This window comes from Micrococcus flavus (assembly GCF_014204815.1).
Taxonomy (GTDB): Bacteria; Actinomycetota; Actinomycetes; order Actinomycetales; family Micrococcaceae; genus Micrococcus; species Micrococcus flavus.
Map to the genome: position 1 here is coordinate 1,869,560 of NZ_JACHMC010000001.1, position 56,070 is coordinate 1,925,629.

A 56,070-nucleotide genomic window follows, 5' to 3' on the forward strand; every position below is an offset into this window, starting at 1 on the left:
GGTGCGCCGCCGTCGTCGGGACCGCGCCGGAGGCGTCAGCGGAGGAACAGGGCGCGCAGCCGACGCGCGGTGAGCCACACCCCGACCGCGGACATCACCACGAAGTACAGGGCGTGGCCCGCGGTCGCCCAGGAGAGCGCCCCGACCGCGAGCGCGCGCATCAGCTCGACCGCGTGCCACAGGGGGAAAACCTGGATCACCCACTGGATCGGCTGCGGGTACACGCTCAGGGGGAAGAACGTGGCGGAGAAGAGGAACATCGGCATCAGGACGATCTGGATCCAGTCCATGTGCTGGAACGTCTTCAGGAAGCTGGTCACCGCCATGCCGAGGGACGCGAACGCCAGCGCCACCAGCAGGGCGCCCGGGATCATCAGCACCGCCGTCCACGAGGTCACGAGCCCGCCCGCCGTCATGACGATCAGGAACCCCACCGCGTAGATCAGCCCGCGCAGCAGCGCCATGGCGATCTCGCCGAGGGCCACGTCCAGCGGACCCAGCCGCGTGGCGAGCATGGTCTGGTACGTCTTCGCGTAGCGCAGCTTGAAGAACACGTTCCAGGTGGAGTCGTAGATCGCGCCGTTCATGGCGGACACCGCCAGCAGCGCCGGGGCGATGTACATGCCGTACGGGACGGGTGTGCCGTCGGGGCCGGGCACGTCGCCCACGAGCGCGCCCAGGCCGATCCCCATGGACGCCAGGTACAGGACCGGCTCGAAGAACCCGGAGGCGAACACCACCCAGTTGTTGGACCGCAGCGTCAGGAACGCCCGCTCCATCACGGCCCGCACGTTGCCGGAGTACAGGCCGGCCAGCGGCCCGCGGCGCACCGCGATCTCCGGCATGGGCGGCACCGCGCCCGTGTGCTCGCGGACCACCGACGACGCCGCCGTCCCCGCCGCGGGGGACACGCCCGCCCCCGCCTCGGTCCGGCGCCCCAGCCGCGACGCGCGGGGGGCACGGGGGCGCGCGACGGCGTCGCGGTCCGGGGTGCCCCGCTGCCAGCCCAGCCGGCGCGTGTAGATGCGCACGGCCAGCCACGCTCCGCCCACGGCGAGGACCAGGAGGACCACGAGGTGGAGGACGGTGAGCCAGGCCGGCTCGGCCATGCCGTAGGAGAGCACGCGGCCGAGCTGGGCGGCGTGCCACTGCGGGGAGATCCAGCCGATCCAGCGCAGCCACACGGGCAGCGCCTCGAGCGGGTAGAACGTGGCGGAGAAGAGGAACAGCGGCATGATCACGAGCCGCTGCAGCGTGGCGAACTGCCCCTTGTCCTCCTTCAGGGAGGCGGCGAACGCCATGATCGGGGCGCCGACCGCCAGCCCCCCGAGGGTCGCGGTGAGGACCTGCACCCAGCCCCACGGGCCGTCCACGACCCCGAACGCGAGCATGACGAGGAGGAACACGAGCGCCTGGAAGAGGAACCGGAGGCCGACCGCCCCGAGGTGGCCGAGCGCGATCTGCGCCGGGGACAGCGGGGTGGCCTGCGCCGCGTAGTAGGTGCGGTGCCACTGGAACCCGCCCATCACGGGGTAGGAGAACTCCACGGCCGCCGTCATGAGGGCGCCGGAGGCCAGCAGCGCCGGCGCGATGAACGCCACGTAGGACACGCCGCCCAGGGCGTCCTGCGGCACCCCGCCGCCGAACAGCTGGGCCATGCCCAGGCCCATCGCGAGCAGGTACAGGACCGGCTCGCCGAGCGCGCCCACGATCAGCACCGAGCCGTAGCGGCGCATGGTCCGCAGCTGGTGCTCCGCGAAGTACAGCGCGCCGCGGCGCTTCACCCGCTCCGCGGACTCGGCGGCGGTGTGGGGAGGGCGCAGCGGGGCGGGCGCGCCGCCGGAGGCGGCGGGCGGCGTCGTGGCGGTGGCGGGCACGGCTCAGTCCACCAGGGTGCGGCCGGTGAGGATGAGGAACACGTCCTCCAGGCTCGCGCGGCGGGTCAGGGTGGTCACGGGGGCGGGGACGGCGCCGTCGTCGACGAGGCTCTGGACCACCGCGTGCAGGTCGTCGGCGTGCGCGGCGTAGATCAGCACCCGGTCCGGGAGCACCTCCACACGGTGCACCACGCCCTCGCCCGCGTGGGCCTGCACGGCGCGGGCGGCGGCCTCGTTGCGGTCCGCGCCGAAGCGCGCCTCGAGGACCTCGCGGGAGGCGTGCTCACGGATGAGCTCGGCCGGGGTGCCGGACGCCATGATCTGCCCGCCGTCCACCACCACGAGCCGGTCGCACAGCTGCTCCGCCTCGTCCATGTAGTGGGTGGTGAGCAGCAGCGTGGTGCCGCGCTCCTTCAGCCGGTAGAGCCGGTCCCAGAGGATGTGGCGGGCCTGCGGGTCCAGGCCGGTGGTGGGCTCGTCGAGCAGGAACAGGGCGGGCTCGTTCACGAGCGCGCGGGCGATCACGAGGCGACGCTTCATGCCGCCGGAGAGGTCGGTGACCTTGGCGTCCGCCTTCTCGGTGAGCTGGGCGAAGGCGAGCAGCTCCTCCGCCTTGGGACGCAGGTACGAGTAGGGCAGGCCGAAGTAGCGGCCGTAGATCAGGATGTTCTCCCGGGCCGTGAGCTCCTCGTCCAGGTTGTCCTGCTGCGGCACCACGCCCAGGCGGGCCCGGACGGCCGGACCGTCCTCCTCCGGGTCGATCCCGAGGATCTCCAGCTCGCCGCCCGTGCGCTGCGAGGTGCCGGCCAGCATCCGCATGGTGGTGGACTTGCCGGCCCCGTTCGGGCCGAGCAGGCCGAAGCACTCCCCCGGGCGGACCTCGAGGTCGATGCCCTTCACGGCGTGGAAGTCCCCGTACTGCTTGCGCAGCCCACGGGCGCGGATGACGGGGGCCGGGCCGGCGTCGGGCATGGCCGCGGGGGCCGCGGCAGGGATGGTGTGGCTCACAACGGGCCACCCTAGCCCCTCCCGCGGCCGGTCCGCGTCAGCGGTGGGCCCGCTCGCCCGCCCAGCCCTCGGGGGCGGCGGCGCGCTCGGCGGCCTGGACCACGTTGGCCAGCAGCATCACGCGGGTCATGGGCCCGACGCCGCCCGGGTTCGGCGCCATCCAGGCGGCCTTCTCGGCCACGGCCGGGTCGACGTCGCCCAGGATGCGAGCCCTCCCGTCCTCGCCCTCGACGCGGGAGACGCCCACGTCCAGCACGATCACGCCGTCCTTGACCTGCTCGGGGCGCACCATGTGCGCGGAGCCGGCGGCGGCGATCACGACGTCGGCCTGCGCGAGGAGCGCGTCGAGGTCCTCGGTGCCGGTATGGGCGAGGGTGACGGTGGCGTTCACGTCCCGGCGCGTGAGCACGAGGCCGGCGGGCCGGCCGATGGTCACGCCGCGGCCGATCACCAGCACGTGCTTCCCGGCCAGCTCCACGCCGTGGCGGCGCAGCAGCTCCACGCAGCCGGCCGGGGTGCACGGCAGCGGCGAGTCGAGCTCCCCGCCCACCGAGGCCACGAGGCGCCCCAGGTTCATGGGGTGCAGGCCGTCGGCGTCCTTCTCCGGGTCGATGGCCTCGAGCACCGCCTGCGTGTCCACGTGCTTCGGCAGCGGCAGCTGCACGATGTACCCGGTGCAGGCCGGGTCCTCGTTCAGCTCGCGGACCACCGCGAGGATCTCCTCCTGCGTGGCGTCCGCCGGCAGCTCCCGCTGGATGGACTCGATGCCCACCTCGGCGCAGTCCGCGTGCTTGCCCGCCACGTACTTGCGCGAGCCCGGATCCTCGCCCACCAGGACGGTGCCCAGGCCCGGTCGGACCCCGGCCTCGGCCAGCGCCGCCACGCGGTCCTTGAGCTCGGCCTTGAGGGCGGCCGCCGTCGCCTTGCCGTCCAGCTTCTGGGCCGTCATCGACCGATCACCACTCCTCAAGGCCGTCGTACAGCGGGAAGTCCTCGGTGAGCTTCACGACGCGGGCGCGCAGGGCCTCGACGTCCGGCGAGGGCTTGAGCGCGGCGGCGATGATCTCGGCGACCTCCCGGAACTCGGCCTCGCCGAACCCGCGGGAGGCCAGCGCCGGGGTGCCGATGCGCAGGCCGGAGGTGGTCATCGGCGGGCGCGGGTCCCACGGCACGGAGTTGCGGTTCACGGTGATCCCGACCTCGTGGAGGATGTCCTCGCCCTGCTTGCCGTCGAGCTGCGACTCGCGCAGGTCGACGAGGACCAGGTGCACGTCCGTGCCGCCCGTGAGCACGGAGATGCCCAGCTCGGCCATGTCCGGCGCGGTGAGGCGCTCGGCCAGGATCCGGGCGCCCTGCAGGGTGCGCTCCTGCTTCTCCTTGAAGTCGGCCGAGCCGGCGATCTTGAACGCCACGGCCTTGCCCGCGATCGCGTGCATCAGCGGACCGCCCTGCTGGCCCGGGAACACGGCGGAGTCGATCTTCTTCTTCAGGTCCTCCTTGGCGAGGATGAAGCCCGAGCGCGGACCGGCGAGGGTCTTGTGCACGGTGGAGGTGACGACGTCGGCGTGGGGCACCGGGTTCGGGTGCAGGCCCGCGGCCACCAGGCCGGCGAAGTGGGCCATGTCCACCCAGAGCCTGGCGCCGACCTCGTCCGCGATCTCCCGGAAGGCGGCGAAGTCCAGCTGGCGCGGGTACGCGGACCAGCCGGCCACGATCACCTTGGGCTGGGCGGCCTTCGCGGCCTCGCGCACCCTGTCCATGTCGATCCGGTAGGTGTCCGGCTCCACCTCGTAGGCGGCGATGCTGTAGTTCTTGCCGGAGAAGTTGAGCTTCATCCCGTGGGTCAGGTGGCCGCCGTGGGCCAGGGACAGGCCCATCATGGTGTCCCCGTGGTCCATGAGGGCCGTCATCACGGCCACGTTGGCCTGCGCGCCGGCGTGCGGCTGGACGTTGGCGTGCTCGGCGCCGAACAGGTCCTTGGCGCGCTGGATGGCGAGGTTCTCCGCGACGTCGACGAACTCGCAGCCGCCGTAGTACCGACGCCCCGGGTACCCCTCCGCGTACTTGTTGGTGAGCACGGAGCCCTGCGTCTGCAGGATGGCCCGCGGCACGAAGTTCTCGGAGGCGATCATCTCCAGGGTGCCGCGCTGGCGGCCGAGCTCGTCCGCAAGCGCCTGCGCGATCTCCGGGTCCACCTCGGAGAGCGGGAGCGTGTTGATGTCGGGCGTGTGGGTCACGGGGGTTCCCTTCGCTTGGGGTCCGCGGCGCGGGCCGCGTCGGTGGCCTCATCCTAGTGTGGCGCGCCCCTCGCGGCCCTCCCCGTGGCCGGCGCGTGATCCCCTCGCCGCACACGAGGAGGCCCCCGCAGCATCACGCTGCGGGGGCCTCCTCGCGGGTCAGGACCTCACGGGGTCACTTGCGGCCCCAGCGGCGACGCTGCGCGTCCGCCAGCTTGTCCTTGAGGGTCGAGGCCACGGTGCCGGCGGCCTTGCCCACGGTGCGGGCGGCGGAGCCGGCCACCGGGGCGGCCTTCTCGACGACGGTCCCCGCGGTGTCCACCACGGTCTCCTTGATGGCCTCGAACCGGGAGCGGGCCGGGCGGGCGGAGTCCACCTGGACGCCGTCGCCCCCGGCCACGCCCGGGACGGCGACGTGCTCCGTGGCCGGGGCCGCCGGGCGGAGGCGCCGCTCGGTGCGCTCGGTCCGGTCCTCGGCACCCGGGCGCTCGGCGGAGTCGGTGGAGTCGGTGGAGTCCGCGGCCTCGGCGACGTCGGCGCGTGCCTCGATCACGGCGTCCTCGCCGGTGAGCGGCGTGGTGCCGTAGACCTCGCCCTCGGCCAGGTCCTTCGTGGGGTCCTGGCCGGTGGTGGAGTCCTGGATGTAGGCCGGGGTCTCGTAGATCGGCTCCGGGGCCTCGTGGGCGTGCTCGGGCGCCTCGATCAGGGCGTCCTCGCCGGTGAGCGGCGTGGTGCCCGGGACGGACTGCGCCGGAGCGTCGGACGGGGCGTGGCCTGCGGACGGGGTCGCCGTCCCGGTCTCCGCCTCGGCGGCGCGACGCTGCTCCTCGGTGACCTCCACGCGGCCGGGCATGCCGGGCAGGCCCGCCACGGGACGGGACGGGGCCTCCTCCTCCGAGAGCTCCGGGGTCGCGTCCTCGGCCGCGTCCTCGGCCTTGTCCACCGCGACGCCCTCGCCGCCGGCCACGCCGGGCACCGCGGCGCGGTCGGCGTCGGTGGAGGCGCCGAGCGGCGCCGGCAGGTCGACGCCGGCGTCGGCCTCGTCCACGGTCACGCCGGTGCCACCGGCCACACCGGCGGCGGCCAGACCCAGCGGCGCCGCGTCGGCGGCGCCGCTGCGCGGGGCGGACTCCTCGGTCGAACGGCGGTCCACCTCAGCCGCGTCGAACGTGGACAGGGCCGAGGCCGGACGGGCCTCGGCGTCGGAGCGGACCACGTCGTCGGAGGCAGCGGCGGGGCGCGGCGCTGCCGTGGAGCCGGAGGTGGGCTTCTTCTCCGCGGTCTGCGCGTCGAACGTGGCCGCGCCGGCCACGGGGGTCTCCTCGCGGACCTCGGCCCGCTCAGCACGGCGGGCGTCGGCGTCGACGTCGGAGGCGGTCTCGTGACGGTCGTCCGTGGCGCCCAGGGCCCCGCCCTGGGTGGCGGCCGCGGTGGTGGCGGCCGGCTGCGCGGCGGGGTGCGGGGCGGCATCGACGACGGCCTCCTCGCGGCGGCGCGACGACCGCACGGCGGTCGCGATGATGAGGATCACGAGCACCACGATGATGATGCCGATGATCCAGTACAGCGTGCTCTGGGGCATGGTGCGCTCCTCTGGTGTGAATCGGACGCCGCCCCTGCCGGCCGAGCCGGGGATGTGCCGCGCCGCCGCCGGTCCGGCGGTCCTCCCCCGAGGATCCCACATCCGGGGGCCGTCAACCACGTCTTCGCGAGGTCGTACGCCGCCCGCGGGCCGCACTCGTCGATAGCATCGCCGGATGGAGACCGCCCCCGCGCCGCACCGCCTCGTCCTCACCCTCTCCTGCCCGGACCGACCCGGGATCGTGCACGCCGTGGCCGGCGCCCTGCTGGGCGAGGGTGCCAACATCACCGAGTCGCAGCAGTACCACTCCCCCGACACCGGGACCTTCTTCCTCCGGGTGGCCGTGGACTCCCCCGCGCCGCTGGAGCGGATCCGTGCCTCCCTGGCCCAGGCGAGCGACCGGTTCGACCTGCACCTGCAGGTGTGGGACGCCGACCGCCCCATGCGCACGCTGGTGATGTGCTCGAAGGACGGGCGCACCCTCAACGACCTGCTGTTCCAGCAGCGCACCGGCGGGCTCGCCGTCGAGATCCCGGCCGTGGTCTCCAACCACACGGACCTGGAGCCGCTCGCGGCGTTCCACGGTGTGCCGTTCGTCCACGTGCCCCTGTCCTCCGACCCCGCCGCGGGGCAGTCCAAGGAGGCCGCGGAGGCGCGCCTGCGCGAGCTGATCCGCGAGCACGACGTGGACCTCGTGGTCCTGGCCCGCTACATGCAGATCCTCTCGGACGGGCTGTGCCGGGACCTGGAGGGCATGGCCATCAACATCCACCACTCGTTCCTGCCGTCCTTCAAGGGGGCTCGGCCGTACCACCAGGCCCACGCACGCGGGGTGAAGCTGATCGGAGCCACCGCCCACTACGTCACGGCGGACCTGGACGAGGGCCCGATCATCGCGCAGTCCGTCCAGCCGGTCACGCACGCCCAGACCGTGGCGGAGTTCGTCCGCCGCGGCCGGGACGTGGAGGGCGCCACCCTGGTCCAGGCCGTGCGCTGGCACGCCGAGCACCGCGTGCTCCTGGACGGACACCGGACGGTCGTCTTCGCCTGACCCCCCGCCTAGCCTGAGGGCATGGCACACATCCTCACCGTGCGGGGCGCCACGCCCCGCGTCCACGAGTCCGTCTTCCTGGCCCCCACGGCCGCGATCACCGGCGACGTCGAGATCGCGGAGCGCTCCTCCGCGTTCTACGGGGTCTCCGTGCGCGGCGACTCCGCCCCCATCCGCGTGGGCGAGCGCACCAACCTGCAGGACAACGTGGTGCTGCACGCGGACGCGGACTTCCCGTGCACCCTCGGCGCCGGCGTCTCCGTGGGCCACTCCGCCGTGGTGCACGGGGCCACCGTGGGCGACGACTGCCTGATCGGCATGTCCGCCACCGTGATGAACGGGGCCCGGATCGGTGCCGGGTCCCTCGTGGCCGCGGGCGCGCTCGTGCTGGAGGGCACCGAGGTCCCCGAGGGCTCCCTCGTGGCCGGCGTGCCCGCGAAGGTCCGCCGGCCGCTCACGGACGAGGAGCGCGCGGGCCTGACGGTCAACGCCCGCACCTACCTCGAGCTCGCCGCCGCCCACCGGGCGGCGCAGCTGGACTGACCGCCGGCCGCCACGACGACGGGGCCCGCCCCCTCCGGTGAAGGAGGGGACGGGCCCCGTGCGCGTGGCGCGGGTCAGGCGCGGGACGCGGCGTCCTTGGCCTGCGCGGCCTCGATCTGACGGCGGCGGGCCTCCGCGGTGCGGCGGGTCAGCTCGGCACCGGCCTCCGCGTCGCGGGTGAGGTTCTCGCCGGTCTCCGGGTCGAAGAGGTGGATGCGCGTGGTGTCCACCCACAGGCGGGTCGGCACGCCCGGGCGGGCGGTGGACTCCGCGGAGAGGGTGGTCACGACGACGGGGCGCAGCTCGTCCGCGTCGAGGTCCTTCGCCAGAGCGGACAGCAGCTCCGCCACCTTCGGGTCCGGCTCGAACTCGATGTAGCCGTACTGCTCGTGGCCCAGCCACTCCAGGTGGGTCAGCGTGGCCTCGAACTCGGAGCCGTTCGGCCGCTTGTGGTCCTCCACCAGCTCGGCGTCCTGGAAGAACTCCGGGCGCAGGCCCATGAACACGATCTCCCGACCCTCGGCCTTGCGGGCCTTCTCCGCGGGCACGGGAATGTCGCCGATCGGGGAGGACAGCACGTACTGGCCGCCCTGCTGCCGCACGGACACGGGCAGGAAGTTCATCGACGGGGAGCCGATGAAGCCGGCCACGAACAGGTTGAGCGGCTGCTCGTAGAGCTCGCGCGGAGACGCGACCTGCTGCAGCACGCCCTTCTTGAGCACGGCCACGCGGTCGCCGAGGGTCATGGCCTCGGTCTGATCGTGGGTCACGTACACGGACGTGGTGGCCAGGCGGCGCTGCAGCTGCGAGATCTCGGCACGCATCTGCCCGCGGAGCTTGGCGTCCAGGTTGGACAGCGGCTCGTCGAAGAGGAACGCGTCCGCCTCACGGACGATCGCGCGACCCATGGCCACGCGCTGGCGCTGGCCGCCGGAGAGGTTGCCGGGCTTGCGCTCCAGGTGGTCCTGGAGCTCGAGCACGCGGGCGGCGTCGCGCACCTTGCGGTCGATGACCTCCTCCGTGAGGGAGGAGCCCTTGGACAGGCGCAGCGGGAACGCGATGTTCTCGTACACCGACAGGTGCGGGTAGAGGGCGTAGTTCTGGAACACCATGGCGAGGTTGCGGTCCTTGGGGGCCGCCTCGTTCACGCGGCGCCCGTCGATCAGCAGCTCACCGTCCGAGATGTCCTCGAGGCCCACGATCATGCGCAGCAGGGTGGACTTGCCGGAGCCGGAGGGCCCCACGAGGATGACGAACTCGCCGTCCTCGATGTCCAGGTTCACGTCCCGGATGGCGTGGTAGCCGTCGTCGTAGGTCTTGTCGATGTGGTTCAGGGTGATGGAGGCCATCGTTCAGGGATCCTTTCTCAGGTCTCGCGTGGCGGGCCTCAGCCCTTGACCGCGCCGTTGGTCAGGCCGGCCACGATCTGACGCTGGAAGAGCAGCACCAGGATCACGATCGGGATGGTCACGATGATCGCCGCCGCGGAGATCGCCCCGGTCGGGGACTCGAACTGCGAGGCGCCCGTGAAGAACGCCAGCGCGGCGGGCACCGTGCGGGCGTCCTCGGTGGAGGTCAGCGAGATGCCGAACACGAAGTCGTTCCAGGCGATGAAGAAGGCGATGATCGCCGTCGTGAACACGCCGGGGGCGGCCAGCGGCACGATCACCTTGCGGAACGCCTGGAGCGGGGTGGCGCCGTCCACCTGGGCGGCCTGGTCCAGCTCCCACGGGATCTGCTTGAAGAACGCGGCGAGCGTCCAGATGGAGATCGGCAGGGTGAGGGACAGGTAGGGGATGATCAGGCCGAGCCACGTGTCGTACAGGCCCAGCACGCGCCACATGTTGAACAGCGGCGTGACCAGGGAGATGACCGGGAACATCGAGACCATGAGGGACACGGTCAGCACGAGCTTCTTGCCCGGGAAGTCCAGGCGCGCGATCGCGTAGGCCGCGAGGGTCGCCAGGACCACCGCAATGAGGGTGGCGATCACGGTGATGCCGATCGAGTTCCGCAGCGCGGTGAGGAAGAGCTCGCGGGAGTCGCCCACGAAGATCTCCCGGTAGTTCTCGGTCGACCAGGTGGTCGGCAGCAGCGCGCCGTTGGCGAGGTCCGACGGCGCCTTGAACGACGTCGCGAAGATGGAGAACAGCGGGAACAGGCACCACACGCCGATCACGAGGGCCAGGATCCACCACAGGAGGGTGCCCTGGCCGCGCTTGCCGCGGCGGGCGGTCTCGGGGGCCACGTCGCGGCGGCCCACGGACCCGCCGGCCTCGGGGTGGCGGTCGTCGGTGCCGGGGCGCGTGGTCACCTGCTCCTGGGGGGCGGGGACGGGATTGCCGGTGCTCACTTGGAACCTCCTCGGTCGGCCAGGTCCACCTTGAAGACCTTCACGGCGATGAACGCCATCAGCGCCACGCACAGGAACAGGATCACGGAGATCGCGGAGCCCATGCCGATCTCCAGCCGGCCGATGGACGTGCGGTAGGCCAGCAGGGACAGGACCTCGGTGCCGTACGCGCCGTTGGTCATGATGTAGACGGCGTCGAAGATGCGGAACGCGTCCATCGCGCGGAACAGCACGGCCACCATGATCGAGGCCTTCATGTTCGGCAGGATGACCAGCCGCATGCGCTGCCACCAGGAGGCGCCGTCGACGGCGGCGGCCTCGGTGAGGTCGCCCGGCACCTGGGCCAGACCGGCCAGCAGGAGCAGGGAGATGAACGGCGTGGTCTTCCAGATCTCGGAGAGCATGATCACGGACAGCGCCGTGGAGCCCTGGGCGAACCAGTTCAGGTCCGCGGTGATGCCCGGGACCCAGCTGAACCAGCTGTTGATGAAGCCCGAGTCGATCGAGAACATGTAGTACCACGCGAACGCGGAGACCACGGTGATGATGCCGTACGGCACCAGGATCATGGTGCGGATCAGGCCGCGGGTGTGCTTGATGGCGTGGTGCATGGCCAGGGCCAGGATGAAGCCGAGGACCAGCTCGACCACCACGGTCACCACCGTGATCAGCACGGTGACCCACAGGTCCTTCCAGAACACCGGGTCGGACAGGATGACCCCGTAGTTGCCCAGGCCCACGAACTCCTTGTCGCCCGGCGCCGTGAGGCGGAACGAGAACAGGGAGTCGTAGAGGGCCTGGATGATCGGGTACAGGACCACGAACAGCATGACGAAGAACGCGGGGCCGGCCAGCAACCAGCCGAGGCGGGCCTCCGACTTCGCTCGCGCGGACGTCACGCGCCCCCTCCTCGGACGGGGCATGGACTCGACGGCGGTGCTCACAGCAGACGCTCCCCTCGCAGGACTTCCTCGATGAACTGATCGGTGGCGGCCGGCGTGGTGGCCGGGTCGACCGCCGACGGCGGCGTGAAGCTCAGCTGGATCGCCGTGGAGACCTCGTTGTAGTACGGGGTCTGGGGACGCGGGGCCGCCTGGTCGAGGGAGTCACGCACCAGCGGGGCCATGGGGTACTGCTCGAGCACCTCGGGGTCCTCGTAGGCCTTCGGATCCGCGGCCGGGTTGCCGTTGCCCTTGAAGTACAGGGCCTGGTTCTCGGCGCTCGTGATGCACGAGATCGCGTCGTAGGCCAGGTCCTGGTGCGCGGACTTTGCGCCCACGCCCAGGTTGATGCCGCCCAACGGCGGGGCGGCCTCCTGGCCCTCCATGGTCTGCGGGTACATCGCCCAGCCGATGTCCTCCGGCAGGTCCGCCGGCAGCGCGCCGGACTCGGCCGACTTCAGGGTGGCCGGCCACACGAAGGGCCAGTTGACCATGAAGGAGCCGGTGTCGCCCTGGAACAGGAGCATGGACTCGTTCTCAGCCTGGGTGGGCAGACCGGCGGAGCCGAGACCCTCCCTGCCGATGGTGGAGATGATCTCGGCGGCCTTGCGGCCGGCCTCGGAGTCGAGATTGGTCTGGACCTCGTCCGCCGGAGCGGCGGGATCGGCGATGATGCTCTCGCCGCCGCCCTCCACGAGGGCGTTCACCCACACGGTCATGGACTCGGCGCGGTTGCCCTGCACGCCGAGCTCGGTGTCCGTCTGGCGGGCGGCCTCGATGAGCTGGTCCCACGTCACGGGCTGGGACATGTCCAGGCCCGCCTCCTCCGCGACCGACTTGCGGTACCAGAGCAGCTGCGTGTTGGCCCAGAACGGGACGGACACCATCTCGTCCTTCCACATCGCGCCGGCGAGCGCGCCCTCGAGCGTGTTCGCCTTCGCGTGCTCCTGGACGTCCTGCGGCACGGGGGCGAGGAAGCCCGGCTCGGCCAGCTCGGGGATGAACGGCGGGTCCAGGGACATGATGTCCATGGACGTGTCACCGGCCGCCAGGCGCCGGGTCAGCTGCTCGCGCTGCGACGCCGCGTCGTTGGGGAGCATCGACGTCTGGATCGTGTACCGACCGCCCGCGGCGTCGGTGCAGATCTCTGCGATCTCCGCCTGCCCGCCGTCGTCGGGGTTCGTGTACCAGGTGAGGGTGGGGTTCTCCTCCGCCGGCGCGCAGCCGGCCATCAGGAGCGCCCCGACGGCCGCCACGGAGGCCAGGGAGGCCCCCCGCGCGGCCCGGGACCGGATCTGTCTCATCAGTGCTCGACCTCATTCTTCCTCGGTGGAGTGTGACGAGCATCCTATCCCCTGGGGGTGACGTGCGACACTGTGCGTCACCGCCGCAGACGGCTGTTCGTCAGAGCCGTGGGCCGGGCCGTCGCCGGGTCCTCCGGCCAGGGATGCTTGGGGTAGCGGCCCCGGTTCTCCGCCCGGACGTGGGCGTACGGGCCCGCCCAGAAGGAGGGGAGGTCCGCGGTCACCGCGAGCGGGCGGCCGGCCGGGGAGAGCAGGTGCAGCAGCACCGGCAGGCGGCCGTCCGCGACCGCGGGCGTGGCCTCGGCGCCGAGGAACTCCTGGAGCTTGGCGGCCAGGACGGGGGCGGCCTCCTGGTCCGTGGCGGGGTAGTCCACGCGCACCCGCCGGCCGCTGGGCACCTCGAGGCCCTCCGGCGCCAGCTCGTCCAGGCGCCCCGCCTCCGGCCAGGGCAGGAGCCCGCGCAGCAGGCCGGCGACGTCCACGGAGCCTGCGGACCGGCCCGCGGCGAGCTCGGCGCCCACCGCCGCGACGAACGGCTCGAGGTCCGCGAGTGCCCGGTCCGACAGGTCCGGCCACGGGTCCCCCAGGACGCGGTGCAGCAGGTGCACGCGTCGGCGCAGCCGCTCCCCCGGCCGCTCCGCGGTGCCGCCCTGGAGGGCGGCCAGGCCCCCCTCGGCCAGCCGTCCGACGACGGCCTCCCGCGCGGCCTGGACCGTCACCGCGCCGGGGCCCTCCGTCAGGACGATCCGGCCGAGCAGGCTCCGGCGCCGGCCCACGAGCCGATCCCCCGACCACGAGGCGACGGTCTCCTCGTGCAGCAGGGCCGCGGCGGCGGCCCGCGCGGTGGCCTCGTCCAGGGGCGCGGCGGCCCGGATCAGAGCCCCGGTGCCCGCGGCCTCTCCGGTGACCCGGCCGGCCTCCGCCACGGCGAGCCACTCCTGGCCGCGGAGCGCCTCGGCACCGCGGGGCAGGGCCGCGCGGGTGCCCGAGGCCAGCAGCCACGTCTCCGTCCCCGGCACCCGGCGCGCCACCCGGCCGGGCGCGGCGAGCGCCACCACGGTGCCCACGGGGTGGGCGCAGGCGCCCGACGGCGTCGTCCTGGACGTCCCGGACGCCGCCTCCGGGCGGCGGACCGTCCGCGCGAGCCGGTCCGCCTCGCGCCGCCATCGGCGGGACTCGGGGTGCCGGCCGGCGCGCAGGGCCGAGAGGAGGCCCTCGAGGTCCGCCCCGTCCGGGCGCAGGTCCAGGGCGAGCGCCGCCGTCGTCTCCGCGGCGGCGGCCTCGCCCACCCAGTCGGCTCCCGCGAGCAGGGCGTGGCCGAGGGCCGGGTCCACGGGCAGGGCGACGAGCATGCGGCCGTGCGCGGTGACGCGGCCGTCCCCGTCCACCGCGCCGAGGGCGGTGAGCCGGTCCATGGCGGCGGCCAGCGCGTCGGCCGGGGGGTCCTCGGGCAGCACCAGGCCCTCCCCGCCGGGGGCGCCCCAGGCGGCGAAGGCCAGGGCCACGGCGTCCAGGTCCGCCACCGCGAGCGCGGGCGTGGGGGCGGCCGGGGCGGCGCCGAGGGCCGCGGCGGAGTGGCAGCGGACCACCGTGCCCGGCCCCAGGCGGGCGGCGCGGCCGGCACGCTGGCCGGCGGAGGCGCGGGCGGCCTGCACGGTGGCCAGTCCGGTCATGCCGCGGGCCCGGTCCCGGCGGGGCTCACGGGCGAGCCCGGAGTCGATCACGAGGCGGACGCCGGGCACGGTGAGGGAGGACTCGGCCACGGCGGTGGCCACCACCACGCGCGCGGGCCCGCCGGGGGCACGGCCGGCCAGGGCGGCGTCCTGCTCCTCGGGCTCCTGGCGGCCGTGCAGCACCCGGACCTCGGTGTCCGGCGCGAGGGCGCGGATCCGACCGGCGACGTCCTCCGCTTCGGCCACCCCCGGCAGGAACACGAGCGCGTCCACGTCCGGGTCCGCAGCGAGGGCGCGGGCGTGCGCACCGACGGCCACGCGCGCCACGTGGTCCAGGAACGCCCGGTCCACGCGGCCCTCGGGGGTCAGTCGGGGCGCGCCGAACGGCGCGTGCTCCTCCGTCAGGGGGTGCTGCACGGCCGGGGTGCGCACCACCGGCACGGGCGGCTCCCCCATGCCGCGGGCCCAGCGCGCGGCGAGGGCCTCGGCGTCCAGCGTGGCGGACATGGCCAGCAGGCGCAGCTCGGGCCGCAGCTGGCGCAGGTCCGCCAGGAGCGCGAACAGCACGTCCGTGTCCAGGTCCCGCTCGTGGACCTCGTCCAGGACGACGGCGCCCACCCCCTCCAGCCCCGGGTCGCCCAGCAGGCGGCGCACCAGCAGGCCCGGGGTCACGAACTCCACGGCGGCCCGGCCGCCGCCGACGGCGTCCCCGCGCACGGCGTAGCCCACGGCCGCGTCCGCCTCCGCCCGGGGCAGGCCGGCCTCCCGCAGCGCCCCGTGCAGGCGCCGCCAGGCCGCGCGCACCGCCACGCGCCGCGGCTGGGTGACCAGCACCCGCCCCCCGGCGTCCGCGGGCAGGCCCAGGGCCACCGCGGGCGGGACCGCGGTGGTCTTGCCCGTCCCGGGCGGGGCGTGGACCACGGCCGCCCCGCGCGCGGACAGCGCGTCCTCGAGGGCGGGCATCACGCCGCGCACGGCGAGGTCCGCGGTCAGGCGGCCGGCCGCCGTCGTGAGGGCGCGGCGGGCGGCGGGGGTCAGCGGTCCGGAGGCGGGGTCGGAGGCGGTCATCGTCCCCCATTCTGGTCCGTGTCCGCCCCGGTCGGCGGCGGGCCCGGGCACGCTGTGCGGCGGATGCCCGCCGACTAGGCTGGCGCCATGGAGTCCCCCGTGCAGCACCGCCTCGACCGCCTCGTCGCCGCCCACCCCGCCGGCGGCGACGCGGGCGCCCTCGCGGTCGCCGTCACCACCGTCGGCGGGGACCACTACACGGCCGGGCCGATCGAGCCCGTCGTCCTGGCATCCCTGGCCGCCCCGGTGGTGCTCGCGCTGGCCGTGGAGGACCTCGGCCCCGAGCGCGTGGGCGAGGCCGTGGCCACGGTGCCGCGGGCGGACGAGCTGCACCGCCTCGAGCTCGAGCCGGGCACGGGTCGCCCGCTGCACGCGCTGCAGAACGCGGGCGTGGTCACCCTGGCCGGCATGCTCAAGGGCCGCGGCGGTCGGGACCGCGGGGCCCGCCTGCTGCAGCTGCTGGCGGCCCTGATCGGGAGGGAGACCGCGCCGACGGAGGCGGCCGTGCGCGCCGAGTCCCGCGCGCAGCACCACACGCGGGCCGCGGCGTGGCTGCTGCGTTCGGCGGGGACGCTGGACGCGGACCCCGAGGCGGTGCTCGAGGACGTGGCCCTGCTCCGTGCCGCCCCCGTGACCGTGGCGGACCTGGCCCTGCTGGCCGGCACCCTCGCCGCCCACGGCGTGCACCCCGTCACGGGTGAGCGCGTCCTCGGCGCAGAGACCGTCCGCGCGGTGCTGTCCACCCTGGACGCGTGCGGCATGGACACCCTGGACGGGGCATGGGCGTTCGACGTCGGCCAGCCCGGCTGGGTCTCCTCCCGCGGCGGCACCGTCCTGGTGGTGGTGCCCGGACACATGGGGATCGCCGTCCACTCGGCCCGCGAGGCCGAGGACGACGACGTCCTCCCCCGGGCGGCGCTGGAGACCCTGCGGACCCTGGTCCGGGACTTCGAGCTGCACCCCTCCCAGGCCGCCGGCTCCCCCCGGGCGGCCTTCCGCTCGCACTACCGCCTCGACCAGGCGCCGTCCGGGTCCATGCGCACCGCGCGGGTGCTCGAGGCCCTCGCCGCGCACGCCGACCGCGCCCACGTGATCGAGCTCGGCGGACACGTGGGGTTCAGCCAGGTGGACGCGCTGGCCCACGTGCTGCGCACCCTGCCGAAGGCCCTCGAGACCCTCGTGCTGGACATCCGCTCCGTCAGCTCCGTGTCCCGCGCCGCCCACGGGATCGTGGCCCAGTGGTTCGCCGGGGCGCTTGCGGACGGGCTGGACGTGCTCGTGGTGGACCGGGACACGGACACGATGGAGGCCCTGCTCGCCGCGGCCGAGGAGGACGGCGTGGACTTGCCGGACCCCCGCACCGACGACGGGGACGAGACCCGCCCGGCGAGCACCGGGGCCGCCTTCCGGTTCTTCGACTCCCGCTCCCGGGCGGCGCAGTGGGCCGAGCAGCGACTGCTGGCCCGGCACGCGCCCGAGCTGCTGCCGGAGACCGCCGAGGAGGCCGCCATGGCCCCGCTGCTCCAGCACCTCTCCGAGGAGGACGCCCGGACGCTGGAGTCCATGATGGACGACCGCGTGTACGAGGACGGGCAGATCATCCGCCGCGCGGGCCAGCCCTTCGGCGGGATCTACGTGATCACCTCCGGGCGCGTGGAGCTCACGGGCCAGGGCACCGGCGGCCGGCGGGTCCGCCGCACCGTCCTCACCCCCGGGATGACCTTCGGCGAGTCGGCCCTCGGCCAGCCGGGCCGGCAGCCCTCCACGGTGCGCGCGCGGGGCCGGGTGACCACGCGCGTGCTCACCGCCCAGGTCATGTACGCCCTGCAGGAGGCCTCCCCGCGGCTGGCGCTGGTGCTGTGGGAGGCCCTGGCCCGGGACGCGTACACCGCCCTGGGCCAGCTCATCCGGGAGACCGGCGCCCTGCAGGACTGAACCGCGCGGTCCTCCCAGCCTGCGCCGGCCTCCCGGCGGGCCGTCCGGGGGCGGGCTCAGCGCCCCAGGACGTGGCGCAGCGCGCCCTCCAGGGCCGGCGCCCGCATCTCGTAGCCGGTCGCGAGGATCTTCTCCGCCACGGCCTTCTGGTCGGCCTCCACCGTCTCCGCGGCCCCCTCGGCGCCCAGGAGCAGCCGGGGACCGAAGGAGGGCACGGGCAGGACCGCCGGACGGCGCAGCACGCTCCCGAGGGTGCGGGCGAACTCCTTGGCGGTGACCGGCTCGGGGGCGGTGCCGTTGTAGGCGCCCGAGACGGCGTCGTCCAGCACGGCGTGGGCCAGGATCCCCACGATGTCGTCCAGGCCGATCCAGCTGATCCACGGGCTGCCGTCGTGGCTCTGCCCACCGGCGGTGGCCATCGGCCCGCCGACACCGAGCAGGAACAGCGGGAGCATCCGCTGGAGCATGCCGCCGGCCGGGGAGAGCACGACGCCGATGCGCACACGCGCGACCCGGACGCCCAGCGCCTCGGCGGCCACCGCCTCGGCCTCCCAGTCCGAGACCACCTCCGCGAGGAAGTCGTCCCCGGCCGGGAGGTCCTCCACCAGACCCGACCCGTAGGGCCCCGTCCCGGCGTCCGCGCCGTACCAGCCGACGGCCGAGCCGTTCACCAGGTCCGGCCGCCCCGCCGGGTCGAGCGCCGCGATCGCCTGCACGAGCGTCCGGGTGCCCTGCACGCGGGAGGCGTGGACCGCCTCCTTGTGCTCGGGGGTGAACCGCCCCGCGATGGGCTCGCCCGCCAGGTTCACCACGACGTCGGCCGCGCGCAGGGCCTCGACGTCCACGGTGCCGCGCAGGGGGTCCCACAGGGCGGTGTCCTCCCCCGTGACGGCCTGCGGGTCCCGCACGAGGCGGATCACGCGGTGCCCGCCGGAGGTCAGCAGGGCGCACAGCTGGGTGCCGATCATGCCGCCGGCGCCCGTGACGGCCACGGTGCGGCGCGGACCGCCGGTGAGCGGTCCGGGGTGGGCGGCGTGGAAGTCGAGGTCCTCGGCCAGCACGCGCCCGCGGTAGGCGAACTGGCGGCGCAGCTCGGCCTCGAACAGCTCGTGCGCCTTCCCGGCGGCCGCGGCGCCCACGCCGGGCACCCGGCTGAGCAGGGACTGCGCGGGCAGCGCGTACTCCACGCGGTCCAGCACCACCGTGCCGGGGCGCCCGTCCGGGGCGTCCGCCTCGCCGGGGGCCGCGTCCTCGAACAGGTGGGTGTGGGTCCATGCGGCGAGGGGGCCGGAGACCATCTCGTCCCGGAACATCCGGCCGTCCTCGTACGCGGTGTGCCGAGCGGTCCACGGGACCTTGGGCGTGGCCGCCGCCGGAATCCGCCGCGCCAGCCCCGCCGGGAGCGTCCCCTTGAGGAAGCCGTCCGCGGTGTCCGCGAACAGGCCGGCACCGCCCGGGGCCGCGATGCGCAGCCGCGTCTCGGAGCCCACCGCCAGGCCGTCCGTGGGGCCGGAGACCAGCTCGGACGCGAAGGGCGGGTTCATGCGTTGCAGCGCGCCGGGGCCGGCCATCCACCCCCAGACGGTCTCGCGGGGGTGGGCCAGGAGGGTGCGGTGCTCGAACACACGGGTCTGCGTCATGGGCCCACTGTGGCACACGCCCCGGACGCGACATCAGGTCCCGCCGTGTCACGGGAGAATGAGGACGACCGACGACGCCGTCCCGTGAGGAAGCCATGACCCACCCCGCCGCGATGCTCCCCGAGCTGCGCTGGACCGCCGCCGCCCTGCCGGACACGGAGATGACCCTCGTGGCCGTCTACTCCCCCGAGGACGGCGCGGTCCGGGCCTCGGGCGTCGCCGTCCCCCGGGACGAGGAGCCCCCGGCGGCCGCCGTCGGCCGCCTGCTGCTCGAGCTCATGGACCGGCTCGAGGCGATCGCCCCGGAGACGGCGGAGCGGGAGATGGACCCGCGGCCCGTGGAGCCGCGGGACGGCGTGGACCAGCCGGTGGCGGACGCGCTCGCGGCGTACGCGGCCGGGGACGTGGCCGCGCTCGACGCCCTCCCCGTGGTGCAGCCCGGCACCGGCTTCCGTCAGGACGCGTGGGCAGCGCTGCGCTCGGTGCCCCCCGGCGCCCCCGTCACGTACGGCGAGCTGGCCGCACGGGCCGGGTCACCGCGGGCCGTGCGCGCGGCAGGCGGGGCGTGCGCCGCCAACCTGGCCGCCGTCGTCGTGCCGTGCCATCGCGTGGTGCCCGCCGCGGGCGGGACCGGGAGCTACCTCTACGGGCCCGCGGCGAAGGCGGCGCTCCTGGAGCACGAGGCGCGCCACGCCTGAGGGGTAGGACGGAAAGAACCTCCTGTTGTGCGCGGGACCTCGTCCTGAGGACACGGCCCTGCGCACAGCGGGAGGTCCACTGGTTGATCGGCCAGGCCGGCGAGCAGATCGGATTCCCACTCCGCACAGTCCCCCGACATCCGTCACGCCTCGACTTCGCGGAACCTCGAGGTCACGTCACTCCATGCTTGGGGCGGCACGGAGGACGTCAAGGTCAACGAGGTACCTGCAGACCTCTGCAGCATGCAGCGACCGGGCCCGGGTCACCTCTGCGGCGAGCAGAGCGAGCTCTCGGAATGGCTGGGCACGGTCGGTCGCCACGTTCACACCGTCTCCGCCGGGTCCAGCCCACAGGGAGAGGATGGATGTCATCTTCTCGTGGATGGCATTGAGGGCCCCCGGTACTCCGTGGGCCTGCCCGCCTCGCGTGTAGACATCCACTTCGTTCGAAACGAAGAGTCGCTGCGCACAAGCGTCCGGTGAAGACGGCACCTCAGGGGTGAGGGCCACCCTCCTCGCAGCCCCCTCTCCTGCCACAACCCGATTCCACACCGCAGCAGGGTCCTCAGCCAGATCGGCGATGAATCCCATGTCAATGCTCTTTCCCTGAGATACTTCAGAGATGCACTGCGCCACCTCAGGATGGCTCCCGTCGGTGGCCAGGATGACATTGCCGTACAGGGATCCCCTCACGGCCGCCAGTGATTCCTGCACTGCGGAGATGTCGAACAGGAATGACTGTGGAATGGCAGCACGCTTGTTCGACTGTACGGCCTCAAAAGTCAGCTGAGCCTCCCGCCCCAGGTACTCCGCGGCGTGCAGGTCGATGCCGCCTCAGGCAGAGCTGGCCTTGGCGAAGCGCACCAACATGTCCTGGAGCCAATCGAGGCGACGTTCCTCATGGATGGCCTCGGCCAACTGTCGTTGTCGGCGCACCTCCGGTGCCGTCATGATCTGTGTGGACACGTCCGCCACCGCCAGGGCGACGTGCAGCGGGCTGGCACCGCCTGGGGGAGTCTGCGGTCGGGGGCGGCATCCCCCTCCTCATCCCACGGCACCCATGGGACCCATTGCACCCCATTTCTCGTGTACATCTGCAACCACCGCGATCCATCCGGCTTGGTGGTTTTGAGAATCGTGGATCCGGAGTTATCAGCCATCTGCTCTCCCCTCATCGAATAGGTGAGGCCAGACGACGACGACGGACTCCCCTGAAGCAGACCCTTGAGGGAGACGCCACGGCAACCGCGTTGAGCACGCCGGTCTCTCCCTCCCCATGGACGGAGAGAACCTCTCGCGGTGCGCATGAGGTTCAGTGTCGGGCCGGCCAGGCGGTCCGACCGAGCCGAGTGCCGGACCGCTGCCTCAGCCGCGCGTGACCTCGCGGACGAAGCCGCCCTGCGCGTCCGCGGTGTAGACGATCCGCACATGCTGCTGGTCGGCGGGCGAGCCCTGCCAGAACTCGACGCGCTCGGGACGGACCGTCCACAGGCGGGCACCCTCGGGAAGCTCGGCGGTGCTGACGGCGCCGCGCACGCGCACGGCGCGCAGGGCGGGCTGCCACCAGAAGTTCAGCGCCGCGGACGGGTGTGCGGCCACCTGGGCGGCCTTGCCCGTGGCCCCGTGGCCGGCCACGGAGAACCCCTGCTCATCGGCGGCCTGCAGGATGACGGTGCGGGCGTCCGGGTGGTCGTGGGCGTCCACGGTGGCGAAGGTGACGGTGGTGGCCTCCGGCACGCCCCCCTCCACGGCCTCGCGGATCCAGCGGTGGAACTGCTCGATCGGCTCCGCGGCGAGGGAGTCGACGTCCAGGGCGGGGGCGGTGCCCGTCATGAACGGGACGGAGGACAGGTCGAACGGCTTATACGGGCTCATGGCCTCATGCTAGCGACGCCGGCCCGCGCCGTCCGGGGTCCGCTGCCCCGTCGCCTGCCCCGGACGCGCGGACGCCCCCGGCTCCCTGACGGGAACCGGGGGCGTCCGCCCCGCGCTCGATCGGGGCGCTGAGTGCTCAGCTCACTTCGCGAGCTTGGCGATGATCGCGTTGAGCGTCTCGGAGGGGCGCATCACGCTCGAGACCTTCTCCATCTCCGGCGAGTAGTAGCCGCCGATGTCGGCCGGCGCTCCCTGGACGCCGTTGAGCTCGTCCACGATCTTCTGCTCGTGGGCGGCGAGCTCCTCGGCGATCGGCTTCGCCGCGGCTGCCAGCTCGGCGTCCTCGGTCTGTTTCGCCAGCTCGCGGGCCCAGTACAGCGCCAGGTAGAAGTGGCTGCCGCGGTTGTCCAGCTCGCCGACCTTGCGCTGCGGGGACTTGCCCTCGATCAGCAGGGTGCCCGTGGCGGCGTCGAGGGTGTCCGCCAGGACCTGCGCGCGGTGGTTCTCGTTCGCGACCGCCTCGTGCTCGAAGGACACGGCCAGCGCGAGGAACTCGCCGAGGGAGTCCCAGCGCAGGTGGTTCTCCTCCACCAGCTGCTGCACGTGCTTCGGGGCGGAGCCGCCCGCACCGGTCTCGAACAGGCCGCCGCCGTTGAGCAGCGGGACGACCGAGAGCATCTTCGCGGAGGTGCCCAGCTCGAGGATCGGGAACAGGTCCGTGTTGTAGTCACGCAGCACGTTGCCGGTCACCGTGATGGTGTCCTCGCCGCGGCGCATGCGCTCCACGGTGAACTTCGTGGCCTCCACCGGGGACATGATCCGGATGTCCAGGTCCTCGGTGTCGTGCTCCTTGAGGTACTCCTCGACCTTCGTGATGAGCTCGCGGTCGTGGGCGCGGGTCTCGTCCAGCCAGAACACGGCCGGGGTCTGGGACGCGCGGGCGCGGGTCACGGCCAGCTTCACCCAGTCGCGCACCGGGACGTCCTTGGTCTGGCAGGCGCGCCAGATGTCGCCGGCCTCGACCTCGTGGGAGAGCAGGGTCTCCCCGGCGGAGTTCTTCACGGCCACCGTGCCCGCGGCGTCCATGATGAACGTCTTGTCGTGCGAGCCGTACTCCTCGGCCTTCTGCGCCATGAGGCCCACGTTCGGCACGGTGCCCATGGTGGTCGGGTCGTAGGCGCCGTTGGCCCTGCAGTCGTCGATCACGGCCTGGTAGACGCCGGCGTAGGAGGAGTCCGGGATGACGGCCAGGGTGTCCTGGGTCTGGTCGTCCTTGTTCCACATGCGGCCGGAGGTGCGGATCATGGCGGGCATGGAGGCGTCCACGATCACATCGGAGGGCACGTGGAGGTTGGTGATGCCCTTGGCGGAGTTCACCATGGCCACGTCCGGGCCGTTCTCGTAGGCGGCGGCGATGGCGGCGCGCACACCCTCGGCGGTCTCGGCGTCGAGCTGGTCCAGGCCGCCCTCGATCGCGGCCAGGCCGTTGTTCGGGTCCAGGCCGGCGGCGGCCAGCTGCTCCCCGTACTGCGCGAACAGGTCGGCGAAGTAGGCCTTCACCACGTGGCCGAAGATCACCGGGTCGGACACCTTCATCATGGTGGCCTTCAGGTGCGCGGAGAACAGGATGCCCTCCTCCTTGGCGCGCGCCACCTGCTCGGCGAGGAACGCGTCCAGGGCCTTGGCGGACATGAACGTGCCGTCCACGACCTCGCCCGCGAGGACCTTCAGGCCCTCCTTGAGGACCTTCGTCTGACCGTCCTTGCCCGTGAACTCGATGGAGAGCACGTCGTCGGCCGGCAGGGTCACCGACTTCTCGTTCGCGCGGAAGTCGTTCTCGCCCATGGTGGCGACGGCGGTCTTGGAGTCCTTGCTCCACTCGCCCATCGAGTGGGGGAACTTCTTGGCGTAGTTTTTCACGGCCTTGGGGGCGCGGCGGTCCGAGTTGCCCTCGCGCAGCACCGGGTTCACGGCGGAGCCCTTGACGGAGTCGTAGCGCGCCTTGGCGTCCTTCTCCTCGTCGGTCTTGGGCTCGTCCGGGTACTCGGGGAGCGCGTAGCCGTCGGCCTGCAGCTCCTTGATGGCGGCGCGCAGCTGCGGCACGGACGCGGAGATGTTCGGCAGCTTGATGACGTTCGCCTCGGGGGTCTTCACCATCGCGCCGAGCTCGGCGAGGGCGTCCTCGGTGCGCTGGTCTTCCGGGAGGACGTCCCGGAACGCGGCCAGGATGCGGCCGGCCAGGGAGATGTCCCGGGTCTCCAGCTCGACGCCGGCGGTGCCCGCGTACGCGCGGACGATCGGCAGCAGGGAGGCGGTGGCCAGCATGGGCGCCTCGTCGGTCAGCGTGTAGATGATCTTCGACATGCGGATGCTCTCTCCTTCGCTCAGGACGCGGTCCGCGCCCCTCGAGAGTCGTGGATGCAGTGTTTCTGCCGTCACTCTACCGGCGCGGCATGTCGCGCCACAGAGTGCGTCCTCCCGGCCGGCGAGGCACCCGTCAGGGCCGGGCGGGACCGTCCGGGTCACCGGGGGTGTACCAGTCCGGCCGCTCCCCCGCCGGCGGGGGCGACGCCGGCGGCTCCGTGCGCAGAGCCGCCGCGGACCCCGCCCCGCGGGCGTACGCCGCGCCGAGGCGAGCGGCGTGCTCCTCCTGCTCGCGGAGGCGCTCCTGCGCGCGGGCCCCCGCGGTGAACGAGGTGACGGCGCCCAGCGCGGTGACGACGGCGAACGCCACACCCATGAAGCCGAAGAACGTGCCCCACGAGCTCAACGCCGCCGCGACCCCGACGGCCAGCAGCAGCCAGCCGACGGCCCCGGACACCGCCCACGGCCGACCCTGCACCCGGCGACGGCCCGCATGGGCCAACACCTGCGTGGCCACGCCCCCGAGCACGAGGCACGCGAGCAGCCCCAGCCACCCGGAGCCGATCAGGAACCCGGTCATCCCCTGGTCCACACCCATCATGGGCACATCGTCGCACCGCCCGGGCCCGGGCGCCAGGGCCGGGTCCGGGGCCGCGCGGGACGTCCCCGCGTCGGGCACCCGGGAGGGGTCAGCCGTGGAAGAAGTGCCGCGCCCCCGTGAGGTACATCGTGATCCCGGCGGCCTCCGCCGCGGCCACGACCTCCTCGTCCCGGACGGAGCCGCCCGGCTGGACGACGGCGCGCACGCCGGCGTCGATCAGGATCTGCAGGCCGTCCGCGAACGGGAAGAACGCGTCCGAGGCGGCGACCGCGCCGCGGGCCCGCTCCGGAGCGCCCGCGCCGGACACGTTCGCCGCGCCGCCGGCGGTGGTCACGTCCTGGCCGCCGGTCTGCGCGGCGCCCAGGGTGTTGGCCCGTTCCACAGCCAGGCGGCAGGAGTCCAGGCGGTTGACCTGGCCCATGCCGACGCCGACCGTCGCCCCGTCGTGCGCCAGCAGGACCGCGTTGGACTTGGCGGCGCGCACCGCGCGCCACGCGAAGGCCAGGTCGGCGAGCGTGGCCTCGTCCGCGGCCTCGCCGGCGGCGAGGGTCCAGGTCGAGGGGTCGTCGCCGTCGGCGTCCACGGCGTCGGCGATCTGCAGGAGCATGCCGCCGGAGACCTGCTTGGCCTCCACCCCGTCCTGCGCGAAGCCCTCGGGCAGGGCCAGCAGGCGCAGGTTCTTCTTGGCGGTGAGCACCTCGAGGGCGTCGGCGTCGAAGGAGGGCGCCACCACCACCTCGGTGAAGATGCCTTGGACCTGCTCGGCCATGGCGCGGGTGACGGGGCGGTTGGCGGCGATCACGCCGCCGAACGCAGACACGGGGTCGCACGCGTGGGCCTTGGCGTGGGCCACGGCCACGTCCTCGCCCTCGGCGGCCACGGCCACACCGCACGGGTTGGCGTGCTTGACGATCGCGACGGCAGGGGCGGCGTGGTCGAACGCGGCGCGCACGGCGGCGTCGGCGTCCACGTAGTTGTTGTAGCTCATGGCCTTGCCGTGCAGCAGCTCGGCCTGGGCCACGCCCGGGGCGGCCTCCCGGTCCACGTACAGCGCCGCGGGCTGGTGGGGGTTCTCGCCGTAGCGCAGGGTCTCGGCGCGCTCGAGCGCGAAGCCCGCGTAGGGCGGGAAGACGGGGGCGGCCGGGGCGTCGTCGTCCCCGAAGTGGGCCGCGGTCCATGCGGCCACGGCGTTGTCGTACGAGGCCGTGTGCGCGAAGGCCAGCGAGGCCAGGCGCCGGCGCGTGCGCAGGTCGAACCCGCCGCGCTGGGCGGCGGCCACCACGTCCCCGTAGCGGGCCGGGTCCACCACGACGGCGACCGACGCGTGGTTCTTCGCGGCGGCGCGCACCATGGAGGGCCCGCCGATGTCGATCTGCTCGACGACGGCGTCCTCGTCCGCCCCCGAGCGCACCGTGTCGACGAACGGGTAGAGGTTGACGACGACCAGGTCGAAGGGCTCCACCTCGAGGTCGGCCAGCTGCGCCACATGGTCCTCGCGACGGCGATCCGCCAGGATGCCGGCGTGCACGCGCGGGTGCAGGGTCTTCACGCGCCCGTCCAGGCACTCCTGGAACCCGGTGACGTCCGCGACCTCGGTGACGGGCACCCCCGCCGCGGCGATGCGCTGCGCGGTGGAGCCGGTGGACACGAGGGAGACGCCCGCGGCGTGCAGGCCCGTGGCGAGCTCCTCCAGCCCGGTCTTGTCGTACACGGAGATGAGGGCCCGCTTCAGGGGGACCTCGTCCAGGACGGTGGTGGCGGGCTGGGCAGAGGACACGGGGGCTCCTTCACGCGGGTCGAACGCGGTGCGCGCCACGGCACGGCACGTGCGCGGGCGCCTTCCGCAGGCCGCGGACCAGTCTAGGCGGACGGCGGCGCATAATGGCCGGTGACCGGCCCGGACTCCCGCGGGCCCGCCGCTCGGAGGCCCCCTCGTGTCCTCGTCCGCCCGCCCCTCCCCCGCCGCGCCCGCCGTGACCGGCGAGACCGTGGTCCAGGAGCTGCCCTGGCGCTGGTCCGTCCAGGGCCGCATCTTCCTCATCGGCGGCCTCGGCTTCATGTTCGACGCGTGGGACGTGACGCTCAACGGCGTCATGATCCCGCTGCTGACCGAGGAATGGGGACTGTCCAGGGCGGACGCCGCCTGGATCGGCACCGCCAACCTGATCGGCATGGCCGTCGGGGCGTTCGTGTGGGGCACCATCGCGGACCGGATCGGCCGGAAGGCGGCCTTCACGTGGACGCTGCTGATCTTCTCCGTCTTCACCCTGGCCGGCGCGCTCACGGACTCCCTGCTGTGGTTCGCCGTGTTCCGCTTCCTCGCGGGCATCGGTCTCGGCGGCACCATCCCCGTGGACTACGCCCTCGTCGGGGAGTTCACCCCGAAGCGGCTGCGCGGCCGGGTGCTGACGGCCATGGACGGCTGGTGGCCGATCGGCGCCGCCCTGTGCGGCGTGGTCTCGGCCTGGCTCGTGGGCACGTGGGGTGACTGGCGCCTGCCGCTGCTGGCCATGGTCCTGCCCGCCCTGCTCGTGTTCCTCGTCCGCCTCGGCATCCCCGAGTCCCCACTGTACCTGATGAGCCGCGGCCGGGAGGTGGACGCCCGCCGTGTGATCGACGGCATGGTGGAGCGCACCGGAGCGGAACGCCGCGACTACGTGATGCCCGCCGTGGAACCGCGCCGGTCCGGCGCCGGCAGCGCCCTGACCTCCCAGCTGGCCGCCGTCTGGCGCTTCTCCCCGCGCATCACCGCCGCCGCCTGGCTGCTGTTCGTGGCGATCATGCTGATCTACTACATCGCCCTGCAGTGGCTGCCCACGTTCCTCATCGAGGCGGGCTTCGAGCAGTCCCGCGCGTTCATCACCACCTCCGGCATGGCCGCCGCGGGCCTCGTCGGCGTGGTGGTCTCGGCGGTCCTGGTCGAGGTCACCGGCCGACGGTGGCTGCTGGGGGTGAGCGCCGTCGTCGCCGCGAGCCTGCTCGTGTGGCTGGCCTCCGTCCTGGGCGTGCCGGGGGCGGCCCTCCCGCTCGTGCTGGCGTACGGGTTCGTCGTGCAGATCGCCATCCCCGTGCTCTACACGTACGTCTCCGAGCTGTACCCGACGACGCTGCGCGCCTCCGGCTTCGGCTGGGCCTCCGCGGCGTCCCGCGTGGGCGCGGGCCTGGGGCCCCTGTTCTTCGTGGGGACCCTGGTGCCGGCCCTGGGCCTGCCGGGCGCCTTCGCCGTGACCGCGGTCCTGGTGCTGCTGGCCGTGGCCGTGATGTTCGCGTGGGCCCCGGAGACCCGCGGACGCGCGCTCGAGGTGGCCGAGGACTGAGAGGACGTCCCCGGCTCCGCCGGGCGGTGAACCCGCCCCGGGACGGCCGGCCGGGACGTACCGTGGAGCCATGACCCAGCCCTCCCGTCCGCACCCGGTCCCGCCCACCGTCGTCGTCCAGCAGTCCCGGAACACGCTGATCGGATACCTGCTGTGGTTCTTCCTCGGTCACCTGGGCGTGCACCGCATGTACGTGGGGAAGTGGCTCACGGGCGTCGTCCAGCTCGTGCTGTTCTGGGGCGGCACGGCCACCACCTGGCTGCTGATCGGCTTCATCCCGCTGGGCGTGTGGTTCGTCTGGTGGATCGTGGACGCGATCATCCTGCCCGCCCAGATCCGCGCGAAGAACGACGAGGAGGCCCGGCGGGCCCTCGCCCCCTCCCCGCCCGGGGAGGGGGCGTCGTCGTCCTCAGGGGGTCAGGGGCGGCCGGCGGCGAGCTCGCCGAGCACGCGCAGCAGCAGGGCCCGCTCCTGCACCTTGATGCGCTCGTGGAGCACCTCCTCGGTGTCCGTGTCCAGGACGGGCACGGCCGCCTGGGCCAGGATCGGGCCGGTGTCCACGCCGGCGTCCACCAGGTGCACCGTGCAGCCGGTGACCTTCACCCCGTGGGCCAGGGCGTCCCGCACGCCGTGGGCGCCGGGGAAGGACGGCAGCAGGGCCGGGTGCGTGTTGACGATCCGCCCGGCGAAGCGCTCCAGGACGGGGGCGCCGAGGATCCGCATGAACCCGGAGCACACCACCCAGTCCGGCTCGCGGGCGGCGATCGCGTCCGCGAGCGCGGCGTCCCACTCCGCACGGGAGGCGTGGTCGCCCGGGACCACGGTGAAGGTCTCGATCCCGTGGGCCTCGGCGCGGGCCAGACCCTGGGCCCCGGGGACGTCCGAGCCGACCGCCACGACCTCCACGGGCAGCGCCCCGGAGGCGACGGCGTCGAGGACCGCCTGGAGGTTGGTGCCGGAGCCGGAGACGAGGGCGAGGATGCGCATGGCACCCATCGTAGGGTGAGGGGGTGTCCGCGACCCCGCCCCCTCCCGTGACCCCGCCGGCCCGCCGCCCCGACGGCGAGGACCCGGCACGCACCCGCGTGGGGCGCCGTCTGCTGTGGCAGTCCGCGGCGCTGCTGGGCATGGTGCTCACGTTCATGCTGGCGCTTCCGTGGAAGCTCGTCTCCCCCGCCCTGGCGGTCGTGGCCCTCGTGCTGGGCGTGCTCGTGTGGACCGGCTCCCGCGGCGTGGACCGCTCGGGGACGTCCCGCGCCGCAGCCGGCGCCGGGTCCGCCCTGGCCCTCGTGGGCCTCACGGTGGGCCTCCTCCCGGCGCTGCTGTGGAACGAGACCGCCGCGTTCGAGCGGTGCAACGGCTCGGCGGTGACCGTCCGCGCCCAGCAGGAGTGCGCCCGGGAGTTCACCCGGGTGGTCGAGGAGCGCACCGGAATCGCCCAGCTGGGGGGCTGAGTCCTCCCGCCGGGGATCCGCCCGCGGGCCGGGTCAGTCCCGGGTGCGCCGCGGCCGGGCCCGCGGCACCCGCAGGGGCCGGGCGGACCATCCGGCTCCCGTGGGCGCCCGCCGTTCCGTCGGGACCTCCCGCCGCCCCTCGATCCGCTCCGCCCCACGGGCCGCGGAGGGCACCGGGGCCTCGTCCGGACCGGCCGTCGCGTCCCCGAGGGTGCTCTCGTCGTCGTCCTCCACGTCCCCGTCCTCCCGCCCGACGGCGGTGGACCCGACGCCGCTCCGGCCCGCGCCCAGGGTCGGCAGGCGGAGGCGGCGGTCCTGGCCGTCGGCCTCGCCGCGGGCGGCGCGGGACCCCGAGAACGGCAGGGTGAGGGTGCGCCCGGCCCGCACCGGACGGTCCATCACGGCGAGCGCCACGAGGTAGCCGATCGCGCACCCCAGCGCGGTCCACCCGGCCACCGCGAGGCACACCGGCAGCACCGAGGAGCCGACCTGCGCGAGCGTGCCGACCCCGAAGGTGCCCTGCGTGAGGGCGAGCGGGACCACCAGGGCCACCGCCGTCAGCAGGCCCAGCAGCAGCGACTGGGCGAGGGTGGAGAGGGCGAGCGAGGCCCAGCGGGCGTCCATCCGGCCGGCGAGCCAGTCGTCGAGATGGTTCTCCCCCTCCCGCAGCAGCCACCAGCCTGCGAGTGCCCCGGCCGCCACGGGCACGAGGACGAGCACGGGGAACCACGGCTGCCACGTGGCCGGCAGCGCCTCGAGCACGGGCAGCGCCGGCACCGGGGCCGGATGGGCGCCGAACACCGAGTACAGGCTGTCCGAGCCCACCCGGAAGCCCGGACCCGCGGTCCACGCGAGGGCCCACGCCGTGAAGGTCGGGAGCCAGCCGATCTCCAGCAGGGCGAGCATCAGGCCGCCGACGGGGCCGGCGTCGACCATCTGCTGCGCCCGCACCACGGGCGCCCAGTGCACGGCCAGGGTCACCACCACGAGCAGCGCGTTGAGGGCCACGAGCCCGGCCAGAGCGACGCCGGCGGCCCGGACGAGCGCCCACGCGTAGGTGCCGGCCCACCGCTCGTACTGGGAGCGCCGGGCGATCCGCTCCGTCATGTCCAGGCCGATCAGGTGCGCCCACGTCCCGGCCTCCCGGCGTGCGCCGGCCAGGGCGGCCGCCGTGAACAGCAGGCACGGCAGCAGGACCCCCGGCCACGGGGACACGGTGATCCGGTCCGCGCCCGGCAGCATCGCGCAGGTGAGCGCGACCGCCCCGTACGCGGTCACCGCCCCCGCGAGCGCCTGCCACGCCTGGTCCCGGTACGACGCGCGGGCCAGCCGCCGCCCCGCCCGCCAGCTGAGCCAGGCGGGCAGCAGGGTCAGGCCCCAGGGGACCATCCAGACGGTGCTGACCAGCGCCTGCGCGTCGGCGGCGGGCAACGGGGTGGTGACGGTGACGGGCACCGCGTGCAGACCCAGCCAGAGGGCCCCTCCGGTCTGGACGACGTCCTCGATGCGGGTGCTGGAGAACCCGCCGGTGACCCACACCAGCAGGGTGGGCACGAGGACCGCGGCCAGGCTCGTCAGCGCGGTGACGAGCGCCTCCACCACCCCCTGGAGCCACAGGGGCAGGGGCACGGGGCGCAGCAGGCTCGGGACGCGGGGGTTCACCCGTCTATGGTGCCACCTGGCGCGGAGGCGCCCACCGGACCGGGCCGACGTCGTCCGGCACCGAGAGTTCACCGCCGTGCCACCGGCGGGTCGCCCGCCCCTGACCGCGCCGTGGCCTGCCGCCCCTAGCGTCGGGGCCATGCGCGTCGCCGTGATCGCCGAGTCGTTCCTGCCCCACATGAACGGGGTGACCAACTCCGTCCTCCAGGTCCTCAAGCACCTGCGCTCGCGAGGGGACGAGGCGATCGTGATCGCCCCGGCCGCCTCGTGGACCGCCGGCTGGACCCAGCGCGGCGGCGCCGGGCAGGCGCCGACCGAGGTGGGGGGGTTCCCCGTGGTGGCCCTGCCGTCCGTGCCGATGTCCGGGTACTCCTCGGTCCGCGTGGCCTACGGGACGGTGGCCCGCCTGCGTGGTCTCCTGTCCGGGTTCCGCCCGGACGTGGTGCACATCGCCTCCCCGTTCGTGCTGGGCTGGCGCGCGGTGCAGGCGGCCGAAGAGCTGGGGATCCCCTCGGTGGCGGTGTACCAGACCGAGGTGCCGCGCTACGCCGCGAAGTACGGCGCCCCGTGGCTCGAGGACGTGCTGTGGAACCACGTGACGCGCCTGCACAACACCGCCACCCTCACGCTCGCGCCGTCCTCCTTCACGCTGCGCCAGCTGCACCGCGTGGGCGTGCGCCGCGTGCACCTGTGGGGCCGCGGCGTGGACTCCCAGCGCTTCCACCCCGCCAAACGGGACGAGGCCCTGCGCGCCGAGCTCGCCCCGCGCGGCGAGCGGCTGATCGGGTTCGTGGGCCGGCTCGCGCACGAGAAGCAGGTGCAGGACCTGGCCGTGCTGTCCGACCTGCCCGGCACGCGCCTCGTGGTGATCGGCTCCGGCCCGCTGCGCGAGCAGCTCGAGCGGCAGCTGCCGGGCGCGCACTTCGCCGGGTTCCAGGGCGGGGAGGACCTCGCCCGCCACGTGGCCAGCCTGGACCTGTTCGTCCACCCCGGGGAGTCGGACACGTTCGGCCAGACCCTGCAGGAGGCCATGGCGTCCCGGGTGCCCGTGGTGGCGGTGGGCCGCGGCGGCCCCCTGGACATCGTGGGCTCCTCCCGCACCGGGTGGATCTACGAGCCCGGCCGCCTGGACGAGATGCGGGCCCAGGTGGCGGACCTGGTCTACGACGACGCCAAGCGGGACGCGTTCGCCGAGGCCGCGTGGGCGTCCATGCAGGGGCGCACCTGGCCCGTGCTGTGCGAGCAGCTCCTGGACCACTACGCACATGCGGTCCACATCCAGCGCCGCCGCCGCGGCGAGCTGGCCCGGCGCTTCCTGGACATGCCCGGGTCCCTGGCCGGCCGCGCCGGCCGCGTGCTCGGCTGAGCCGCGGGCACACCCTCGGGTCGGGGCCATGACCGCCTCCGACGTCCTCGACCCGTCCTCCCCGCGCCGCCTCGCCGGACGCACCGTCCGCCCCGTGGGCCTGGGCTGCATGAACCTCGTGCACGGCTACTCCGGCTTCCCGTCGGAGGCCGAGGCCGAGGACCTGCTGGTGCGCGTGGTGGAGGACGGCACGGACCACCTGGACACGGCCACCCTCTACGGCGGAGGCCGCAGCGAGGAGCTCGTGGGCCGCGCCCTGCGGCGGCTCGGTCCGGCCGCCCGCGAGCGGGTGCTGCTGGCCTCCAAGGGCGGCCTGACCCCGGACCCCGACCGTCCGGTGGACGGCCGCCCGGAGGAGGACATGCGCCACCGCATGCCGCGGTTCCAGGAGCCCGCCTGGCCGTCCAACCTCGCCCTGCGGGAGCGCCTCGCCGAGGAGGCCCGCCGTCTCGGCACCACGACGGCGTCCCTCGCCGTCGCGTGGGTCCTCGCCCGGGGCGAGGACGTCGTCGCCATCCCGGGGACCACGTCCTGGGACCACTGGACCGAGGACCGCGACGGGCAGACCGTCCGCCTGACTGCCGACGACGTCGCGCGCCTCGACGCCCTCGTGAACCACGCCACCGTGGCCGGGTCCCGGTACAACGACGCGCAGCAGGCGAGCGTGGACACCGAGTCCTCCCCCTCCTGAGCGGGGCGGGACGGTCGGCCACGGCCGCGGCCTGCTCCGCGGGGGTCGTGCAGGTCACATTCGCCGGAGGCGGAACACGGCCTGCCACACTGGCACCGATGTCCCCGTCCCCGGGGGTCACGGCAGCGTCGCCGGGCACGGGCCCCCTCGCCCCGACGGACGCACCCGTGCCTCACACGGACCGACGACGTCCCCAGCACGGGGCGTCCGACGAGTGGAGGTAATCCCATGCATCAGGCCCTCGAGACCCTGCGCGACCAGGTCTTCGCACGCAACCCCGGCGAGGCCGAGTTCCACCAGGCAGTGTCCGAGGTGTTCGCAGCCCTGGACCCCGTGGTGGAGCGCCACCCGCAGTACGTGGAGGCCGGCATCCTGCACCGGATGTGCGAGCCCGAGCGCCAGATCATCTTCCGTGTCCCGTGGGTGGACGACGCCGGCGTGGTGCAGGTCAACCGCGGCTTCCGCGTGGAGTTCAACTCGGCGCTCGGTCCGTACAAGGGTGGCCTGCGCTTCCACCCCTCCGTGTACCTGGGCATCATCAAGTTCCTGGGCTTCGAGCAGATCTTCAAGAACGCCCTGACCGGCATGCCGATCGGCGGCGGCAAGGGCGGCTCCGACTTCAACCCGGCCGGCCGCTCCGACGGGGAGGTCATGCGCTTCTGCCAGTCCTTCATGACGGAGCTGCACCGCCACATCGGCGAGCACACGGACGTGCCGGCCGGCGACATCGGCGTGGGCGGCCGCGAGATCGGCTACATGTTCGGCCAGTACAAGCGCCTGACCAACCGCTTCGAGGCCGGCGTCCTCACCGGCAAGGGCCTGACCTGGGGCGGCTCGCTCGTGCGCACCGAGGCCACCGGCTACGGCGCCGTGATGTTCGCCGACTCCATGCTCCGCACGCGGGGCGAGTCCATGGACGGCCAGCAGGTCCTGATCTCCGGCTCCGGCAACGTGGCCATCTACGCCGCGGAGAAGGCCGCCGCCCTGGGTGCCACCGTGCTGACCGCCTCGGACTCCGCGGGCTACGTGGTGGACCCCGCCGGCCTGGACCTGGAGCTGCTCAAGCAGATCAAGGAGGTCGAGCGCGGCCGCATCTCCGAATACGCGGAGCGCCGCGGCGGCGCCGCCCGCTATGTGGCCGGCGGCTCCGTGTGGGACGTGGAGGGCACGGTGGCGCTGCCGTGCGCCACCCAGAACGAGCTGGACGAGGCCGCAGCCAAGGGCCTGGTGGAGCACGGAGTCAAGGCCGTGGCGGAGGGCGCCAACATGCCCACCACGGAGAAGGCCACCGAGCTGTTCCTCGAGGCCGGCGTGCTGTTCGGCCCGGGCAAGGCCGCCAACGCCGGCGGCGTGGCCACCTCCGCACTCGAGATGCAGCAGAACGCGTCCCGCGACTCGTGGGACTTCGACTACACCCACGAGCGCCTCGAGAAGATCATGCGCGACATCCACGACCGCTGCGTGGAGACCGCGGAGGAGTACGGCACGCCGGGCAACTACGTGACCGGTGCGAACATCGCCGGCTTCATCAAGGTGGCCGACGCGATGCTCGCGCAGGGCATCGTCTGATCCCTGGCCCCGCGCGTCACACCTGGCCGAGCCCCTGCGACATCACCGCCGTTCCGACCGGCGGGGATGTCGCAGGGGGTCGGTCGGCCGGGGGGACCCGGCGGAGTGTCGCTCCGCCCCGGTCAGCCCGCCAGCGCCGCCCGCTGCTTCGCGGTGAGCCGCACGGGGCGGCCGGTGTCGCCGTCCACGAACACCATCACGGAGGCGGCGGTGGCGCAGAGGGTGTCGTCCACGCCGTCGTAGAGCTCGTAGCGCACCTCCACGGACACCGCCTTCACCGCGGCGACGCCGACGCGCACCCGCAGCGGCACCGGCCGGTACGGCATCTGCGCGCGGTACTTCACGGTGTGTTCGGAGACGAACGTCCGCACGCCGGGAGCCACGCCCTCGAGCAGGTCGATCGGGGCGGTCCCGCCGCCGCCGGCACCCGTGTTCGCGGGCACCCCGAAGGCGGCGACGCGGGCCTCCTCCAGCACCTGCACCACGGCGATGTTGTTCACGTGCCCGTAGGCGTCCATGTCCGCCCAGCGCAGCGGGACGCGGACCTCCACCCACCGGCCGGCGCCGTCCCCGCCGGAGGCGCCGTGCGTCGTCGTGCCGCTCATGCCCGTGCCCCGTCCGTCTTCAGGACTGGGCCGAGACGTCCACGTCCCGGGCCTGGTCCTGATCGGCGCCGGTGCCGGGCAGGGCGTGATCGCCGGTTCCCTGACGACCGGCACGGGCGGCCTTCGCGGCCTCGTCCTCGCCGAGGATGTCCTCGAGCCAGCCCTCGGGGTGGACGTCCACGAAGTCCACGGGCAGGATGCCCAGCTCCTCCAGCTGGTTGGACAGGGCGGCGCCGTCCGGGCCGTAGCACCACGGGATGCCCGGGGTGGAGTGGCGGGTGTCCTCCGCGCGGCCGCCTGCGAGCAGGGCCTCGGAGGGGGTGAGCTGGCGGATGACGATCGCCTTGACCTTCTCCGGGTGCTTCGTGGCGAAGTCGGCGTAGATCTCGGGGTCGTGCTGGCCGTCGTCGCCCACCAGGATCCACTGCATGTCCGGGAACTCCTGGGCGAGGCGTTCGAGCTGGGTGACCTTGTGCTCCTGGCCGGAGCGGAACCAGCGGTCCTTCGTGGGGCCCCAGCTGGTGAGCAGCAGCGCGCCCAGCGGGTACAGGTTGCGGCCGAGGAAGCGGGTGAGGGTCTGCGCCACGTTCCACGCGCCCGTGGAGAGGTAGATGACCGGCGCCATCGGCTCGGCCTCGGCGATGCGCCGCAGGAGCACGGCCATGCCGGGGGTGGGCGTGCGGGCGTGCTCGTCGATCACGAACGAGTTCCACGCCGCCAGCAGCGGGCGCGGCAGGGAGGTGACCACCACGGTGTCGTCGATGTCGGAGACCAGACCGACCTTCGCCTCGGGCGAGGTGATGTAGAGGTCCATGGTGACCTCCTCTTCGCCGCCCACGCAGAGGGTCGCGGTGCGCCACCCCGGCTCGAGGTCCACGTCCAGGACGACGTCGACGACGCCCATCCGGTCCGCGCGCACCGTGGTCGTGAGGTCGCCCACCTGCACCTGCACCTGCGCGTAGGCCATGGGCGGGGCCACGAAGTTGCGCCAGCCGTGGACGCCGTCCGCGACGACCTTGGAGAGGCGGCGGCCGTTGAGGAAGTCCGCGTCGTTCGCGATGACCACGCGGGAGAGGATCCGCACCCACGAGGTGCTGCCGTAGCCCGTGAACGCCATGAGCGTGGGCACGTAGCCCTTCTTCAGGGCCCGGGAGCGGTGCCAGCGGTTCCAGGACTCCTGGAGGTGCGTGGCGAGGTTCTCGGCGGTGGTGGGCCCGCCGTCCGTGGCCAGGCGCTGGCGACGGGCGGGACCGGATTGGGCGGCGGCGGAGGCGGAGGGCGCGGACATGGCACCAGTATCACGCACGAGAGGACACGCATTCATGATCCTGCAGGGGAAGAGCACGCCCGGAGTCCGTTCGCGGAGGCAGGTCACCGGCGCCGAGGGGTTCGGCACTCGTGCGCGGCTGGCCCCCGAGGCGTCACGCCGCGCACACTTCAGACCATCGACCGCACCCCGTGGAGGACCTCACAATGATGGATGACGACGTTCAGCGCCGCGAGCTCGTGCTCGAGCGAGCCCATGAGTGGGCCGACCTGCTATACGGGGTGAACAGGCTACGTGTCCTGGAGGCGAGGGCCGAGGCGGCCCATGAGGATGCGGTCCCCTCGGTCCGATTCGACGTCGGCCGGGATCCGGACGAGGGTGCCCCGATGTGGCGCCTCATCGCTCCGACCGAGGGCCTGCTGCGTGAGCTGAAGGTGAGCCGCCGGCGCTCCGGCTTCCTCTCCCATTGGGACGACCTGATCGACGAGGAGCCGGCTCTGGAGCAGATCGTCGCTCTGACCCGTCAGGTGGAGGACGAGGCGCTCGCGTTCGGCCGGCTCTGCACCTCCGGGGAGGCCGCTGCGGCGCGAGCCGCTGTCGAGGCGCTGGAGACGGCTCTCGACAGGCTGGAGGACTCGGATCTCAGGGAGGACCTGGAAACCCTGACGGACGTCGCCACCACGGCTGTCCAGGACGGAGACGTCGTCGGGGTGGACTCCGCCATCGACCTTCTGTGCGGCGAAGATGACGACGCGGTGGCCGTCCCCCGTCGGCTCACCCTGCGAGCCCCCGACAGGGCCGCTCACGCACTCGCAGTGCTCGAACACACCGCGGCGTGGCCCTGGCCGCCGTCATCGTCCTCAGAGTCGAGTCGCGTCGCCGCCACCGGCAGGCAGAAGAGGACGGTGGCTGGTCGGCGTCACGGTCCCACCGCGACGTACTGCCGGGCCCATCGCGACGCGTGCGACCTCCTCGAACGCCATCCTCTGGCTCTGTTCCGCTCCGTCCACTGCTGGGTGCGTGGTCTCCAGCTGATGGAGCACTACTGGGACCACACGCTCCTGCGCGACATCTCCTCGATCCCGCCGGAGACGTTCGAGGAAGCGGCGGTCGTCATCGTCCAGGCCGGGGCGGGGTCGGCCGACGAGGGCGTCCGGCTCCTCGAGCAGCTGGCCGCCGCAGACCGCTCCTTCGAGCTCCTCCTCGACCCGCTGCATTGGCTGTGGGACCACGAGACCCTCGCGGTCCAGGCCATCAGCGCACTGCAGGAGATCTCCATCGAGTCCGCAGAGCGGCACTACGAGGCACTGACTGACGCGCTCGCCCCCTACAGTGCAGAATCCGCGAGCCGGGTCGCTCCACCGTCAGACGAGGCGGGCGGATCCGCCGTGGCCTCAGGAGCCATCACGCGCGCCGCGGCCTCCTGCTCCCCCCTGCCACCACAGCTCTTCAAGCGGGTCGACGCCGCCCGTCAGGGCCTGGAGGTCGCCGAGGAGGCGCTGGTCGAAGGGCCGTGCCGCATCTGGGCGCACCAGCCACTCGTCCCGACGCTCCGTCGCCACCACGGCCGCCGCATCCACCCCGACGGCCCCCTGGAGCGTGCCCTGCGTGTGTGTGAGATGAGCCGCACGCCCCTCTCGCTCTGGGACGCCATGGCGCCACACCCCGGACTCGCCCGCCAGTTCGACTCCCGTCGTCCGGAGGAGTGGTCGGCCCTGACCGAGGCCGCCGCCGACGCGGCCGGCGCAGTGACCGACCACATCGGCCTGATCCTGTTCGACCCGGCCAACCAGGACTACCTCGTCGAGGTGACCCGCTGGGCCGTCGTCGCGAAGGCTCAGGAGGCCCTCGACCGCGCCAGGGTGCCGATCGCCCTCGTGGAGGGGCTGCGTGGGATCGGCGGCGCCACGCCCCCGACCGCCGGAGCGATGTCCTGGGAGTCCCGCCGAGCGCTCGCCGAATGCACGCTCGCCGATCTCGTCCGCCTGGAGGGGGTCCTCGAGGACCTCTCCGTCGACCTGCGCCTGCTCGGTCTCACGGACGAGGTGCTCGCGGCCCACGTCACGGCCGACCCCGAGCGGGCGGCACGGTTCCTGGGAGAGTTCGTCCTCATCGACACGGGCCTCCAGGAGCAGATGGTGGAGGCCGCGGGGTGCGAGACGCTCCTCCCCGTCGAGTCGCCAAGACGGCGCAGCGTGCGTGGGCTCGTCTTCCACGGCTCCCTGGAGTCGGAACTGCGTCACTACTGAGCCGCCCGTCATGACCCGCCCCCGCGCGTAGGCTGACCGCATGACCGCCGCAGCGGGGTCCGCGCCGACCGCCTCCACGTCCCCCTCCCCCGCCGCGCTGCGCCGGATCGCCCTCGAGGCCGCCCGCGCGGTGGCTCCGGCCCTGGCCGCGGCGTTCCGCACCCCCGACGCCGCCGCCACCACCAAGCGCAACCACCATGACCTCGTCACCCAGCACGACCGTGCCACGGAGGAGGCGCTGATCGCCGCGCTCACCGCGGCGGTGCCGGGCAGCGCGGTGCTCGGCGAGGAGACCGGCACGACCGTCGCCTCGCCTACCGACACCGCGCCGGAAGCCGGCGCCGCCCCCCGCGTGCGGTGGATCGTGGACCCGATCGACGGCACCTCCAACTTCACCCACGGCTTCGCGATGTTCTCCGTCTCGATCGCCGCCGAGGTGGACGGGGAGGTGGTGGCCGGCGTCGTGCTGGACCCGGCCAACGGCCTCGAGTTCTCCGCGGACGACGCCGGCGCGTGGCTCGGCGAGGCACCCCTGCCCCTGCGCGCCGCCCCCGCGGGCGGCGAGCGCGCACTCAACCTGGTGACCTCCTACCCGGCGGCGGAGGCCCTGCGCCGCGAGGGCGAGGACGCGCTGCGCCGGTTCGCGGAGCTCGTGGACGCGTACGCCACGGTCCGGCGCACCGTGTCCGGAGCGCTCGAGCTCGCCTTCACCGCGGCCGGCTGGGCGGACGCCACGCTCGCGGTGGACACGAACCCGTGGGACGTGGCCGCCGGGCAGCTCCTCGTGGCCCGCGCCGGGGGCACGCTGACCGCCGCCGACGACGCCGGCCCCGCCCCCGCCACGCCACCGCACCTGGCGCGCCACCTGCTGGCCGTGGGGCCGGACCGGGAGGCCCCGACCGCCCACGCCGTGCTGGCGGGCCTGGCCGCGCACCGCGCGGCGGGACAGAATGTGGGGGACACCACCGACACCGACGAGACCCGGGAGGTCGCCCCATGACCGAGCACACCACCCCCTCGATGCAGCGCCCCGACCCCGCCGTGGGGGACACCTCGATGTTCCCGCACCCGGACGGCGAGCCGGTGCTCGCCCTGACGGACGAGCAGATCTGGAGGCTGCTCGGCGGCGTCCGCCACGCCCGCCTCGGCCTGGCCGTGGGCGGCAGTCCGGACATCGTGCCCGTGAACATCCGCACCCACGAGGGTGCCGTCTACTTCCGCACCGCGCCCGGCTCCAAGCTCGCCGAGTTGACCGTCAACCCCACCGTGGTCCTCCAGGCGGACGGCATCCTCTCCGACCAGGCCTGGTCCGTGCTCGTGCACGGCACCGCCCGCCGCCTCGAGACGGAGGCGGAGATCGCCGAGGCCGAGTCCCTCGGCATCCGGCCGTGGGTCCCGACGCTCAAGGACTTCTACGTGAAGGTGGACGTCGAGTCCGTCTCCGGCCGGCACTTCGTGTTCGGCCCGCACCCGGAGCGCGACGGCGTCGACGCCACCGACTGACCCTCAGGCGACGTCGGCGGCCAGGGACCGGCCCGCGGTGCGCCCACTGAAGAGGCACCCGCCCAGGAACGTGCCCTCGAGCGAGCGGAAGCCGTGCATGCCGCCGCCGCCGAACCCGGCGGCCTCGCCCGCGGCGTAGAGCCCGGGGACGGGGCCGCCGAGCTCGTCCAGGACCCGGCCGCTGAGGTCCGTGTGCAGTCCGCCGAGCGTCTTGCGGGTGAGGGTGCGCAGGCGCACCGCCACGAGCGGCCCCGCCGCGGGGTCCGTGAGCCGGTGCGGGGGCACCGCCCGGACGAGCTTGTCCCCCAGGTACTGACGGGCTCGCCGCACGGCGTCCACCTGCGGGTCCACGCCCGCGGCCGCGGCACCGGCCTCGTGCTCGGCCACGGCCTCCCGCACGGCCGCCAGGTCCACGCGCGGCGCCTCGGCCCAGCCGGAGCGCTCGATCAGGGCGTTCATCTCCGTGACGAGCTCCTCCACCGTGTGGGCCCGGACGAAGTCCTCGCCATGGTCCAGGAACGCCCGCACCGGGGCGGGGATGTCCTGCGTGACACGGCCGAGCACCTGACGCGCCGACCGGCCGGTCAGATCCGGGTTCTGCTCCGACCCGGACAGGGCGAACTCCTTGCCGATGATCCGCTCGTTGAGCACGAACCACGTGTGCTCGGCGCCCCCGCCGTGCCGGCCCACCCCCGCGCCGCGGCGGATCTCGCCCAGGGTGCCGAGGGTGTCGAACCCGGGCCACCGCGGGTGCGGCAGACGGTGGCCGGCGGCGTCCAGCCACAGGGAGCTGGGGCCGGGCAGGATGCGGATGCCGTGGCCGGGCCACACCGGGTCCCAGTTGGCCACGCCCTCCGTGTAGTGCCACATGCGGTCCGGGTGCAGCACGTGGGCGCCGGCCTCCTTCGCCGCGCGGATGCCGGAGCCGTCCACGTACGCCGGGACGCCGGAGAGCATGCGCTGCGGGGCGGTCCCCAGGCGCTCGGGCCACACGGCTCGCACCGCCTCGTGGTCCGCGCCGATGCCGCCGGAGGCCACCAGCACCGCCTGGGCCCGCACCTCGAACCCGCCCACCGCCTGCCGGGAGGACGCGGTGCCGCGGGCGCCGTCGTCGTCGGCCAGGCGCTCGCCCCGGACGCCGACGACGGCGCGGTCCTGGGTGATCAGCTCCGTCACCCGGTGGCGGGGCAGGTAGGTGAGGCGGCCGTCGAAGGCCGCGCGCTCGACCACGCGGGCGAACGGCTCCACGATGCCCACGCCCGTGCCCCACGTGATGTGGAACCGGGGCACCGAGTTGCCGCCCACGCCCGGGCCGCCGCCGAACGCGTCGGGGACGCGGCGCTCCGCCCAGCCGACCACCGGGAAGAGCCGGTGCCCGCGCTCGGCGAGCCAGGCCCGCTTCTCCCCCGCCGCGAAGTGCACGTACGCCTCGGCCCAGGCCCGCGGCAGGACGTCCTCGTCGGTGAAGCCGGCGGTGTCCTGCCAGTCGCGCCAGGCCAGGTCCACGGAGTCCCGCACGCGCAGCCGGCACTGCTCCGGGGAGTCCACCAGGAACAGGCCGCCGAAGCTCCACCAGGCCTGGCCGCCCAGGTCCCCGGCGCGCTCCTGGTCCACGAGCACCACCCGGCGCCCGGCCTCGAGCAGCTCGCACGTGGCCACCAGCCCGGCCAGGCCGTGGCCCAGGACCACGACGTCGGCGCGGTGCGGGGCGTCCTCGGCGGCGTGGCGCGGGGCGGCGGGGGCGGGGCGGTGCTGAGTCATGCGTCACAGCGTACTGGCCGCGCCCCCACCCGCGACGGTCACAGCGGCGCCCCCGAGAGGAGCAGCGCGGCCATGGCCGTCAGGCCCAGGCAGGACAGCGCCACCACGAACGCGACCATGCCCGCCGCCGTCCGCCACGCCGGCCGGACCCGCTCGTCCGTGATGCCCGCGGACTGGTGCCCGTACCGGCGGCGCTGGCCCAGCATGATCGCCGCGCCCACCAGGGCGGCCAGGGCGGCGGGTGCGAACGCCCACACGCCGACCTCGGAGTACCAGCGGACGAACATCAGGGCGGTCACGTGCAGGGCGAGCACGGTGCGCCCCCAGCTCATCACCGTGCGCTCGGGCTGCAGCCCGGGGTCCGCGTGGCCGCCCGGCGGGGCCGGCCTCGGCAGCGGGACGCCGGGGACTCGGCGGGGCACGGTCAGCCCATCCGGGCGATCGTCGCGGCCAGCAGCACCACCGTGCCCACCACCACGGCGCCGGCCAGCACCGGCACGATCAGCGGGAGGGGCAGCGGCCGCGCGTTCCGCATGGCCCGCTCCACGCGCAGCCAGCGGACACCGGCTCCGAGGGCGAGCAGCGCGCCGACCACCAGCAGCAGGGCGCTGAGGGTGAGGCGCACGGTCGGCGGGAACATCTCCCCCGTGAACGCCTCCACCGCCACGCCGCCCGCCAGCAGGGCCAGGGACGTGCGGATCCACGCCAGGAAGGTGCGCTCGTTGGCCAGCGTGAAGCGGGGGTCCGGCTCGCGTCCGCCGTCGAGGAGGCGGTCCTCCCACGGCCGGCGCACCGGGGCGTCCGCGTCGGCCTCGCCGGCGGGACCCGGGCTGCTCTGCGCGATCATGCGCCTCATGCTATCCAGCCACGGTCCGGGCGGCGGCGGTATCATCGGCCCCCGGGCGTGGCCTCACGGGCGGCCGCGCACCCGTCCTCCCCGTCCGCCCGGCCCCGCCAGCCGCACGCGGCGCCGCGCCCGCCCCACCATCCGCTCCGGAGGCACCATGAGCACCGCCGTCGACCGTCCCGGACGCCCCGGCGTCGAACCCTCCCGGGAACAGATCCGCCGATGGCGGCGGTATCTCGCCGACGAGATCGCCGAGGGGCAGATCTACCGGGACATCGCCGCCCGCAAGGACGGTGTGGAGCGGGACGTGCTCCTCGGCCTGGCCCAGGCCGAGGAGCGGCACGAGGAGCACTGGCGCCGCCTGCTCGGCCCGCACGCCGCGAACCCGCCGCGTCCGTCCGCGCACCGCATCCTGCTGCGCGCCCTGGCCCGCGTGTTCGGGTCCGTGTTCGTGTTGGCCCTCGCCCAGCGGGCCGAGTCGGACAACCCGTATGCGAAGGACCAGGACGCCACCGAGTGGATGGCCGCGGACGAGCAGATCCACGAGGAGGTCGTCCGCGGCCTGGCCTCCCGCGGCCGCGAGCAGCTCGCCGGGTCCTTCCGCGCCGCCGTGTTCGGCATGAACGACGGGCTCGTGTCCAACCTGGCGCTCGTGATGGGCATCGGCGCCACCGGGGCGGCCCCCTCCGTGGTGCTGTTCACCGGCGTGGCCGGCCTGCTGGCCGGAGCGCTGTCCATGGCGGCCGGCGAGTACGTGTCCGTGCGCTCCCAGCGCGAGCTGCTCGAGGCCTCCTCCCCCACCCAGGTCACGCTCGAGGCCGCGGAGCACCTGGACATCGACCGCAACGAGCTCGAGCTGGTCTACCTGGCCCGCGGCATGAAGCCCGAGGACGCCAAGCACCGGGCCCTCGAGCGCCTCGGCTACCTCTCCTGCGACTGCAATCCCGCGTTCTCCGCGCGGCCCGACGGCTCCCAGGGGCCGGTGGACCACTCCGAGTCGTACGCGGAGATCGGCTCGGCCTGGGGCGCCTCCCTGTCCAGCTTCCTCTTCTTCGCCTCCGGCGCGCTCATCCCGATCCTGCCCTACCTGTTCGGCATGACCGGCGGCCCCGCGCTCGCCCTCTCCGCGGTCCTCGTGGGCCTGGCCCTGCTGTTCACCGGCGGCGTGGTGGGCCTGCTCTCCGGGTCCTCGCCGCTCTGGCGCGGCCTGCGCCAGCTGGCCATCGGCTACGGCGCGGCGGCAGTCACGTACGTGCTCGGCCTGCTGGTCGGCGGCAGCGTCGGCTGACGACCCCGCCCCTCTCCACGCACTTCGGGGGCGAAACCGGGCGCCGTTCCATGAGAACGACACCCGGTTTCGCCCCCGAAGTGATCAGCGGTGTCAGGCCCGCCGATCAGGGACGGCTCAGGCTCAGGCCTGGCCCTGCAGGATCTCGCGCATCAGCTGCGCGGTCTCGGACGGGGTCTTGCCGACCTTCACACCCGCGGCCTCGAGGGCCTCCTTCTTGGCCTGGGCGGTGCCCGAGGAGCCGGAGACGATGGCGCCGGCGTGGCCCATGGTCTTGCCCTCGGGGGCGGTGAAGCCCGCCACGTAACCCACGACCGGCTTGGTCACGTTGGCCTTGATGAACTCGGCCGCGCGCTCCTCGGCGTCGCCGCCGATCTCACCGATCATGACGATGGCCTGGGTGTCCGGGTCGGCCTCGAACGCCTCGAGGGCGTCGATGTGGGTGGTGCCGATCACCGGGTCGCCGCCGATGCCGATGGCGGTGGAGAAGCCGAAGTCGTTCAGCTCGTACATCATCTGGTAGGTCAGCGTGCCGGACTTGGACACGAGGCCGATGGGGCCGGAGCCCGTGATGGTGGCCGGGGTGATGCCCGCGAGGGCCTCGCCCGGGGTGATGATGCCGGGGCAGTTCGGGCCGATGATGCGGGTCTTCGGCTTGCCGTCCGCACCGGTCTTCGACTGCGACAGGGCGAAGAACTCGGCGGAGTCCTGCACCGGGATGCCCTCCGTGATGACCACGAGCAGCGGGATCTCGGCCTCGATGGCCTCGATCGCGGCGTCCTTGGCGAAGGCCGGCGGCACGAAGGCCACGGACACGTCCGCACCGGTCTCCTGCATGGCCTCGGCCACGGAGCCGAAGACGGGCAGCTCGACGGCGTTGCCGTCCTTGTCCTCGTGGGACACGGTGGTGCCGGCCTTGCGGGCGTTCACGCCGCCCACGATGTTCGTGCCGGCCTTGAGCATCAGGCGGGTGTGCTTGGTGCCCTCGCCGCCCGTAATGCCCTGGACGATGACCTTGGAGTCCTTGTTCAGGTAGATGGACATGTCAGTCTTCCCTCGTCTTTCCGAAGCTTCAGTTCGCGGAGTGGGCGAGCTCGGCGGCCTTGTCGGCGCCCTCGTCCATGCTGGCGGCCAGGGTCACGAGCGGGTGGCCGGCCTCGTTCAGGATGCGACGGCCCTCCTCCACGTTGTTGCCGTCGAGGCGCACCACGAGCGGCTTGGTGGCGGCGTCGCCCAGGATCTCGAGGGCCTTGACGATGCCGTTGGCGACGGCGTCGCACGCGGTGATGCCGCCGAAGACGTTCACGAACACGGACGTGACCTGCTCGTCGCCCAGGATGACGTCGAGACCGGCAGCCATGACCTCGGCGTTCGCGCCGCCGCCGATGTCCAGGAAGTTGGCGGGCTTGACGCCGCCGTGCTTCTCGCCCGCGTAGGCGACGACGTCCAGGGTGGACATGACGAGGCCGGCGCCGTTGCCGATGATGCCGACCTGGCCGTCGAGCTTGACGTAGTTGAGGTCGTTGGCCTTGGCCTTGGCCTCGAGCGGGTCCTCGGTGGCCTTGTCCACGAGGGCGGCGTGGCCCTCCTGGCGGAACTCCGCGTTGTCGTCGAGGGAGACCTTGCCGTCGAGGGCGAGGATCGTGCCGTCGCCGGTCTTCACCAGCGGGTTCACCTCGACGAGGGTGGCGTCCTCCTTCTCGAAGACGTCCCAGAGCTTCACGATGACGTCGGCGACGTCGGCGCGCAGCTCCTCCGGGAAGTTCGCCTCGGCGACGATCTTCTGCGCGGTCTCGGCGTCGATGCCGGTCAGCGCGGACACGGGCACCTTGGCGAGGGCCTCGGGACGCTCGACGGCGAGCTGCTCGATCTCCATGCCGCCCTCGACGGAGCACATGGCCAGGTAGGTGCGGTTCGCGCGGTCCAGCAGCACGGAGAAGTAGTACTCCTCGGCGATGTCGGCGCCCTCGGCGATCATGACCTTGTGGACGGTGTGGCCCTTGATGTCCATGCCGAGGATGGCCTGGGCATGCTCGTAGGCCTCGTCGGCGGTCTTGGCGACCTTGACGCCGCCGGCCTTGCCGCGGCCGCCGACCTTCACCTGCGCCTTGACGACGGTGACGCCGCCGATCTTCTCCGCAGCGGCCTTGGCCTCTTCGGGGGTCTCCGCGACGATGCCGGCGAGCACGGGCACACCGTGCTTCTCGAACAGATCGCGCGCCTGGTACTCATACAGGTCCACGGTGTATGTCCTTCTTGGTCGAAGACAATTTCCTGCCGGCACCGCGGGGAGGCCGTGCCGACGCCGGCGCCGCGTGTCCGCGGCCGGGGCCGTGCCGAGGGCAGGACCGGGCGGCGGACGGCGGCGCTCCGCTGGCCACTCTAGACCACGCGAGCAGGCGGATCCGAGGCCCGACGGTCCAAGACGGGCGGGCCGGTCGCCGCCCTGTCAGCCCTCGATGCGCGTCAGCGGCGCGTACCGCAGGAGCAGCCGCTTCTGGGCCCCCGACTCGAGGAACGTCACGGTGGCCACGGTCTTGTCCCCGGCCCCCGCCACGGCGTCCACCCGGCCCTCGCCGAAGGTGGTGTGGGAGACCCGGTCCCCGGGGCTCAGCGCGGCGATCTCCTTCTGCGGCTGCATGCGCGAGGGCGCCTTGCCCCGGACCACCGAGGACCCCACCGTGAGGTCGGCCGGCTCGTCCCCGCGGGTCAGGCGCGCCGGGCGGTTCCCGCCGACGCCGCCACCCGTCGCCCGGTCCCCCCACGCGCCGGACATGGAGCCCCGACGGGAGGAGCCGCCGAACCGGTCGGCGTAGCGGGAGGTGCCGGCCCCGTTCAGGGAGCCCAGCCCGCCGGAGCGGTCCGTGCCCTCGCGCTCCCACTGGATCAGGTCCTCGGGGATCTCCCCCAGGAACTGGCTCGGCGGATTGAACTGGTGCTGGCCCCACAGCGACCGGGCCTCCGCGCGGGACAGGTGCAGGCGCTCCCGCGCGCGCGTCAGACCCACGTAGGCGAGCCGGCGCTCCTCGGCCAGCTCCTTCTCGTCCGTCATGGACCGGGAGTGCGGGAACACGCCGTGCTCCATGCCGGTGAGGAACACCACGGGGAACTCCAGGCCCTTGGCGGTGTGGAGGGTCATGAGGGTCACCTGGCCCTGTTGCTCGGCCAGCGCCTCACCCTCCACGTCCGCGGCCGTGGGCAGCTGGTCGGCGTCCGCGACGAGCGCCACCTGCTCGAGGAAGTCGGAGAGGGTGCCGTCCGGCGTCGTGGTCTCGAAGGCACGCACGACGGCGACGAGCTCACCCAGGTTGTCCGCACGGGACTCGTCCTGCAGGTCCTCGGACTCGCGCAGGGCCGCGAGCATGCCGGACTGCTCGAGGACCGCCTCGAGCACCGTGGCGGGTCCGGCGCCCTCGGCCACCTGGGCGAGGTCGTCCATCATCTGCACGAAGCCCTGCACGGCCTTGAGCGAGCGGGCGGCCATGCCGGGGGCGTGCTCGGCGTCCCGCAGGGCGTCGAAGAACGGGATGCGGTTCCGCTCGGCCCACGCGGCGACGGCGCCCTCGGCCCGGTCGCCGATCCCGCGCTTGGGCTCGTTGAGGATGCGGCGGGTGTTGACGTCGTCCGCGGGGTTGACGATCACCCGCAGGTACGCGAGCGCGTCCTTGATCTCCTTGCGGTCGTAGAACCGGGTGCCGCCGATCACGCGGTACGGGATGCCGCGGGTGACCAGGCGCTCCTCGAGCGCGCGGGACTGGGCGTTGGTGCGGTAGAAGACGGCCACGTCCGCGGGTCGGACCCCCTCCTCGTCCTGGAGCCGGTCGATGGTGGTGGCGATCCACTCGGCCTCCGCCGACTCGTTCTCCGCGGCGTAGCCCACGATCCGTGGACCGGCGCCCTCCGCCGTCCAGAGGTCCTTCTTGCGCCGGTCCGGGTTGTTCGCGATCACCGCGTTGGCGGCGTCCAGGATGGTCTGCGTGGAGCGGTAGTTCTGCTCGAGCTTGATGGTGGCCGCATCCGTGAAGTCCTCCTCGAACTCCACGATGTTGCGGATGTCCGCGCCGCGGAAGGCGTAGATGGACTGGTCCGAGTCGCCCACCACGGTCAGCTCGCCCCCGGCGGTGGCCACGCCCTCGGGCTCCCCGGCCGGGCCGGCCAGCAGGCGGATCAGACGGTACTGCGCGTGGTTGGTGTCCTGGTACTCGTCCACGAGCACGTGGCGGAAGCGCCGGCGGTAGTTGTCCAGCACGCGCGGGAACGCCTCGAACATGTGGACGGTCATGCCGATCAGGTCGTCGAAGTCCAGCGCGTTGGCCTGGCGCAGGCGCGCGGTGTACTCGCGGTACACGGCGGACACGGCCTGGCCCCACGGGTCCGTGGAGGACACCGTGCCGGCGTGCTCGTCCGCGTCCACCAGCTCGTTCTTGAGCGCGCTGATGCGGTTCAGCAGCGCCTTCGGGGCGAAGCGCTTGGGGTCCAGGTCGTGCGCCTTGGCGATCTGCGTGACCAGCCGGAGGCTGTCCGCCGAGTCGTAGATGGTGAACGTGGGCTTCAGCCCGATGTTGGCCGCCTCGTTGCGCAGGATCCGTACCGCCGAGGAGTGGAAGGTGGAGATCCACATGCGGCGGGCGGTGTCCCCGATCAGGCCCGCGATGCGCTCGCGCATCTCCGCAGCGGCCTTGTTGGTGAACGTGATGGCCAGGACCTCGTGCGGGCGGGCCCGCCCCGTGGCCAGCAGCCACGCGATCCGGTGGGTCAGCACGCGGGTCTTGCCCGAGCCGGCGCCGGCCACGATCAGCAGCGGCGAGCCCGTGTGCTGCACCGCCGCCGCCTGCTGGGGGTTGAGCCCCTCGACGAGCCCGGCGGGGGTGAGCCGCCCCGGTGCGGGCGCGCCGGCGTCGTCCCCCCAGGCGCCCGCCTCCGGGTCCACGGCCGCGCGCGTCACCGACGGCGGCACCAGCCCGGGCAGGGCCGTCTCCGGATCCGCGGGGCGGGTCCGGGCGGAGAGGATCGAGTCGCGTCCGAGGGAGGAGAAGAGGTCAGCCATGGCCCGGCCAGTCTAGGCGCGGGCCCGGACACGGCAGCGGGGCCGATTCCCCTGCCGCCGACCCCGCCTGGGAGAATGGAGCCGATCCCCGTCCCGCCCCAGGAGTCCGAAGTGGCCAAGAAGAAGACCAGCAAGCACCGTCGCCCGCAGGCCGGGCCCTCCACCGGGTCGACGGCGGCCCCCGACGCCGGGCGCGACCGCGCCACCCTGCGGGACGTCTCGCCCCGGGAGGACCTGGGCGTCGCGGCGGAGCAGGAGGGCAGCCCGGCCATGCTGGTGATCGCGCTGATCGGCACCACCCTGTTCATCGGCGCCTACTACCACCTGCTCGTCCTGCAGCAGATGACCCAGCTGACCGGCGGGCTGGCGATGCCGGACTCGATGCTGTCCTACGGCACGGACCATGTGGCCGCGCTGACCGGCGTCATGGACGAGGCCGCCCGGGGTCAGCTCAACTGGGTGCACAAGACCGCCGGGGTGATCTTCGCGGTGGCCGTGGCGCTGACGGTGGCCGTGGTGGGCGCTTGGCGCCTGCGCCCGGCCGCCGCGAAGTGGGGCGCGCTGGCGCTGGGCGTGGCGTTCGCCGTCGTGGACGTCTGGGAGGGCCTCGCCATCGAGCAGGCGATCGCCGCGGGCGGTGCCGGGACGGGCGTGGCCGCCGCGCTCACCCTGATCCGCTGGGTCCTGCTGGCCGTGATCGCGGTCGCCGTCGCGGTGATGCTCTGGCGCGGGGGCCGCGGGACGCGAGCCCGCCGCTGAACGCCTCGGCTAGACTCACCCACCGGACCGGATGCGCCGCGGCGCACGGGTCCGCGCCCCAGTAGCTCAGTTGGATAGAGCGACCCTCTCCTAAAGGGTAGGCCGTCGGTTCGATTCCGGCCTGGGGCACCATGTCAGCGGCCCTCAAGTCCCAGCCGGAGCGCTGCGAGGCGCAGGTCCCAGACGCGGAGGGGGCCGGACAGGCCCATGTCATGCAGCAGGGCTTCGCCGCTTTCCGCGATGATCTGAGCACAGACGCGAGCGGCCACAGGCAGCCCCGCGATCGCCCCTGACCCGACGATCCACCAGGCTGCCGCGTCGGGGTCATGGTCGAAACGCGCCAGAGTGTCGGACTCCCACAGGGCGTCGGACTCGAGTCGTCGCTCCACTATCGCGTCCAGGAGTGCGCGCAGGTCCTTCGCATCCTTGGAAGTCTGACCACGGCGGACGTTCCATGCGATGACCTTGAGCAGGGCCAGCGCCTCAGCCGTGGGCACGCGCACCACGCAGTCATGCGCCACCTCGACCTGCATGGCGGACGCGTACGCCTCTGCTTGGCCGCGCACATCCAGCACGATGTCGCGCGCAGGCGAGAAACGAGCTGCTTCCTCCGGGACGTCGATGGACGGGAGCACGTCCACCGGCATGCCTTCGACAGTGAACGTGTACCCCTTCTCATTGACAGGAGTCCCCAGCGCTTGGACCACCGCCCTGTACGACGTGCCAGCCGGGATGCCGACGACCACATCGACGTCCTCAGTCTGTCGCCCCGGCTGCGCTCCGAGCTGCGCGAGCACCGCATCGCGAGCATGGGCGCCGATCACCATGATCTCGGACCCCACACGATGGGAGACCGTGTGAAGCACGGAGGCGATGTCCGCAAAGGGGTCATCCACGGCGGGCCTCCTCATCCAGCACCTGCTCCCCCGCCTCACGCAGTCGAGGGTCCACAGTGCAGAGGAGTTCCGCCGCTGTCAGTAGCGGAGGTGCCGTCGGACCGACCATGAGGAGGCTCTCGTCCCAGAACCGCTCGCGCAGGACCATGTCGGTGGCCTCCGCCGCTGTGCGCAGTCGACCGACCCTGACCACGTCAGCCCACGGCGGACGGTCGAACACGACCACGCCGGTCCCGTTCCGCACGGTCGGCGCCACGGCGTCGCCGGCCAGGGTGGCGTCCGTGCGCTCCATCAAGGTCTCCGCCAGCAGCAGGGGCGGTGTCGGGGCAGTGACGAACCTCGTCGCCAACGTCCCCACGAGCCTTTCTCGATATCCCAACGCCCAGAGGCGTATGAGGTCACCTCGCCGGCCGAGCGCGCGTTGCGGACGACCCGCCGGGACCAGGTAATCCTGCTGACGAAGAGCGTGGAGGGCCTGCTGGGCCGAGCCGACGGAGACCGCGGCGGCTCTGGCGACGTCACGCACGGGCGACTGACGCAGATCCGGCACGCACAGCAGGGCGAAGACCACCCTGAGACCCGATGGCGTGCTGATCCGACCGCCATACCCCCCGTGGACATCGGACCTCCGAGCCGCCGTGGCGCGGCGTCGCCCCTCGACATGGATGAGGAGGCCGGGAGCTCGGATGTCAGCGTTACCGTGGCGGTCCACATAGGCCACGCCACGGTCCCGCAGACGGCGCCCGAGGGCGGCGTCCACGACGGGGAGCAGGAGAAGGTCACCCTCCGTCACGGGCACGATCTCCAGTGCCTCGAGCACACTCGATGACTCCCGACGGGGGTCCACGGCATCCACATCCCCCCAGAGCGCGAGCCGCCGCCGTTGACCAGTGGGGAGAAGGACCGTCTCTCCGGCAGCGTCGGGGACGACGTCCACACCGGCCAGTGCGCGCGCATAGGGAGCGGTCTCCTCCGGGCCCGGGGCTATCCAGCGCATGCGTTCATGCTATCTGAACGTTCAGATGACATGAACAGTCATGTCCCGGAACACCCCTGCGCTCACCCCTGCTCGGCGAACTGCGTGGTGTACAGCTCGGCGTACCGCCCGTCGGCGGCCAGCAGCTCGGCGTGGGTGCCGCGCTCCACGATCCGCCCGCCCTCGAGCACGAGGATCTCGTCCGCGTCCCGCACGGTGGAGAGCCGGTGCGCGATCACCACGGCGGTCCGCCCGGCCAGCGCCTCCCCCAGCGCCTCCTGGATGGCGCGCTCGTTGGTGGAGTCCAGCGCCGCCGTCGCCTCGTCCAGGACCACGACGCGCGGGGCCGCCAGCAGGAGCCGGGCGATGGTCATGCGCTGGCGCTCGCCGCCGGAGAGCCGGTACCCGCGCTCGCCTACCACGGTGTCCAGCCCGTCCGGCAGGGCCTCCACCACACCCCGCAGCCGCGCCCGCTCGACGGCGTCCCACACCTCGGCCTCGGACGCGTCCGGCCGCGCCAGCAGGAGGTTCCCGCGCACGGTGTCGTGGAACAGGTGCCCGTCCTGCGTCACCATGCCGACGGCGTCCTGGAGGTCCCGGAACGCCATCCGACGCACGTCCACGCCGCCGATCTCCACGGCGCCGGAGCTGACGTCGTACAGCCGCGTCACGAGGGAGGCGACGGTGGACTTGCCCGCCCCCGAGGACCCGACGAGCGCCACCGTGCGGCCGGCCGGAATCTCCACGTCGATCCCGTGCAGCACCTCCTCGCCGCCGCGGGTGTCCAGCACGGCCACCTCCTCCAGCGAGGCCAGGGACACCTCCTGCGCGGTGGGGTAGGCGAACCGCACGTCCCGCAGCCGCACGGACAGCGGACCGGCGGGCACGGGCGTCGGCGCGGCCGGCTCCTGGATCAAGGGCTCGAGGTCGAGCACCTCGAACACCCGCTCGAAGGACACCAGCGCGCTCATGATCTCCACCCGGGCGTTGGCCAGGGAGGTCAGGGGCGCGTAGAGGCGCGTCAGCAGCAGCGCCATGGTGACGACGTCGCCCGCGTCCAGCGTGCCCGCGACCGCCTGGAGGCCGCCCACCCCGTACACGGCCGCGAGCGCGAGCGCCGAGACCAGCGTGAGCAGCGTGGTGAACACGGCCTGCCGCACGGAGATGTCCACGCCGGTGGCGCGCACGCGGTCCGCGCGGCGGGCGAACTCGGCCGACTCCGCGCCGGGTTCCCCGAAGAGCTTGATGAGGGTGGCACCCGGGGCGGAGAACCGCTCCGTCATCTGGTCCCCCATGGCCGCGTTGTGCCCGGCCCGCTCCCGGGAGAGCCCGGCCAGGCGCCCGCCCACCCAGCGGGCGGGGATCAGGAACAGGGGCAGGAGGACGAGCGCCAGCAGCGTGATCTGCCAGCTCGTGGCCAGCATGACGCCGAGGGTCAGGGCCAAGGAGACGACGTTGGCCACCACACCGGAGAGCGTCCGGGAGATCGCCGACTGGGCGCCGATCACGTCGTTGTTCAGGCGGGAGACCAGTGCGCCGGTGCGCGTGCGCTGGAAGAACGCCACCGGCATGCGCTGGACGTGGTCGAACACGCGCGTGCGCAGGTCGTAGATGACGCGCTCGCCGAGCCCCGAGGAGAGCCACTTGGTGAACACGCCCACGGCGGCGTCCGCCACGGCCACCAGCGCGATCAGCAGCGCCAGCCGCACGATCAGCCCGGAGTCCCGACTGCCTGTGATCGCGTTGACCACGTCACCGGCCAGCACCGGCGACGCCACCCCGAGCACCGCACCCACCACGGAGGCGACCACGAACACCACGAGGCGCGCCCGGTACTGTGCCGCGAACGCGACCGTCCGACGCACGGTCCCGGGGGCGAGGGCCTGGCCCTCCGCCCCGTCCGTGCCGCGCTGCATCCGCATCATGGACACGCGCGCCGCCGACTCCATGCTCATGGGCCCACCGACCTCTCCGACTCCGCGGTGCGCAGGCGGATCCCGGACGCACGGCTGGTCCAGGCTAACGACGCACGGCCCGCGCGGCGGCGGAGTTCGCCCCGGGCACAGGGGCGGCCGGCGGCGGGACCCGATGACGGCCGGCCCGCCCGGCGGCCGCGCTCACGCCGCCAGCTGCAGCCAGCCCTCCCACGCGGGGGCGGGGCGCTCCAGGCCTCGCAGGCGCCACTGGGCGCCCCGCGGCCGGGCGGGGGTCACGCGCAGGCGCCAGCCGAGGGCCTCGAGGGAGCGGTCCGCCTTGACCCCGTTGCAGCGCAGGCAGCAGGCCACGAGGTTCTCCCACGTGTCCTGCCCGCCACGGGAGCGCGGGTGCACGTGGTCCACCGTGGTCGCGTGGGCGCCGCAGTAGGCGCAGCGATGGCCGTCGCGGCGCAGCACCCCGGCGCGGGTGGCGCCCAGCGGGCGGGCGGCGGGCACCCGGATGTAGCGGTGGAGCAGGATCACGAGGGGCCGGCCCCACTCCCGGCCGGGGCTCACCACCGGGTCCCCGCCGTCCTCGAGGACGCTGGCCTTCCCCGCCGCCACGAGCAGCAGCGCCCGGCGGTCGGAGACCACCGAGACGGGTTCGTAGCCGGCGTTCAGGACGAGTGTGCGCATGACGGGCCTCGGGGGGTGACGGACGGAGCTGCTCTGCCGCCACGGTAGGCCCCGACACGGCCGCGTGCCGCGTGTCGGCGCGCCGCCGTACGGGAACGTCACCGGCGCGTCATCGCCGCATCACGCGGCCGTCATGCCCCGGCCGCCCGGGACGCGGTCAGGCGCCCTCGACCCACACGTGGCCGGCCGTCTCCTCGGAGAGCTCGAGGGCGCCGTCCCCGGCGCCCTCGGCCTGGACGCGCACGTAGCCGGACTCGAGGGCGGGCCGGACCCGCACCTCGGCCCCCGGCACGATCCCGGCGCGGCCGAGCTCGGCCAGCAGAGCGGGGTCCGCCTGCACCCCCTCCGCCAGGCTGCGCACGCGCCAGCGGCCGGGCGTGGCGGCGACGGCGGCGAGCACCTGCCCGGGCAGTCCCATGTCCCGGCTCCACTCCTCCGCGGAGCGGACCTCGGGGCGCGGCGGGATGGGGGTGCCGTAGGGGGTCTCGGTGGGGTTCTCCAGGATCTCGAGCAGCCGGCGCTCCACCTGGTCGCTCATGACGTGCTCCCAGCGGCAGGCCTCGTCGTGGACGTAGGCCCAGTCCAGGCCGATCACGTCCGCGAGCAGGCGCTCGGCGAGGCGGTGCTTGCGCAGCACCGCCACGGCGTGCTCGCGGCCCTCGGGGGTCAGGTCCAGCCGACGGTCCGGGCCGACGTGCACCAGGCCGTCGCGCTCCATGCGCGCCACGGTCTGGGAGACGGTGGGGCCGGAGTGCTCCAGGCGCTCCACGATCCGCGCGCGCAGGGGCGTGATCCCCTCCTCCTCGAGCTCGAGGATGGTGCGCAGGTACATCTCGGTGGTGTCGATCAGGTCCGTCATGCCGCGGCCTCCTCCAGAGCGCTCGTCCCGGACATCCTAGCCAGGGGGGCGGTCACGTGCGCGGCGGCACGGTGCCGGAGGGGGAGGATGGGACCGGCCCGTCCCCGATGCGTCAGGAGCACCCATGCCCTCCCCCGACCAGATCACGATCCCGCAGGACCTGCTACCCCGGGACGGCCGCTTCGGCGCCGGCCCCTCCAAGGTCCGGCCCGAGCAGCTGCAGGCACTGCAGGACGCCGCAGGCCTGCTGGGCACCTCCCACCGCCAGAGGCCCGTGAAGGACCTCGTCGGCTCCGTGCGCCACGGGGTCGCGGAGCTCTTCTCCGCACCGGAGGGCTACGAGGTGGTCCTGGGCGTCGGCGGATCCACCGCCTTCTGGGACGCCGCCGCGTTCTCCCTGGTCCGCTCGAAGGCACAGCACCTCTCCTTCGGCGAGTTCGGCGCCAAGTTCGCGCGCGCCACGGACCGGGCCCCGTTCCTCGAGGCCTCGGACGTCCGCACCGCCGAGCCCGGGACCCGCCCCGCGCCGGAGGCCGTGGCCGGCGTCGACGTCTACGCGTGGCCCCACAACGAGACCTCCACCGGCGTGGCC

49 protein-coding genes, 1 tRNA gene and 2 pseudogenes (2 of these 52 only partly in view) are annotated in these 56,070 nt (G+C 73.7%); 18 read left to right on the plus strand and 34 right to left on the minus strand.

Features of this window, described 5'->3' with window-relative positions; genetic code table 11:
* Nucleotides 1–73, plus strand: partial view of an MFS transporter gene (locus BJ976_RS08695; RefSeq protein ID WP_229667213.1) — the final stretch only. The gene continues 1,451 nt to the left of window position 1, outside the view; only the last 73 of its 1,524 coding nucleotides appear in the window; its start codon lies beyond the left edge, outside the window; its stop codon occupies nucleotides 71–73.
* Here BJ976_RS08695 and BJ976_RS12040 read toward each other — a convergent pair.
* The 6 genes and pseudogenes from BJ976_RS12040 to BJ976_RS08720 all read right to left on the minus strand — a co-directional run bounded on the left by BJ976_RS12040 (nucleotide 36) and on the right by BJ976_RS08720 (nucleotide 6,704).
* Entirely contained in the window at nucleotides 36–845 is an 810-nt protein-coding gene (locus BJ976_RS12040) for an ABC transporter permease (protein ID WP_229667246.1), read from the minus strand. The two genes, BJ976_RS08695 and BJ976_RS12040, sit on opposite strands and share 38 nt — an antisense overlap.
* A gap of 195 nt (nucleotides 846–1,040) precedes the next feature.
* Nucleotides 1,041–1,736 (minus strand): annotated as a pseudogene (locus tag BJ976_RS12045) (ABC transporter permease); the annotation flags it as partial.
* Between the two features lie 144 nt (nucleotides 1,737–1,880).
* Nucleotides 1,881–2,885, minus strand: coding sequence for an ABC transporter ATP-binding protein (locus BJ976_RS08705; protein ID WP_376698716.1), 1,005 nt, complete (start codon nucleotides 2,883–2,885; stop codon nucleotides 1,881–1,883).
* Between the two features lie 37 nt (nucleotides 2,886–2,922).
* Nucleotides 2,923–3,834, minus strand: coding sequence for a bifunctional methylenetetrahydrofolate dehydrogenase/methenyltetrahydrofolate cyclohydrolase (locus BJ976_RS08710; RefSeq protein ID WP_135030072.1), 912 nt, complete (start codon nucleotides 3,832–3,834; stop codon nucleotides 2,923–2,925).
* A 7-nt stretch (nucleotides 3,835–3,841) separates the two neighbouring features.
* The gene (gene glyA / locus BJ976_RS08715; RefSeq protein ID WP_135030070.1) at nucleotides 3,842–5,122 is read right to left on the minus strand and encodes a serine hydroxymethyltransferase; all 1,281 of its coding nucleotides are present in this window, start codon (nucleotides 5,120–5,122) and stop codon (nucleotides 3,842–3,844) included.
* Between the two features lie 175 nt (nucleotides 5,123–5,297).
* Nucleotides 5,298–6,704 carry a hypothetical protein gene (locus tag BJ976_RS08720; protein WP_135030068.1) on the minus strand — a complete coding sequence of 469 codons (1,407 nt, stop codon included), beginning with the start codon at nucleotides 6,702–6,704 and terminating at the stop codon, nucleotides 5,298–5,300.
* A gap of 175 nt (nucleotides 6,705–6,879) precedes the next feature.
* On the opposite strand from BJ976_RS08720, the gene purU reads away from it, so the two are divergent.
* A complete protein-coding gene (gene purU, locus BJ976_RS08725; RefSeq protein WP_135030066.1) occupies nucleotides 6,880–7,755 on the plus strand; it encodes a formyltetrahydrofolate deformylase in 876 nt (291 codons plus the stop codon).
* Between the two features lie 21 nt (nucleotides 7,756–7,776).
* The gene (locus BJ976_RS08730; protein ID WP_135030064.1) at nucleotides 7,777–8,298 is read left to right on the plus strand and encodes a gamma carbonic anhydrase family protein; all 522 of its coding nucleotides are present in this window, start codon (nucleotides 7,777–7,779) and stop codon (nucleotides 8,296–8,298) included.
* 74 nt (nucleotides 8,299–8,372) lie between these two features.
* Here the strand turns inward: BJ976_RS08730 and BJ976_RS08735 are convergent, their stop codons facing one another.
* The 5 genes from BJ976_RS08735 to hrpB form a co-directional block, all read right to left on the minus strand.
* Entirely contained in the window at nucleotides 8,373–9,647 is a 1,275-nt protein-coding gene (locus BJ976_RS08735) for an ABC transporter ATP-binding protein (RefSeq protein ID WP_135030062.1), read from the minus strand.
* 38 nt (nucleotides 9,648–9,685) lie between these two features.
* Nucleotides 9,686–10,498, minus strand: coding sequence for a carbohydrate ABC transporter permease (locus BJ976_RS08740; protein ID WP_184231905.1), 813 nt, complete (start codon nucleotides 10,496–10,498; stop codon nucleotides 9,686–9,688).
* 149 nt (nucleotides 10,499–10,647) lie between these two features.
* A complete protein-coding gene (locus BJ976_RS08745; RefSeq protein ID WP_221419689.1) occupies nucleotides 10,648–11,574 on the minus strand; it encodes a carbohydrate ABC transporter permease in 927 nt (308 codons plus the stop codon).
* Nucleotides 11,575–11,591: 17 nt separating this feature from the next.
* On the minus strand, nucleotides 11,592–12,896 hold the full coding sequence (locus BJ976_RS08750) for an extracellular solute-binding protein (RefSeq protein ID WP_135030058.1): 1,305 nt from the start codon (nucleotides 12,894–12,896) through the stop codon (nucleotides 11,592–11,594).
* Between the two features lie 77 nt (nucleotides 12,897–12,973).
* Entirely contained in the window at nucleotides 12,974–15,637 is a 2,664-nt protein-coding gene (gene hrpB / locus BJ976_RS08755; RefSeq protein WP_135030056.1) for an ATP-dependent helicase HrpB, read from the minus strand.
* A gap of 87 nt (nucleotides 15,638–15,724) precedes the next feature.
* Here hrpB and BJ976_RS08760 point away from each other — a divergent pair, with 87 nt between their 5' ends.
* Nucleotides 15,725–17,572, plus strand: coding sequence for a glutaminase (locus tag BJ976_RS08760; protein ID WP_135030054.1), 1,848 nt, complete (start codon nucleotides 15,725–15,727; stop codon nucleotides 17,570–17,572).
* A gap of 56 nt (nucleotides 17,573–17,628) precedes the next feature.
* On the opposite strand, the gene BJ976_RS08765 is transcribed toward BJ976_RS08760, so the two are convergent.
* The gene (locus BJ976_RS08765) at nucleotides 17,629–19,212 is read right to left on the minus strand and encodes a TIGR01777 family oxidoreductase (RefSeq protein WP_135030052.1); all 1,584 of its coding nucleotides are present in this window, start codon (nucleotides 19,210–19,212) and stop codon (nucleotides 17,629–17,631) included.
* Nucleotides 19,213–19,307: 95 nt separating this feature from the next.
* Here BJ976_RS08765 and BJ976_RS08770 point away from each other — a divergent pair, with 95 nt between their 5' ends.
* A complete protein-coding gene (locus tag BJ976_RS08770; RefSeq protein ID WP_229667216.1) occupies nucleotides 19,308–19,910 on the plus strand; it encodes a methylated-DNA--[protein]-cysteine S-methyltransferase in 603 nt (200 codons plus the stop codon).
* 177 nt (nucleotides 19,911–20,087) lie between these two features.
* Here BJ976_RS08770 and BJ976_RS08775 read toward each other — a convergent pair whose 3' ends face one another.
* The 6 genes from BJ976_RS08775 to purH all read right to left on the minus strand — a co-directional run bounded on the left by BJ976_RS08775 (nucleotide 20,088) and on the right by purH (nucleotide 26,527).
* The gene (locus tag BJ976_RS08775) at nucleotides 20,088–20,603 is read right to left on the minus strand and encodes a hypothetical protein (RefSeq protein ID WP_135030050.1); all 516 of its coding nucleotides are present in this window, start codon (nucleotides 20,601–20,603) and stop codon (nucleotides 20,088–20,090) included.
* A gap of 141 nt (nucleotides 20,604–20,744) precedes the next feature.
* Nucleotides 20,745–20,876, minus strand: a complete 132-nt coding sequence (locus BJ976_RS12050) for a hypothetical protein (RefSeq protein ID WP_260399201.1) — start codon at nucleotides 20,874–20,876, stop codon at nucleotides 20,745–20,747.
* Nucleotides 20,877–21,275: 399 nt separating this feature from the next.
* A complete protein-coding gene (locus BJ976_RS08780; protein WP_135030048.1) occupies nucleotides 21,276–21,785 on the minus strand; it encodes a pyridoxamine 5'-phosphate oxidase family protein in 510 nt (169 codons plus the stop codon).
* Between the two features lie 141 nt (nucleotides 21,786–21,926).
* Nucleotides 21,927–24,149, minus strand: coding sequence for an NADP-dependent isocitrate dehydrogenase (locus BJ976_RS08785; protein ID WP_135030046.1), 2,223 nt, complete (start codon nucleotides 24,147–24,149; stop codon nucleotides 21,927–21,929).
* A gap of 133 nt (nucleotides 24,150–24,282) precedes the next feature.
* Nucleotides 24,283–24,750, minus strand: a complete 468-nt coding sequence (locus BJ976_RS08790) for a hypothetical protein (protein WP_135030044.1) — start codon at nucleotides 24,748–24,750, stop codon at nucleotides 24,283–24,285.
* A gap of 88 nt (nucleotides 24,751–24,838) precedes the next feature.
* Complete coding sequence (purH, locus tag BJ976_RS08795) at nucleotides 24,839–26,527, minus strand: bifunctional phosphoribosylaminoimidazolecarboxamide formyltransferase/IMP cyclohydrolase (protein ID WP_135030043.1); 1,689 nt, start codon at nucleotides 26,525–26,527, stop codon at nucleotides 24,839–24,841.
* Nucleotides 26,528–26,684: 157 nt separating this feature from the next.
* Here purH and BJ976_RS08800 point away from each other — a divergent pair, with 157 nt between their 5' ends.
* Nucleotides 26,685–28,067: an MFS transporter gene (locus BJ976_RS08800; RefSeq protein ID WP_135030041.1), complete on the plus strand. Its 1,383-nt coding sequence runs from the start codon at nucleotides 26,685–26,687 to the stop codon at nucleotides 28,065–28,067.
* A gap of 70 nt (nucleotides 28,068–28,137) precedes the next feature.
* A pseudogene (locus BJ976_RS12255) lies at nucleotides 28,138–28,284 on the plus strand (NINE protein); the annotation flags it as partial.
* Here the strand turns inward: BJ976_RS12255 and BJ976_RS12055 are convergent.
* Together BJ976_RS12055 and purN are read right to left on the minus strand one after the other, a co-directional pair.
* Nucleotides 28,236–28,388: a hypothetical protein gene (locus BJ976_RS12055; RefSeq protein ID WP_229667218.1), complete on the minus strand. Its 153-nt coding sequence runs from the start codon at nucleotides 28,386–28,388 to the stop codon at nucleotides 28,236–28,238. The pseudogene BJ976_RS12255 and the gene BJ976_RS12055 sit on opposite strands and share 49 nt — an antisense overlap.
* 96 nt (nucleotides 28,389–28,484) lie before the next feature.
* Nucleotides 28,485–29,054, minus strand: coding sequence for a phosphoribosylglycinamide formyltransferase (gene purN / locus BJ976_RS08810; RefSeq protein ID WP_135030039.1), 570 nt, complete (start codon nucleotides 29,052–29,054; stop codon nucleotides 28,485–28,487).
* Nucleotides 29,055–29,077: 23 nt separating this feature from the next.
* Here purN and BJ976_RS08815 point away from each other — a divergent pair, with 23 nt between their 5' ends.
* The gene (locus BJ976_RS08815) at nucleotides 29,078–29,521 is read left to right on the plus strand and encodes a hypothetical protein (protein ID WP_135030037.1); all 444 of its coding nucleotides are present in this window, start codon (nucleotides 29,078–29,080) and stop codon (nucleotides 29,519–29,521) included.
* A 33-nt stretch (nucleotides 29,522–29,554) separates the two neighbouring features.
* On the opposite strand, the gene BJ976_RS08820 is transcribed toward BJ976_RS08815, so the two are convergent.
* The gene (locus tag BJ976_RS08820) at nucleotides 29,555–31,183 is read right to left on the minus strand and encodes a cell division protein PerM (protein WP_184231845.1); all 1,629 of its coding nucleotides are present in this window, start codon (nucleotides 31,181–31,183) and stop codon (nucleotides 29,555–29,557) included.
* Nucleotides 31,184–31,322: 139 nt separating this feature from the next.
* Between BJ976_RS08820 and BJ976_RS08825 the strand changes: the two genes are divergently transcribed.
* The 3 genes from BJ976_RS08825 to gdhA all read left to right on the plus strand — a co-directional run bounded on the left by BJ976_RS08825 (nucleotide 31,323) and on the right by gdhA (nucleotide 34,809).
* On the plus strand, nucleotides 31,323–32,549 hold the full coding sequence (locus BJ976_RS08825; RefSeq protein WP_135030035.1) for a glycosyltransferase family 4 protein: 1,227 nt from the start codon (nucleotides 31,323–31,325) through the stop codon (nucleotides 32,547–32,549).
* A gap of 28 nt (nucleotides 32,550–32,577) precedes the next feature.
* Entirely contained in the window at nucleotides 32,578–33,240 is a 663-nt protein-coding gene (locus tag BJ976_RS08830) for an aldo/keto reductase (protein WP_135030033.1), read from the plus strand.
* A 228-nt stretch (nucleotides 33,241–33,468) separates the two neighbouring features.
* Entirely contained in the window at nucleotides 33,469–34,809 is a 1,341-nt protein-coding gene (gene gdhA / locus BJ976_RS08835; protein WP_135030031.1) for an NADP-specific glutamate dehydrogenase, read from the plus strand.
* Nucleotides 34,810–34,931: 122 nt separating this feature from the next.
* On the opposite strand, the gene BJ976_RS08840 is transcribed toward gdhA, so the two are convergent.
* Nucleotides 34,932–35,414 (minus strand): acyl-CoA thioesterase, encoded by a 483-nt coding sequence (locus BJ976_RS08840; RefSeq protein ID WP_135030029.1) that lies wholly within the window; start codon nucleotides 35,412–35,414, stop codon nucleotides 34,932–34,934.
* Between the two features lie 19 nt (nucleotides 35,415–35,433).
* Nucleotides 35,434–36,702, minus strand: coding sequence for an App1 family protein phosphatidate phosphatase (locus BJ976_RS08845; protein WP_135030027.1), 1,269 nt, complete (start codon nucleotides 36,700–36,702; stop codon nucleotides 35,434–35,436).
* Nucleotides 36,703–36,887: 185 nt separating this feature from the next.
* Here BJ976_RS08845 and BJ976_RS08850 point away from each other — a divergent pair, with 185 nt between their 5' ends.
* Genes BJ976_RS08850 through BJ976_RS08860 form a run of 3 tightly spaced genes read left to right on the plus strand, consistent with a single transcriptional unit; the run spans nucleotide 36,888 to nucleotide 40,433 of the window.
* Nucleotides 36,888–38,930, plus strand: coding sequence for a hypothetical protein (locus tag BJ976_RS08850; protein ID WP_135030025.1), 2,043 nt, complete (start codon nucleotides 36,888–36,890; stop codon nucleotides 38,928–38,930).
* 40 nt (nucleotides 38,931–38,970) lie between these two features.
* Nucleotides 38,971–39,930 carry an inositol monophosphatase family protein gene (locus BJ976_RS08855; RefSeq protein ID WP_135030023.1) on the plus strand — a complete coding sequence of 320 codons (960 nt, stop codon included), beginning with the start codon at nucleotides 38,971–38,973 and terminating at the stop codon, nucleotides 39,928–39,930.
* Nucleotides 39,927–40,433 carry a pyridoxamine 5'-phosphate oxidase family protein gene (locus tag BJ976_RS08860; protein WP_135030021.1) on the plus strand — a complete coding sequence of 169 codons (507 nt, stop codon included), beginning with the start codon at nucleotides 39,927–39,929 and terminating at the stop codon, nucleotides 40,431–40,433. The genes BJ976_RS08855 and BJ976_RS08860 overlap by 4 nt, the downstream gene beginning before the upstream one ends.
* A gap of 3 nt (nucleotides 40,434–40,436) precedes the next feature.
* On the opposite strand, the gene BJ976_RS08865 is transcribed toward BJ976_RS08860, so the two are convergent.
* The 3 genes from BJ976_RS08865 to BJ976_RS08875 are packed head-to-tail and all read right to left on the minus strand — an operon-like array spanning nucleotide 40,437 to nucleotide 43,041.
* Entirely contained in the window at nucleotides 40,437–42,194 is a 1,758-nt protein-coding gene (locus BJ976_RS08865) for an FAD-binding dehydrogenase (RefSeq protein ID WP_135030019.1), read from the minus strand.
* Between the two features lie 38 nt (nucleotides 42,195–42,232).
* Nucleotides 42,233–42,616 (minus strand): DUF202 domain-containing protein, encoded by a 384-nt coding sequence (locus tag BJ976_RS08870; protein WP_229667226.1) that lies wholly within the window; start codon nucleotides 42,614–42,616, stop codon nucleotides 42,233–42,235.
* A gap of 2 nt (nucleotides 42,617–42,618) precedes the next feature.
* Nucleotides 42,619–43,041 carry a YidH family protein gene (locus BJ976_RS08875; protein WP_135030016.1) on the minus strand — a complete coding sequence of 141 codons (423 nt, stop codon included), beginning with the start codon at nucleotides 43,039–43,041 and terminating at the stop codon, nucleotides 42,619–42,621.
* A gap of 157 nt (nucleotides 43,042–43,198) precedes the next feature.
* Between BJ976_RS08875 and BJ976_RS08880 the strand changes: the two genes are divergently transcribed.
* Complete coding sequence (locus tag BJ976_RS08880; protein ID WP_135030014.1) at nucleotides 43,199–44,329, plus strand: VIT1/CCC1 transporter family protein; 1,131 nt, start codon at nucleotides 43,199–43,201, stop codon at nucleotides 44,327–44,329.
* A 123-nt stretch (nucleotides 44,330–44,452) separates the two neighbouring features.
* Here the strand turns inward: BJ976_RS08880 and sucD are convergent, their stop codons facing one another.
* The 3 genes from sucD to pcrA all read right to left on the minus strand — a co-directional run bounded on the left by sucD (nucleotide 44,453) and on the right by pcrA (nucleotide 49,376).
* Entirely contained in the window at nucleotides 44,453–45,373 is a 921-nt protein-coding gene (gene sucD, locus BJ976_RS08885) for a succinate--CoA ligase subunit alpha (protein WP_135030012.1), read from the minus strand.
* 28 nt (nucleotides 45,374–45,401) lie between these two features.
* Nucleotides 45,402–46,571, minus strand: coding sequence for an ADP-forming succinate--CoA ligase subunit beta (sucC, locus tag BJ976_RS08890; protein WP_135030010.1), 1,170 nt, complete (start codon nucleotides 46,569–46,571; stop codon nucleotides 45,402–45,404).
* 207 nt (nucleotides 46,572–46,778) lie between these two features.
* Complete coding sequence (gene pcrA, locus BJ976_RS08895; RefSeq protein ID WP_135030008.1) at nucleotides 46,779–49,376, minus strand: DNA helicase PcrA; 2,598 nt, start codon at nucleotides 49,374–49,376, stop codon at nucleotides 46,779–46,781.
* Nucleotides 49,377–49,487: 111 nt separating this feature from the next.
* On the opposite strand from pcrA, the gene BJ976_RS08900 reads away from it, so the two are divergent.
* Nucleotides 49,488–50,135 (plus strand): hypothetical protein, encoded by a 648-nt coding sequence (locus BJ976_RS08900; RefSeq protein ID WP_135030006.1) that lies wholly within the window; start codon nucleotides 49,488–49,490, stop codon nucleotides 50,133–50,135.
* A 55-nt stretch (nucleotides 50,136–50,190) separates the two neighbouring features.
* Nucleotides 50,191–50,267 (plus strand) — tRNA-Arg (locus tag BJ976_RS08905).
* A 2-nt stretch (nucleotides 50,268–50,269) separates the two neighbouring features.
* Here BJ976_RS08905 and BJ976_RS08910 read toward each other — a convergent pair.
* From BJ976_RS08910 to BJ976_RS08930, 5 genes are all read right to left on the minus strand, one after another.
* Nucleotides 50,270–51,031: a nucleotidyl transferase AbiEii/AbiGii toxin family protein gene (locus BJ976_RS08910; RefSeq protein WP_229667230.1), complete on the minus strand. Its 762-nt coding sequence runs from the start codon at nucleotides 51,029–51,031 to the stop codon at nucleotides 50,270–50,272.
* Nucleotides 51,024–52,028, minus strand: a complete 1,005-nt coding sequence (locus BJ976_RS08915) for a type IV toxin-antitoxin system AbiEi family antitoxin (RefSeq protein WP_135030004.1) — start codon at nucleotides 52,026–52,028, stop codon at nucleotides 51,024–51,026. The genes BJ976_RS08910 and BJ976_RS08915 overlap by 8 nt, the downstream gene beginning before the upstream one ends.
* Nucleotides 52,029–52,090: 62 nt before the next feature.
* Nucleotides 52,091–53,962, minus strand: coding sequence for an ABC transporter ATP-binding protein (locus BJ976_RS08920; RefSeq protein ID WP_184231846.1), 1,872 nt, complete (start codon nucleotides 53,960–53,962; stop codon nucleotides 52,091–52,093).
* Nucleotides 53,963–54,124: 162 nt separating this feature from the next.
* Nucleotides 54,125–54,619: an HNH endonuclease gene (locus BJ976_RS08925; RefSeq protein WP_135030002.1), complete on the minus strand. Its 495-nt coding sequence runs from the start codon at nucleotides 54,617–54,619 to the stop codon at nucleotides 54,125–54,127.
* A gap of 157 nt (nucleotides 54,620–54,776) precedes the next feature.
* Nucleotides 54,777–55,478, minus strand: a complete 702-nt coding sequence (locus BJ976_RS08930; protein ID WP_135030000.1) for a metal-dependent transcriptional regulator — start codon at nucleotides 55,476–55,478, stop codon at nucleotides 54,777–54,779.
* A 124-nt stretch (nucleotides 55,479–55,602) separates the two neighbouring features.
* Here BJ976_RS08930 and serC point away from each other — a divergent pair, with 124 nt between their 5' ends.
* Nucleotides 55,603–56,070, plus strand: partial view of a phosphoserine transaminase gene (gene serC, locus BJ976_RS08935; RefSeq protein WP_135029998.1) — the start only. Its footprint extends 660 nt past the window's final position; the window shows 468 of its 1,128 coding nt (coding positions 1–468); it begins with the start codon at nucleotides 55,603–55,605; its stop codon lies off the right edge, out of view.

Excerpts from the sequence above, each read along its gene's own strand:
- BJ976_RS08860 (WP_135030021.1), top strand. The coding sequence starts at position 39,927 with ATGACCGAGCACACCACCCCCTCGATGCAGCGCCCCGACCCCGCCGTG.
- BJ976_RS08920 (WP_184231846.1), bottom strand. The coding sequence starts at position 53,962 with ATGAGCATGGAGTCGGCGGCGCGCGTGTCCATGATGCGGATGCAGCGC.
- BJ976_RS08880 (WP_135030014.1), top strand. The coding sequence starts at position 43,199 with ATGAGCACCGCCGTCGACCGTCCCGGACGCCCCGGCGTCGAACCCTCC.
- purN (WP_135030039.1), bottom strand. The coding sequence starts at position 29,054 with ATGCGCATCCTCGCCCTCGTCTCCGGCTCCGGCACCAACCTCCAGGCG.
- BJ976_RS08780 (WP_135030048.1), bottom strand. The coding sequence starts at position 21,785 with ATGAGCCCGTATAAGCCGTTCGACCTGTCCTCCGTCCCGTTCATGACG.
- BJ976_RS08845 (WP_135030027.1), bottom strand. The coding sequence starts at position 36,702 with ATGTCCGCGCCCTCCGCCTCCGCCGCCGCCCAATCCGGTCCCGCCCGT.
- BJ976_RS08840 (WP_135030029.1), bottom strand. The coding sequence starts at position 35,414 with ATGAGCGGCACGACGACGCACGGCGCCTCCGGCGGGGACGGCGCCGGC.
- BJ976_RS08855 (WP_135030023.1), top strand. The coding sequence starts at position 38,971 with ATGACCGCCGCAGCGGGGTCCGCGCCGACCGCCTCCACGTCCCCCTCC.
- BJ976_RS08790 (WP_135030044.1), bottom strand. The coding sequence starts at position 24,750 with ATGATGGGTGTGGACCAGGGGATGACCGGGTTCCTGATCGGCTCCGGG.
- purU (WP_135030066.1), top strand. The coding sequence starts at position 6,880 with ATGGAGACCGCCCCCGCGCCGCACCGCCTCGTCCTCACCCTCTCCTGC.
- BJ976_RS08785 (WP_135030046.1), bottom strand. The coding sequence starts at position 24,149 with ATGTCGAAGATCATCTACACGCTGACCGACGAGGCGCCCATGCTGGCC.
- BJ976_RS08760 (WP_135030054.1), top strand. The coding sequence starts at position 15,725 with ATGGAGTCCCCCGTGCAGCACCGCCTCGACCGCCTCGTCGCCGCCCAC.
- BJ976_RS12040 (WP_229667246.1), bottom strand. The coding sequence starts at position 845 with ATGCCGGAGATCGCGGTGCGCCGCGGGCCGCTGGCCGGCCTGTACTCC.
- BJ976_RS08710 (WP_135030072.1), bottom strand. The coding sequence starts at position 3,834 with ATGACGGCCCAGAAGCTGGACGGCAAGGCGACGGCGGCCGCCCTCAAG.
- pcrA (WP_135030008.1), bottom strand. The coding sequence starts at position 49,376 with ATGGCTGACCTCTTCTCCTCCCTCGGACGCGACTCGATCCTCTCCGCC.
- BJ976_RS08745 (WP_221419689.1), bottom strand. The coding sequence starts at position 11,574 with ATGCCCCGTCCGAGGAGGGGGCGCGTGACGTCCGCGCGAGCGAAGTCG.
- BJ976_RS08865 (WP_135030019.1), bottom strand. The coding sequence starts at position 42,194 with ATGACTCAGCACCGCCCCGCCCCCGCCGCCCCGCGCCACGCCGCCGAG.
- BJ976_RS08730 (WP_135030064.1), top strand. The coding sequence starts at position 7,777 with ATGGCACACATCCTCACCGTGCGGGGCGCCACGCCCCGCGTCCACGAG.
- BJ976_RS08915 (WP_135030004.1), bottom strand. The coding sequence starts at position 52,028 with ATGCGCTGGATAGCCCCGGGCCCGGAGGAGACCGCTCCCTATGCGCGC.
- gdhA (WP_135030031.1), top strand. The coding sequence starts at position 33,469 with ATGCATCAGGCCCTCGAGACCCTGCGCGACCAGGTCTTCGCACGCAAC.
- hrpB (WP_135030056.1), bottom strand. The coding sequence starts at position 15,637 with ATGACCGCCTCCGACCCCGCCTCCGGACCGCTGACCCCCGCCGCCCGC.
- BJ976_RS08830 (WP_135030033.1), top strand. The coding sequence starts at position 32,578 with ATGACCGCCTCCGACGTCCTCGACCCGTCCTCCCCGCGCCGCCTCGCC.
- BJ976_RS08930 (WP_135030000.1), bottom strand. The coding sequence starts at position 55,478 with ATGACGGACCTGATCGACACCACCGAGATGTACCTGCGCACCATCCTC.
- BJ976_RS08770 (WP_229667216.1), top strand. The coding sequence starts at position 19,308 with ATGACCCACCCCGCCGCGATGCTCCCCGAGCTGCGCTGGACCGCCGCC.
- BJ976_RS08850 (WP_135030025.1), top strand. The coding sequence starts at position 36,888 with ATGATGGATGACGACGTTCAGCGCCGCGAGCTCGTGCTCGAGCGAGCC.
- BJ976_RS08735 (WP_135030062.1), bottom strand. The coding sequence starts at position 9,647 with ATGGCCTCCATCACCCTGAACCACATCGACAAGACCTACGACGACGGC.
- BJ976_RS12055 (WP_229667218.1), bottom strand. The coding sequence starts at position 28,388 with ATGATCGCGTCCACGATCCACCAGACGAACCACACGCCCAGCGGGATG.
- sucD (WP_135030012.1), bottom strand. The coding sequence starts at position 45,373 with ATGTCCATCTACCTGAACAAGGACTCCAAGGTCATCGTCCAGGGCATT.
- BJ976_RS08825 (WP_135030035.1), top strand. The coding sequence starts at position 31,323 with ATGCGCGTCGCCGTGATCGCCGAGTCGTTCCTGCCCCACATGAACGGG.
- BJ976_RS08875 (WP_135030016.1), bottom strand. The coding sequence starts at position 43,041 with ATGATCGCGCAGAGCAGCCCGGGTCCCGCCGGCGAGGCCGACGCGGAC.
- BJ976_RS08720 (WP_135030068.1), bottom strand. The coding sequence starts at position 6,704 with ATGCCCCAGAGCACGCTGTACTGGATCATCGGCATCATCATCGTGGTG.
- BJ976_RS08925 (WP_135030002.1), bottom strand. The coding sequence starts at position 54,619 with ATGCGCACACTCGTCCTGAACGCCGGCTACGAACCCGTCTCGGTGGTC.
- BJ976_RS08765 (WP_135030052.1), bottom strand. The coding sequence starts at position 19,212 with ATGACGCAGACCCGTGTGTTCGAGCACCGCACCCTCCTGGCCCACCCC.
- BJ976_RS08750 (WP_135030058.1), bottom strand. The coding sequence starts at position 12,896 with ATGAGACAGATCCGGTCCCGGGCCGCGCGGGGGGCCTCCCTGGCCTCC.